Genomic DNA, 57,671 nt, shown 5'->3' on the forward strand with positions numbered 1-57,671 from the left:
TCGGCATAGTCAATCTCCGGCTCCGGCAGCGCCGGTTCTTCACCGCATGCGGATGCCGCGTATAGCTTCCAGAACTCGTCAACCAGCACGCCTATCGACCAGCCGTCGGCCACGATATGGTGCAGGCTGACGACAAGAAAATGATTGCTCTCGTCCAGCGTTAACAACGCGGCGCGCATGAGCGGGCCGGCTTCGAGGTCGAAGGGCAGCGAGGCTTCCTGCCGTGCCAGCTCGCGCGCCTGTCCTTCGCGGTCGTCGCCAGCGAGGATCACGTGCCGCAATACGGCCGGCTGCGGATCGTGGACGATTTGTTCGGCCTGCTCCCCTTCCTGCCGAAATACAGTGCGAAGCGCGCTGTGGCGGGCGACGAGCATATCGAACGCCTGTTGCAATGCGCGTGGTTGCAGCTGGCCGCGCACGCGCACCGTCGCCGAGATGTTGTAGGCCGCGCTGGACGGATCCATCCGCCACAGAAACCAGAGGCGCGCTTGCGCAAAGGACAGCGGCGCCCGCTTTCGCTCCTGGCGCATGATCGGCAGCATGGCGAGGTTGACGCCCTTGGCCGCGAGCTGCGACAGGAACGCGTGCTGCTTGCCGGAATCGAGTCGCATCAGGCGCCGTGATATGTCGCGCAGCTGCTGCTTTTGCGTGGGTGCCGTGTCACTCATCGGACAGTTCGACTTCCTTCAACATGTCGAGCATCGCTATGATGTCGTCGCTTCGCTTGTCGGTCTCGTTCTCCAGGCCTAGCGCAGCAGCCATGGTTTCAACGGTCGTCAATTCAAACAGACGATTGAGCGGCAGGTCGTGGCCGAGATCCCGCTTGATGCGGCTGACGAGCTGGACCGCGATCAAGGAATCACCACCGAGCTCGAAGAAATTATCGGTGACGCCGATGTTGGGCTGGCGCAGCAGATCGGCCCAGATCGCGGCCAATGCGACCTCCGCCGGCGTGCGCGGCGCCACATGCTGGGCGGACGCCGCGAGCTGATCCGGCGCCGGCAAGGCCTTGCGGTCGATCTTGCCGTTCGGCGTCAGCGGCAGCTTCTCCAGCACCACGATCCGCGCCGGAACCATGTAGTCGGGCAGCACCAAGGACAGTGCCGTTTTGAGCGCTGCCCCATCCAGCGCTTCGCCGCAGACATAGCCGACCAGCTGGCGGCCGGTGCCGACCTCGCGCGCCACCACCACGGCCGCGCGGACGCCAGGCTGTGCCAACAGACGCGCCTCGATCTCGCCGAGCTCGATGCGGAAGCCGCGGATCTTCACCTGGTAATCGGCACGGCCAACATAATCGAGCACGCCGTCGGATCGCCACCGCGCCACGTCGCCGGTGCGGTACAGCCGCGCCCCCGGCGGACCGAACGGATCAGGGATGAAGCGCTCGGCCGTCAGGCCGCCGCGCCGCCAATAGCCGCGGGCGAGCCCGCTCCCGCCGATATAGAGCTCGCCGGCAACGCCGACCGGCGCGAGGTTGAGGTCACCGTCGAGAACGTAAAGCGTGGTGTTGCCGATCGGGCGGCCGAGCAGCGGACGATCGGCCATCGCATCGAGCCGATGGCGCGCCGACCACACCGTGGTCTCGGTCGGGCCGTACAGGTTCCAGGCCTCGCCGGCCTGGGCCACCAGCCGCCGCGCCAGATCCGGCGGCAGCGCCTCGCCGCCGCACAGCACCCGGCAGCTGGCCGGCAGCGCAGGGCCGTCATGATCGAGCAGCATGCGCCAGGTCGATGGCGTTGCCTGGATCACGGACACGCCATGCCGCTGCACGATCGCCTTGAGCTTGGCAGGATCATGCGCGGCCGCGCGATCCGCCAGCACGACGCAGGCGCCGATCGTCAGCGGCAGCCACAGCTCCAACACCGCGATGTCAAAGGACAGCGAGGTCAGTCCGAGCACGCGGTCGCCGGCCGTCATGCCGGGCTGCTCCGCCATGGTCACGAGGAAATTGGTCACGGCATCATGGCGGACCATCACGCCCTTGGGCAGACCGGTCGAGCCCGAAGTGTAGATCACATAGGCAAGGCTCTCGCCGTGAACGGCAACATCGAGATTGTCGGCATTCCCGCTCTCGCCGTCCTCTCCATCAACCAGCCAGGCCTCTGCGCCGGTCTCCGCCAGCACGGCGGCGAACTGATCGCGCAATCTCTCTTGCGTCAGCACCAGCGCCGCGCCGCTGTCGCGCAGCATATGCGCCAGCCGTTCCGGCGGGTAATCCGGATCGAGCGGCAAATAGGCCCCGCCGGCCTTCAGCACCGCCAACAGCGCGACCAGCATCTCGACGCTGCGCTCGAGCGCCAGCCCGACCACGATTTCGGTCCCGACGCCGTGATCCTGCAATCGCCGCGACAGTCGGTTGGCGCGTGCATTCAGCGCGGCATAGCTCAGCTCCGCCTCGCCGAACACCAGCGCGATCGCTCGCGGCGACTTCCGAACTTGCGCCTCGAACTGCGTGACGAATGATCGGACTTGCGGATCATGCGCCTGCGCGCCATTCCACACCTCCAGCAAAAGCCGACGCTCCTCGAGGGGCAAGATGTCGAGCTGCCGGACCGGCGCACGCGGCGCATGCTCCAGCGCATCGGCCAATTGGTCGAGCGCTTGCTGCATCAAGGCGCAGATGCGATCAGCCGAGAATGGCCGGACGATCTGGGCGGTCAGGCCCAGCGCCTGATCATAATCCTCGACGGCCAGCATCAAGGGATAATTGGTGCGCTCTTCACCACCGAGCCATTCGACGCCGGAGTGCTCTCTGCCGGCAGCCAAATCGGCCGGCATGGCATTGTGCCGGTAGTTCAGGATCGCGCTAAACAGCGGCGCGGGCGCCGTGACGCCGCTGTATCGCTGCGCAAGCGCCAGCGAGGCGTGCTCGTGCGCCATCAGCTCGGTCAGCCGACCATGCGCATCACGGACGCTGTCCTCGACCGCTGTGTCGTCGAGGTCGAGGCGCAGCGGCAAGGTATTGATGAACAGGCCCATGGTGCGATCGCCGCCGGCGCCAGCCTGCATGCGACCGAACAAAACAGTCCCGAACACCACCTGCTCGCGCCCGCTGGTTCGCGCCACCACCTGCCCCCAGGCGAGATGGCAAAGGCTGGCGAGGCTGACGCCCAACCGCCGCGCCTGCACACGAAGCCTTGCGTTCAAGCTCTCGGGCAGCATCAGCCGGGTTTCGGCAATACCGGCACCATCGCCGTGCACCCGATCCAGGCCGAACGGCGTGGAGGGCTCGTCGATGTCGGCGAGCATGCCGCGGAAGAAGCGCTCATGCTCCTTGGTCGCCGCCGATCCGCGCGCCTGTGCCACCAGATTCCGGAACGGATAAGGCGGCGGCAATTCGTGGCTCCGCCCGGACAGGATCTTCCCGACCTCGTCGTGCATCACTTCGAGCGTGGAGTGGTCGCCAATCAAATGATGCAGCAGGGCCAAAAGCAGCCAGCGCTCTCCACCCGGATCGGCAGCGACCGCAAATCGCAGAAGCGGCGGCCGTCCGAGATCGATCCGATGGAAGCGCGGATCGAATCGTCGCGCGAGCTGCTCATCCCCAGGGCCTTCGCCATCCAGCACGACCTCGTCGACGACCAAGGACGCCTGCCGCCAAACCACCTGTGCCGGCGTGGACAGTCCGCTCCACACGATAGACGTTCGCAGAATGTCGTGACGGGCGACCACCTGCCGGACCGCGTCGAGATAGCGATCGAGCAGGTCGCGGCTGGCAAATGCCATTCGGCCGACCAGCAGATAGGGATCGCCTTCCTTCGACAGCAGGTGGTGGAAGAGAATGCCATCCTGAAGTGGCGAGAGGCCGTAGACGTCCTGGATGTTGGCGACGCCGCCAGGAACGCCGGCCACGATGCTGTCGATGTCGGATTGCGTCAACGTGATCAGCGGCAGCAATTCCGGTGTGATCGCCGTCATCTGCCGGGTGATCTGATTGACCGGAACGTCGGCTTCTACGCCGCCATCGAGGCTGGCGGCAAATTCCGCCAGCACCGGCTTCGCGAACAGCATGCGCGCATCCGCCCTCAGCGCATGCCGCCGCAATCGCTCCAGCATGCGCACTGCGAGCAGCGAGTGGCCGCCGAGCTCGAAGAAGTGGTCACTGCGTCCGATCCGATCGACGCCCAAGAGCTCGGCCCAGATATCTGCGACAACCTGTTCGACCTCGCCTCGCGGCGGTTCGAAAGGGCGCCGCGCATATGCATCGTTCTCCGGCGCCGGCAGTGCCTTGCGGTCCACCTTGCCATTCGGCGTGAGCGGGAGTGCATCGAGACTTACGAACGCTGACGGCACCATGTAGTCCGGCAGACACGCACGCAGGTGATCGCGCAACGCGCTGGCAAGCTCTCCGCCATCGCGCCTTACGCCCCCCCTAACGGCCACATAGGCGACCAGCCGCATATCGCCACCATGATTGCGCTGCACCAGCACGATTGAATCGGCAACGTCGGCGTGCTCGTTGAGCCGAAACTCGATCTCACCGAGCTCGATACGAAAGCCACGGATCTTGACCTGGTGGTCGTTGCGGCCGAGAAACGCAATATTGCCGTCCGGGAGATAGCGGCCGAGATCGCCGGTGCGGTACATGCGTGCATCCGCATCGCCGCAGAAGGGATCGCGCACGAAGCGTTCCGCCGTCAGATCGGCGCGATTGAGATAACCGCGTGCGACTCCGACCCCGCCGATGTAGATTTCACCGACCGCACCGAGCGGAACGGGCGCACCGAACCGGTCCAGAAGATAGATTCGCGCATTCGGCAGCGGTCGACCGATGGGAACGGCATCGCCGTCAAAACCCTGATGCCGCAACCAGCTCGTGGCGCAGACCGTTGCTTCCGTCGGCCCATAACCGTTGAAGACGACAATGTCAGGAGGCAATCCCTTGACCAGCTCGGCCCGGGGCAATTCACCGGCAAGAACGAGGACCCGCAACGAGGCGAGCCGTTGGAGATCGGTCCGCCCCTGCAGCATCGCCGGCGGCAGGGTCGCATGCGTGATCGCATTGTCCGCGAGATAGCCGAACAATGCCGCGGTGTCCTGATGCTCGCGCGTGCCGGCCAGAAACAGCGCAGCGCCCGAGCACAACGCCATGACGATTTCCCAGATGCTGGCATCGAAACTGAGCGAGGCAAACTGCACGACGCGACTGCTCGAATTGATGTTGAACAACGCCCGCTGCGCCAACGCCAAATTCACCAGGCCGCGGTGCTCGACCATCACCCCCTTCGGCCGGCCGGTCGAGCCGGACGTGTAGATGATGTAGGCGAGGCTTCGCGCAGTCAGTCCTTCGAGGAGATCACCCGGATCCGACGTCGCCTGCCCTGCGCCTGCATCGGGATCGACGGTCCCGCAGGTCCCATCCGGAATGATCGCGCGTCCTGTGCCGTTTGCGATCAGCAGGCGCGGCCTGGCATCGTCGATAATCTGACGTAGCCGCTCCGCAGGATAAGCGGGATCGAGCGGCAGATAGGCGCCACCCGCCTTCAGCACGGCCAGCAGGCTCACCACCATTGCGATGCCCCGCGGCAGGCAGATCGCAACGGGCTGATCCGGCACTACTCCCAAGGTGATCAAGTGCCGCGCAAGCCTGTTCGCCCGCGCATCGAGCTCGCTATAGCTCAGACGAACGTCCTCGTACGCCAGCGCAAGGGCGTCCGGCGCCCTTCTCACCTGCTCCGCAAATAGATCGTGAATGCAGCTTTCGGAGGTAAACGGCGTGATCGTCTCGTTCCACGTGTCGAGAACGCGCCTGCGCTCAGCGGCCCCAATGATATCGATCCGGTCGACCACCTGGTCCGCATCGGAGATCATGGCCCGCAGCACGGTCAACAGGTAGCCCCGATGGCGCGTGATCGTCGCCTCGTCGAACAGCGACGTCGCATAGTTCAGGGAGCCGACGATGCGCCCATCCATCTCGCCGAGATTGAGCTCGAGATCGAACTTGACCTGTTGCAGCGGAATATCAGCGACCTCGGCCTTGAGGCCGGGCAATTCGAGGGACCCCCTCTCGTTGCTTTGCCAGGCGAACACGGCCTGGAAGACCGGTGTCTGCTCCAGCCGCCGCAGCGGTTGAACGATCTCGACGACCTGCTCGAACGGCAGATCCTGATGATCCTGCGCCGCGAGCGCCGCCGCGCGCACGCGGCGGAGCAGTTCGGCCACGCTGGGCTCCGCCGAGAGATCAACGCGGACAGCCAGCATGTTGACGAAGAATCCGATCAGGCCCTCGATCTCCGGCCTATTTCGGTTGGCCGTCGGAGTCCCGATGACGATATCGGTCTGCGAGGAGAGTCTCGACAACACCACTGCCCAGGCCGCCAGCACCGTCATGAAAGCACTGGCGCCATGCGACTGACTCAGTCGCCTGATGCCGGAGGCCAGCTCCACATCGATCTCGATCGGCAGGGACGCCCCGGCGAGCGACCTGATTGGCGGACGCGGCCGATCCGTCGGCAATTCGAGCACGGCAGGAGCGTCCGCGAGCGCTTCTCGCCAATAGTCGACCTGCCGCTGCAAGCGCTCGCCTGACAGCCATTGCCGCTGCCAGACGGCATAGTCCGGATACTGGATTGCCAATGGAGGCAGAGGATCGTCCTTGCCGGCGGCGAATGCCCGGTAGAGAGCGCCGAGCTCGCGCATGAGCACGCCGATCGACCAGCCATCGGAGACGATGTGATGCTGGGTGAGCAAGAAGAGATGCTCTCCCTCCGCCATCCGGATCAGGCGACCGCGGACCAACGGTCCAGCGGCGAGATCGAACGGCGTCGCGGCCTCCTCGCGGCAGAGGCGCGCCAGCTCCTGCTCGCGATCGTCCCGACCACTCAGATCATGTTCGAGCAGCGGCACACGTTCATCCGTCGGCAGCAGCACCACGCGCGGCTGTTCGTCCACCACGCGAAAGACGCTGCGCAGCGCTTCGTGGCGCGCGAACACACGGTCGATGCTGCGACGCAAGGCTTCGAGATCGAGCTCGCCCGCAAGCCGCAATGCTCCGCGAATGTGATAGCTGGAATTCGTACCATCGAGCTGCGCCAGCAGCCAGAGCCGCTGCTGCGCAAAGGACATTTCCAACGATCCGCTCCGCGCCACCACCGGAATGGCACTGGCGTCACTCCGGCCACGATTCCTGGCCAGCGCGACGAGCTTTCTCATCTGCTGGGGATCCAGATCGCGTAAGCTCGGCTTTGCCGTGTCAGCCATGCTCACTGCTCCGTTCCCACCAGTTCCTGGAGCTCTTCGGCATCGAATTCTTGCTCGATGAGCCTGATCGACACGACCCGGGCAAATGAGGCAAGATCGGGATGAGCGAACAGATCCGAGACCGCGATTGACACGCCGATCTCCTGCGACACCCGGCTCAGCACCCGCACGGCGAGCAAGGAATGTCCGCCGAGCTCGAAGAAGTGATCGTTGCGTCCGACCTGATCGACGTCGAGCAGCTCCGCCCAGATCCCGGCCAGCGCAAGCTCGATCTCGTCCTCGGGTGCCTCGTAGGTGCGACGCGCCAACGCATCCTTGCCCGGCGCCGGCAGTGCACGCCGATCGATCTTGCCGTTGGGGGTGAGCGGCAGCTGCTCCAGCACCGTCACCGACGACGGCACCATGTAGTCAGGCAGAACGGCGGACAGTGCATCACGCAAGGCGCGGCCGTCGAGCGACGGCCCGCCACTCGCATAGGCGAACAATTGGCGCCCGGTCCGGCCTTCGCCCGCCACAACGGCCGCGGCACGCACGCCACGCTGCTCGAGCAGACGCGCCTCGATCTCTCCGAGCTCGATACGGAAGCCGCGGATCTTCACCTGCTGGTCGGCGCGGCCGACATATTCAATCACGCCGTCGTCGCGCCAGCGCGCGAGATCGCCGGTGCGATAGAGGCGCGTGCCATCGACGCTGAACGGATCGGGGACGAACCGCTCCGCGGTCAGTGCAGCCCGGTTCAGATAGCCGCGGGCCTGGCCAACACCACCGATGAACAGCTCGCCGGTGACGCCGACGGGAACGATATTGAGGTCGGAATCGAGAATGTGCGCCGACCTCGCACCGACGGGCCGTCCGATCGGTGCGGGTTGGCGAGGTGTCAACGCGGCGGCGTCGACGATCCACGCCGTCGGCGCGATCACCGTCTCGGTCGGGCCGTAGGCGTTGACCAGAAGATCGAAATCGACGGCCTCGCGAAATGCCCTGACCCCGGTATCGGACCACGCTTCGCCGCCGACGATACAGGCCCTGATCGCCAGCCTGCGCCCGCCCTGCCGCAATGCCGCGCTCAATTGGTCCGCATAGGCCGGCGGCAGGAAGATCGAGGTCACCGCATTGCGGGTCATCTCGCTGACGAGATCGTCAATCAGAAGACCGGGCTTCGAAGGCAGGACGAGCGAACCGCCCGTCATCAGCGGCACCAGCCATCGCTCGTGGGCGATGTCGAAATTGATCGATGCCGTCTGGAACTCGCGGTCATGCGAGGTCATGCGGTACAGCCGGCCGATGGCTTCGCAATGCATCGCCAGCGGCCCGCGCGCAACCGCCACGCCTTTCGGCGCGCCGGTCGACCCGGACGTGTAGATGACATAGGCCAGGCTGTCCGGATGGATTTCGATGTCGAGGTTCCCGCCGTCCTCGCCGGCGCGCGGCGATGGCTCGTCGATGCAGAGCGCCTCGACCCCGGCTTCGCGCAGCACCGGTGCAAGCGGCTCGAGCAGCGCGCCTTGCGTCAGGACCAGCGCCGCGCCGCCGTCACGCAGCATGTAGGCAAGACGCTCGGCCGGATAATCCGGATCGAGCGGCAGATAGGCGCCGCCGGCCTTCAAAACCGCGAGCAGCGCGATGATCATGTCCGGGCTTCGGCTCAAGGCAATGCCGACCAGCCGATCCGGACCGACGTTCCAGAGGCGAAGGCGTCGTGCGAGCGCGTTCGCACGCGCGCTCAACTCGCCGTAGGAGATGCGCTGGTCGCCGCAGACGATGGCAATGGCAGACCGCGCCTGCGCGGCCTGCGCTTCGATATGCATCACGACGTCGGCGCAGGATGATGCGGAGGTCAGCCGCGCTGCGCCACTCCATTCGAGAGCTCGTCGCGCGTCCTGCTCGCCGGCCGCAGAGAGAGCACCGAGCGCACGTTCCGCATTCGCCGCGATCCGTTCCAGCAGGCCGCGGAGAATGTCGCGAAGGCGCAGGATCGCCGCCTCGTCGAACCGGCACTGGTCATAGTTGAATTCAATGTTCAGCCGATCGCCTGCAGCGAACACCGCGACCGCCAGCGCATAGCTCGTCGGCGTCACATGCGCCACACGTCCCAGCCGCGGACCACCTTCCCCGCCTCGCAGCACTCCCTCGTCGATCGGATAGTTTTCGAACACCAGGATGCTGTCGAACAGCGGCTGCCCGGCATGGCCGGCGAGGCGCTGAATGTCATAGAGCGGCGTCCAACCGTGCTCACGCATCGCCAAATTCTGTTCCTGCAGCTGGCGCAGCCAATCGCCCACGAACGCTTGTGGGCTGGTCGCGTCGACGATGGGAAGCGTGTTGATGAAGAGGCCCACCATCTCCTCCGCGCCGGGCAATTCGGCCGGACGGCCCGAGATGGTCACGCCGAAAGAGACCGCGGACTGCCCTGAATGACGCCGCAGCAGCTGTGCCCACGCGCCCTGGATGAGCGTATTGAGCGTCACCCGTTCATGCCTGGCAAAGGACTTCAGCCGCTCGGTCAATGCCGCGTCCACCGCAAGCCCGGCGCTGGCATGGCCTTCGGTCAGGGATATCTTGGGGGACGCCAGTGTGTTCGCGAGCAATGTGGGCGTTTCGAGCCCTGCCAAAGCCTCGCGCCAGAACCTCTCGGCGCTCTCGCGATCGCGGCCCTGCAACCATGCAATGTAGTCGCGATAGCCGCCCTGCACGGCCGGCAGCGGGCGGCCGCTCGCCTGCTGCAACACCTCGGCCACTAGCCGGGCCGAGCTCCAACCATCGACGAAGATGTGATGATGGGTCCAGATCAGCCAATGCCTGTCGTCGTCGAGACGGATCAGACGGATACGCTGAATCGGCGGCCGCGAAATGTCGAAGCCCATCGCGCGCTCACGCCGGGATATCTCCGCCAGCTCGGCTTGCAGATCCGCAGGCGCGCTGCCGCGCCAATCCTCCTCGACGAACGGCACCGTCACTTGGCGATGCACCACCTGCTGCGCTGCGCCCGACAGGTTCTGCCAGACAAACCCGGTCCGCAGGGCCGCATGCCGGTCGCTGACCATCTGCCACGCGGCTTTCAGCTTGCCGGCATCGACGCCGAACAGCTCGAGCCCGACCTGATTCACATAGGCGTCGTTGGCACCGTCGCGCAGCGCATGAAACAGCATGCCCTGTTGCATCGGCGAGAGCGGATAGATGTCCTCGATGCCGCGCAGATCCAGGTTCGCAGCCAACCGGTCGAGGTCGGCTTGAGCGAGCCCAGACAGCCGGACATCCGATGGCGTGAGGCCGAACGCTCCATTGCAGCAGTGGGTGATCAGTTCGCGCAGTGCGTCTTTGTAATGTGCGGCGAGCCGCTCGACTGTCGCGTGCCGGTAGCGCTTGCGTCCGTACCCGAGAGATAGTTCCAATCGGCCGTCACGCACGAGGCCAGTAATGTTCAGCCAGCCGCGCATGGGCGCCGCGGCGCTACGCGAGGGACCTGCGCTCTCCGCTGCGAAGGAGAAGCGCTGGTTGGTGCCTATGTTGGCGTCGAAGCGGCCCAGATAGTTGAAGACGATCTGAGGCTCCGCCAATTGCGCCAGAGCATGGCGTTGCTGCTCGGAGCCGAGATGGCGCAGCACGCCATAGCCGATCCCGCGGTTCGGAATCGCGCGAAGCGTCTCCTTGACCGCCTTGATCAGCGACGCCTCGTCGCCTGCATCTTTCAGGCGGACCGGGAAGGCCGTCGTGAACCAGCCGACGGTGCGGGACACATCTGCATCCGGGAAGATCTCCTCGCGGCCGTGGCCTTCGAGCTCCACGGTGATCTCGTCGTGCTGGCTCCAGCGCGACACCGCGCGCACGAGAGCGGCGAGCAGGAGATCGTTGACCTGGGTCCGATAGGCAGCCGGCGCCTGTTCGAGCAGCTGTGACGTCAGGCCGGCATCGAACACCAAGGACACCTCGCCGCCATCACCGACGCGATCGACATCGCCATGGTCGTCGTTGCATGGCAGGCGCGCGCCGGCGCCACGATCCAGCCAATACGGCAATTCGGCCGCGATCTCCGCCGTTCCCGCATAGGCATGCAGCCGCTCGCTCCACAAGGCAAAGGAGTCGCTCTTCGGCGGCAGCGCGACGGGACTGCCACGCTGCAGCTGGTCATAGGCCAACGCCAGGTCTTCCAGCAGGATACGCCAGGACACGCCATCGACGACGAGATGATGGATCGCAAGCAGCAAGCGTTGGCTACCATCCGCCAGGTCCATGCCGACCGCGCGCAGCAGCGGTCCGGAAGACAGTGAGAGGCTTTCCTGCGCGGCACGGGCGAGCGCCGTGATGTGCGTCGCGCCGCCGACGCCCGCGTGAATCCATAACAGTTCGGATGACGCCGGTGCCGGGCCCTGCTCCGCCCGCCAGGCGCCATCCACCTGCCTGAACCGCAAACGCAGCGCATCGTGATGGTTCGAGATGGCCGCAAGCGCGCGCCGCAGCGTCTCCCAATCGACCTGCATACGGGGCAGCAGCAGAACCGCCTGGTTCCAGTGATCCCGGTTGGCAATGTCCTCGGCGAAGAAGCGCGTCTGAATCGGCATCAGATGGGGCATGCCAGATGCGGTGTCGCCGACTGACGCCTTCGCCGCCGGTCTCTCCTTCTTGGTCGTCCCCGCCGATATCACGGCGACCGTCGCCAACCCGGCAATCGTCTGCTGGCTGAAGATCTGCTTCGGAGTAAGCCGGATGCCACGCTTGCGCAAGCGGGCGATGATCTGCAGGCTCAGAATCGAATCGCCGCCGAGTTCGAAGAAATTGTCATTACGGCCGACGCGCTCGCGAACGAGCACCTCGCACCAGACCGCCGCGATGGCAATTTCAATATCCCCCGCAGGCGCGGCATAGCCGGCCGACGCCCCCTCTTCGGCCGGTTCGGGCAAGGCGCGACGATCGACCTTTCCATTGGGCGTCAGCGGCAATTGCGCCAACATGACGATGTGTGACGGAACCATATAGTCCGGCACGATTGCAGCCAGCTGTTGCTTGATCGCATCGGCCTGTGGAGCGGCGCCGCTCTCAGCCACGCAATAGGCGATCAGCTCCTGGCGCTCACTTTCACCGATGGCGCGTGAAACGACCACCGCGTCACCGATTCCCTGCAGCGCCTTGATAACGCGCGCGACCTCGCCCAACTCGATGCGATAGCCGCGCAACTTGATCTGGTCATCAGTACGACCCAGGAATATCAGCCGGCCCTCCCGGTCGCAGCGGACACGATCCCCGGTTCGGTAGAGGCGCTCGCCCGCGTCGCCGAACGGATCCGGCACGAAACGTTCCGCGGTCAGGCCCGCCGCGCCGCGATAGCCCCGCGCCAAACCGGCGCCGCCGACATAGAGCTCGCCAACGACTCCGATCGGCACCTCGTTCAAGGCGTCATCGAGGACATGGACGCGCAGATTGGCAAGAGGCAGACCGATCGGAACCGAACCGTCCCCGCGGCCTGCCGCGCACTCATGCGTCACCGCACCGACGGTCGTTTCGGTGGGCCCGTAGTGATTCAGGATCCGGCATTCCGGCCGCAAACGCCGGACGTCGTCCAGCAGCGCGCCATCGCACGCCTCCCCGCCCAGGACGAGCGCGTCGTGGGGGAGCAGATCGGCCGAGTGCGAGGCCTGAAGCAGCCCTCGCAGATGGCTCGGCACGATCTTGAGAATGTCGACCTCGCCCTCGCGCATCGCTTGTGCAAACGCATCCGCGTCGAATACAGCCTCCGGTGACAGCAGATGCAGCGTGCCGCCGGATGCGAGCGCACCGAACAGGACAGTGTGGCCGAGGTCGGCCGCCACCGTCGAAACCATCGCCATGCTCGCCGACGGGCGCGGCTTCAGACGTTGCAGCAGAGCCTGGACATAATTGGCCAAGGCCCCGTGCGAGACGCTGACGCCCTTAGGCGCGCCGGTCGATCCGGAGGTATAGATGACGTAAGCGGTCTGCGCCGGGTGAATGGTCGTGTCGAGCGGCAGGCTCGATACCTCGACGCGCGCCGCTTCCGCCTCCGCGTCGAGCACCAGGCAGTCCAGCTCGCGCGCATCCGCCAATTTGTCGCCTGCCGCAAGCATGATGTCGATGCCGCCGTCGGTCAGGATACGTCGGACGCGCTCCAACGGCCATTTCGGATCGAGCGGGACATAAGAGCCGCCCGCCTTCAGCACAGCGAGCAAGGCAACGACAAAGGCCGGCGAGCGCTCGATCCACAGCGCAACCGGTGTCTCGCGTGCCAAGCCCTTGGCGACGAGGGCGTGCGCGATACGGTTTGACCGCTGCTCGAGCGCCGCAAAGGTCAATTGCTCCCGGCCGCATCGAATGGCGATGGCGGTCTGTCGATCCGCGGTCGCCGCGCGATGAAGGCTCATCACATCGGCGAAGTCGAACGCCGCAGCCTCACGAGGCACGGTCTGCCGGTGTCCGTCGTCGATGACGAAGTCCGATATCCGCCGCTCGGCATTGTCGGCAATCTGGCGCAGCATCGAACCGAATTGCGTCGCCAATCGCGCGATAGTCGGACGATCGAACAGATCGGTGGCGTAGTTGAACGTGACCTTCATGCCGACGCCATCGATGACGTCGAGGGCGAGATCGAAATGCGAACCAGCGAGATCGACAATGTCGATGTTGGCAGCGAGCCCCTCGACACCGGAGAAACCGCCCGGCGCCGTCATGTAGTTGAACTTCGCCTGGAACAGGGGATTTTGCCCACCGCTGCGTTCGGGCTTGAGGCCGTCGACCAGCATTTCGAACGGAAGATCCTGGTGTGCCAACGCCTCGACCACCGATTCCCTGACCTGCTGCAGCAGGCTCGTAAAGCTCGCTTCGGCGGCAATCTCAGCCCGCAGCACCAACGTGTTGACGAAACATCCGATCAGTCGTTCGAGCTGCGTATGCCGGCGCCCGGCGACCGGCACGCCGACACGCAAATCACTCTGCCCGGTGTAGCGCTGGAGCAGCGCGTAGTATGCGCCGAGCAGCAGCATGAAGACGCTGACGCGCTGCTTGCCGGCGATCTCCCGGAGCCGGCACGCAAGCACGGCGTCGATGGCCAGACCGATCGTATCGCCGGCATGGCTCTGGATCGTCGGGCGCGGCCGATCATGCGGCAGCGCCAGCACCGGGTGAACATCGCCGAGCTTGGCGCGCCAATAGGCGAGCTGCCGATCGCCCTCGCCGCCCGCAAGCCAGCTTCGCTGCCAGGCCGCAAAATCAGCATATTGAATTGCCGGAACCGGCGGCACGCCTCTACCCTGACCGGTACCGGCTCGATAGAGAGCGGCCAGCTCTTCGAGCAACACATCGAGCGACCAGCCATCGACGATGATGTGATGGGCCAGCAGCAGCAGTTCATGTGCATCGTCCGCGAATTGAAGCAGCACGGCGCGCAACAATGGCCCGTTCACGAGATCGAACGGCTTGCCGAGCTCGGATCGCCTGACCGTCTCCGCGCGCTCGGAGCGCTCCCGCACAGAATAGGCGCGGAGATCCTCGTGCCGGACGCCGATGCTCATGACATCGTGGATGAGCTGCGTTCCGCGGCCGTCCCTGGCGATGAACGTGGTGCGCAATATCTCGTGACGACGGACGATCTCGATGAAAGCGCGCGAAAGCACTGTACGATCGAGCTGGCCCCGCAGACGGACCATGCTTGCAACGGTATAGGCTGTCCCCGCCGGATCCATGTTCCAGAGGAACCAGAGCCGCTCCTGCGCGTGCGACAGCATCGTGCGATCGGCCGCGGCCGCCCACGGGATCGGCGGGAGCGCCCGGCCAGCACCGGTGCCCGCCAGGACATCGATCCGGCCAGCGAAGGCCGCGAGCGCCGGCGCGTCGAAGAAAGTGCGCAGCTCCACTTCCACGTCCAGGCGGTCGCGGACCGCCGCGGCGACTTGGCCAGCCGCGATCGAGTTTCCGCCCAGCACAAAGAAATCGTCCTCACGATGCACCGCCGCGACGCCAAGCGCCTCGCACCACATCGCAGCGACGGCGCGCTCGGTATCAGTCGCCGGCACCGTCAGGAATGCAGTGCCGCGGCGACGCCCTCTCTCGAACACCGCGAAGCTGTCGAGCGTGTTGTCGGCGAGACGCGTTGCGCAGGCCGACCGCTGCAGCTTGCCGCTCGTCGTCAGCGGCAGCGCTTGCGGATTCAGCAGAGCGATCACGGCCGGATATTCTTGCGCCTGCCGGAGGACGGCTTCGCCGATCGCATGTGCGAGCGCTTCCGGGTTGCTGCGCTTGAGCACGGCCCGGCTGAACTCCGCCGCCACTCCGATGGCCTCACGCCCGTCGACCTCGACGGGAAAGGCGGCAACCCGTCCGCTGCGGACGGATTCGACCTCGGCTTCGACCGCCTGCTCAACGTCCGTCGGATAGACGTTCTGCCCGCGAACGATCAGCAGGTCCTTGAGACGACCGGCCACCACGAGTGCGCCGTCGCGAAGGAAGCCGATGTCGCCGGTCCGCAGCCAACGCACGCCATCCCGCTCGACGAAGGCCTGATGTGTGGCCTGGGCATTGTTCCAATATCCATGCGCGACGCTGGGACCCGCGGCCCAGATCTCGCCGACCTCATTCGCCTCGGCCTCGACGGAGCCGTCGATACGCATGATGCGCACGGCGTGACCAGCAGCAGTTCGACCACATGCCACGAGGTCCGTGCCTTCGCTGGCGCTCGCGATGCGGCCGGCGGCGAGCTCCGCGGTGTCGAGCGTGTAGCTGACGGTCTCGGCGGTGATATCGCCGGCCGTGACCAGCAGCGTCGCCTCCGCAAGTCCATAGCAAGCCGTCAACGCCCGTCGATCGAACCCGGCCCGCGCAAACCGGTGGCCAAATTTCTCGAAAGTGGTTCGGCGGACAAACTCCGACCCCGAGAACGCAAACCTCCACCGGCTTAGATCCAAACCACTGATGGTCTCATCCGAAATGCGGTCGGCGCATAGTGAGTACGCGAAGTCGGGGCCCCCGCTCATCGTGCCACCGTGACGGTCGATGGCCTCGAGCCAGCGACGCGGCCGCTCAAGGAAATTCCGCGGCGACGTCAGGACGCCGGTAAAGCCCGTGAACAACGGATTCAGGAGTCCGCCGATCAGTCCCATGTCGTGATAGAGCGGCAGCCAGCTGACAAAGACATCGTCCGGCGTTCCACCACAAACCGCTTCGATGGCACGCTCGTTGGCCGCCAGATTGCCGTGAGAGACGCAAACGCCCTTCGGCTGCGAGGTCGAGCCGGATGTGTACTGGAGGAACGCGATCCCATCGGCGGCAGGCCTCGTCTCGCACCAGTCCGCCGCGAGATCGGCCGAAATCGTGTCCACCGCAACGATCTCCACGTCAGCGAGCTCGGGCAATGCAGCTTCGATGAGACCGCGCAGCCCCATCTCCACCAGGATGAAGCGAGGCGCGGCATCCCGCAGGATGCCGTTGAGTCGTCCTGCATAGCGCTCGGGGCCGCTCTCAGGCGAATAGGCCGGCACGGCGATCACGCCCGAATACAGACAGGCGTAGAATGCGACGGCATAGTTGATCCCGCTCGGAAGCAGAATCACCGCCCGTTCGCCTGCCCCGCCCATCTGCTGCAACCACGCCGCAAGTGCCCTGATCCGAGCGTCGAGCGCGGCGAACGTCAGCTCATCGGCAACGTCGTCGCCTTCGAGGAACCGCAAAGCCACCTTCTCCGGTCGCAAGGCAGCGTGCTCTCGCAAGCGCTCGACGAGGTTGGATCTGTCCATGTCTCGAATTCCTGTCCGGCCGCGCCGGAAATCCCCACCGCCCAAATGAGACGTGCCGCCGATCACTCTTGCCGATCACCCCTGCCGATGAGCTTCAGCCATGGCGACGATCACCTTGCGCGGCCCCTTGAATGGGGCACGCGCGTGCGCGGTCAGCATGTTGTCGAGCATCACGACGTCCCCAGCCTGCCAGGGAAAGCTGATCTTGTGCCTCTCCAGAACGGTCCGGACCGTTGACAATGTTTCGTCCTCGATCGTCGAACCGTCGCCATAGAAGACGTTGCGCGGCAGATCGGCTTCGTCCTCGACCACGTCGAGCAGACTCTCGCGCACCTCCGGCTCGAGATTGGAGACGTGGAACAAATGCGCCTGGTTGAACCAGACCCAGTCACCGGTGACCGGGTGCTGCGCCGTGCCCTGACAGACCTGGCGCGTACGGAGCTCGCCATGTTCCTTCCACTCGCATTCGATGTCGTGGCGAGCGCAGTATGCTTCCACCTCCGATCTGGAGTCGGTGCCGAACACCTGCTGCCAATCGACGTCGAGCCCGTTGCCGTAGTTCCGCACATACATCACGCCCTTGTCGGCGAACCGCTCGCGAATGGCCGGCGGCATGTCGCGATAGATGGCGCGGCTGTCGGCGATCGGTGTCTCGCCGCCTTCCAGCGCCGGCTGCATGCAGTAGAACCAGATCTTCATCGGCCAATCGCGGCTATAGGCCTGCTCGTTATGCAGCGGGATATGCTGGTGCGGTGGATACTCCGTGGACGTGTAGACGCCCGAGGCCACCTGCGAACGCGGCGTCGACCCGAACTCGTAGGTCAGCAGCGGGTGGCCGAAATCGGCCGCGAAGGCTCGAAACGCATCGGGACCATCGAGCGAGAAATCGCGAAACACGATGCCGCCGCTGTCGGTGAGGTACCGGTCGATCGTTGCACGCAGCATGGGAAGGGATTCGCCGAGCGGCTGCCCGGCCTCGCCTGCCCTAAGCAGCATGGGAAGAGCCTTGCCCTCAATGAGTGGCTGGACGGAGAACGCGCTCATGATCCTCGCTCCGATGCGAAGCAATCGATCGCCCCGATTGCCGGGCCAGCGCCCAGCCGATCCGGTCGATCAGCTCGGCCTGCTCTGTGTGAATGAAGAAGTGATGCCCCGGCAGGATGTCGAGCGTGAATGACGCCGAGGTCTCCTGCCGCCAGGCCTCGAGCGCTTCGCGGCCGGTCTCGTCGTCCGCTCCGCCAAAAACGTGTACCGGGCACGTCAATGGACGCCGCGGCCGGTAGGCATAGGCCCCGCACATCAGAAAGTCGGCGCGGAGCACCGGCAGCGCGGATCGCATCAGCTCGGCATTCGACAGCGCCTCGTCGGGCGTGCCCTGAAGATTACGCAACTCCCGCATCAGCGCTTCGTCGCTTAGAGGATGGCGCCACTTGCTGCCGTCCCGAACCGCCGGCGCTTCCGCACCCGAGGCGAAGAGAATGGCCGGCGCAGGTACTCCGCGATCGAGCAGGCCATGTGCGAGCTCGAACGCAATTACGGCACCCAGGCTGTGTCCGAACAACGCGTAAGGACCATCGAGCTGCGCACCAAGTTCACCAGCAAGCTGGGCCACTAATTCACGCGGATCAGTCGACAGCGGCTCGTCCATGCGCGCGCCGCGCCCTGGCCATTCAACCGGCCGAACGTCGATCCACGACGGCAGCACCCTGCGCCACCGCGCATAGAACATTGCACTGCCGCCGGAATAAGGCAGACAAAGAAGCCGCATCGGAAGACCTGGCACCGCCGCCTAAGACGACTGCTGAGACGCCGCGTCGTCGTCCATGAACTTGCGCAAGCTGAGCGGACGCATGTCGGTCCACACCTGCTCGATGTGGTCGAGGCATTCCTTCTTGCTGCCGGTCTTCCCCACTGCCTTCCAGCCGGCCGGAATCTCCTTGAACGTCGGCCAGATGGAGTATTGCTCTTCGTGATTGACGACGACGGTGAAGGTGACGTCGTCTCTGTCGAACACCATCATGGCGCGATCCCCTTTTCGGAAAGCGAAAGCAGAGACGTTTGACTAGGTCAGAAGCCGACGAGGGTCAAAGCAATATCGGCGCGACTTTTTTTAAGACCTCAAAACTGGCGACGCACGGACACAATGCAACCTCCGCGCTTGCGCGCCAACATGCGGGAAAATATTGGGATTTCAGAACACGTCGCAGATTGCTGCAATTCTAACTGCATAGGGAGGAACATTTCCGATGCGATATGATCGCCGGTTCTATTGCGGGCGGCGTTTCATCGTACTGTCATCAACTGCATTGAACGGCTCATGACAAGCCAATGCCGCCGCGGACCGACCGCGGCGGCACAAACTCCGGCTTCCAGGAAGAACGCCTAGAAATTGAAGGTGGTAGACACCAGATAGGTCCGAGGCGCGCCAAGCGTGATGACGCCATTATAGGCCGAAGCCCAATACGCCTTGTTGCCCACATTTTCGACGTTGGCACGCACCACGATCGGCTTTCCGTTCCAGGGCGACGTGAATGTATATCGCGCCCCGATATCGACGCGCGTCCACTCCGGCAAAGTCAGCGTATTCGCGGCGTTGACGTACTGCGAGCCGGTATAGATGACCCTGCTCGTGAACGTGAGACCACGAACAAACGGCGTATCCCATTCCGCGCCCATATTGACGTTGACGACGGGCACACCAACTGCCGTCCTTCCGTCGGTGAGCCCCCCTTGAGTTCTCTCCTGCACCCCGTCGATCAAGGCGACACCGCCAAGAACACGGATGTCGGGCGTGATCTCGCCGAACACGTTGAGTTCCACGCCGCGGTTTCTCTGTCTGCCGTTGAGTTGCTGAGACGCTGAGACGCCCGACGCCACTGAGATAATGCTCGGTTGGCTTATGTCGAACACGCTCAGCGTCGTCGTGAAGCGCCCTGCATCGATCTTCATGCCTGCTTCAGCCTGTTTCGTCTGCGCCGGCGGGAATACGGTCCCGACGTTGCTAAAGTTGCCGGAAACGACGACGGGCGTCTGGAGGCCTTCGATGTAGTTTGCGTAGAGCGCGACGTTCTCGACGGGCTTCACCAGAACTGCATATGCCGGGCTCCAGACCGACGTGTCCTGCTGTGGTCGGCTTGAGGCTGGCGTGAGGAAGTTCGTTACTTCCGAGCCCGCGGTCTGACGACGAACGCCAAGCGTGACTTGAACGCGATTGTTCAGAATCGACATAGTGTCGGAGGCGCCGACGCTCGAAAGGGTCACGCCCGTCTTCTGATTGGCAGATACTGTCGAGAAATTGGGCTTCGCTATGTTGGTCGGTTCTGTGTACAGGTTCCAGAAAATCAGATCCGCGAGAGCATTGCTCGACCGCGTCAAAACCCTCTGATTGTAGGTCCGGTCGTTGATCGAGTAGTTGACGTTCAGCGCATGGTTTACGGGACCGGTGTCAAACGTTGCTCGGATACCAGCCTCACCTGCGAGCGTCTCGAACGTTTCCTTTCCGGCAAACGGCCGCGACCACAAGCCCCCCAACTGGGAGACGCCGGGTGGAGATGTCAATGCGCCGGGCGCGACATTGGAGATGTTCGGCGAGGGATAGGCGTAGTTGATGTTGCTGTCGTGATAACCGAACGCTCCATAGGCGGTCATCCAGTCGGTCACATCCACCTCGCCTCGGGCTGTGGTAAAGAAGTCGGTCGGCGCATAATAGGCCCAGGGAACCTGGAAATTCAGTCCGGCTTTTGGTGGCGGAGGAATAACCGTAGTCGTGGCCGGGACATTGAAGAAGCGCAACGGCGGATTCAGGTTGTCAGCCTGGTAACCGATATCGACCGCCGCGCGTACGCGTTCTCCGCGGTAATCGAGGCCCAGAACCGCGTTTCCAAACTCATCGGTCTGTCGGTTCCAAGGGGTGTTGCCGTTCGAGTAAGTGCTGTTGAGCCGAACACCCCACTCCTTGTGTTCCCCATAGCGGCGACTGACATCAACGATCCCGCCAAACTGCGACCTTGAAGCGTAAGTTGCCGTAAGCTGGGTAATATCGAAGTCGGGTGCATGCTTGGTGATCAGATTGACGCTTCCACCAACTGCACCGCCGCTCGCAACGCCAGTACCGCCGGCCGTCATGCCATTGAGCAATGCGCTCGGCCCTTTCAGGACTTCGACACGCTCCACGAAATTTGCGCCCGAAGAATAGTATGGAGCAATTCCGTAGAGGCCGTTCAGCCCATAATCGCCGCTGTCATAGTAAAAGCCGCGTATGAACAGACCGTCCGCGCCCCCGCCCGCCGCCTGGACGACGCGAACCGAGGGATCATTCGCCAGAACATCTCGAATCGTGCGCGCTTGCTGGTTCTGTATCAACTCCGCCGTATAGCTCGTCTGGTTGAACGGCGTGTTCATCACGCCGCGATTGCCGAGCAGACCGAGACTGCCGCCGGTTGCGACCTGGCCGCCTGCGTAGGCGGGCGGCACCGTGCCGACCGTACCGGTCGAAGGCACCACATAGGGAACGGGTGCAGCCTGGCGCGGAGCCGCCGCGGCGACGGATCGCTGTCCTCGGGAGGCGCGTATCGACTGTGATCTCTGGACCGGCTGGCGAACTCTCGGCTTGGGGGCATCCACAGTCACGGGCGGCAGATTGGATTGCGCAACCGCATCCTGAAGGTCACCCGAAGATTCCATCGACAGCGCGAGATAACTCACCGCGCCTAACGATAGTGTACGCACGATTTTCCTGGCCGAGAGTTCACGCGTCATTCCTGCGCCCCAATTCCACTTGCAAGCACGTCCCCGTCGCTTCCTAACATACGACGGTGCTGCGAGAAGGAATTGGGACCTAGAAATTATCTAAGGTTGCACGACGAAACCGTCGTGATCGGAAAAGCGATTTCCTGTTTCGAACTTCACTGCAAAATTTCGAAAGCTTCTAGTTTCAAATCGTTCTAATCGCCGATCCAACGTGTGACATGCAGGCGATACGCTGTCACTCCGTCCGGAATTCTCGATTTAGCCAAGCAGGTTGCGTATCGTGCGCATGAATATTCTTGCACCAATTTCGATCAACTGATCCGGAAAGTCGTAGTTCGATTCGTGCAGCCCGGGATGCTCTTTGCCGGCTCCCAGGAAGAACATCGCCGACTTCGAACGGGAGCCAAAACGTCCGAAGTCCTCCGAGCCACGCAGTGGGAGGCCCTCAGCAGAATGTCGCACCCCCTCTGCGTCCAGCGCACTTCTGAGATGGGCAACAGCATGGGCGTCGTTTGCGCAATGATTGAAGACGTCGCGATAAGCGATTTCCGTGCTCAGCCCCTCACCGGCCGTCACGCGTCGAACCAAGTCTTCCGCCTCCAGGCGGAGCCGTTCCATCATCACGTCGGTGCATGTTCTCAGTGTCGCCCACAACTCGCCGAAGCCCGGCGCGATACCGAACGCAGGCTCCCCAAGTCTTGCGTGGGTGACCGTCAGCATCGAGAAGTCGTCGTCCAGCTCCGTGCCGTGCCCAAGCGCGGGAATCTTCAGCAGAAGCTTGGCGAGCGCGTCTTTCGGGGAGATACCGAGCTCCGGATTCGACGCGTGCGTGGTTTGTCCTGATAATCTGATCTGCATTCCTTGCGAGGCGCAATTCACCAAGCCCTCGGCAAGGGAGACCTGTCCAAGACCGAGCCCGGGAAGGTTATGCAGCGCGAAGACAAAGTCGGGCCGCACCTGCTCAAACTTCGCGTCGGCCAGAACGGCGGCCGCACCGGACCCGTCCTCCTCGGCCGGCTGAAACAGGAGCGCTACGCGACCTCGGCTTGGACGTTGCCGGCTCAGATTTTGCGCTACGGCCGCCAGAATTGCCATATGACCATCATGACCGCAGAGATGGGCCTTTCCTGCTGCCAGTGATCGATGCTTGAGTTCTGATTTTTCCTGGATCGGCAGTGCATCCAGTTCGGCCCGAAGCATGATCGTCGGGCCAGACTCACGTCCATCATAGATTCCAAGCACGCCGTGACCACCGAGGCCCGAAACGATCCTGTCGGCACCCGCCGCCCGAAGGCGGGCTCGGACGGCTTCCGCGGTTTTTGCCTCTTGCCCCGACAGTTCCGGCTCGGCGTGAAGATGGCGTCGCCATGCCACCAAGTCGTTCAGATCATTCTCGGTCAGGACCATTGGGTTTCTCGCGGCGAATGCCTGTTGATGCACATCATCTAGTGACGATCGATTGCGCTTACGAGCACCACCGCTCAGATTTGCCGTCGATAGATTTCTGGATCTCCCGGTGCACACACATCGTGCACTCGCCGCCCTTGATGGATTTGACGATATTAAGCTCTCGCTCCAATCCGACACGGGCACCGTGGAGAGCTTTCCATCGTCGCGGTCTCGCCGCGAGCCTGCGGCCGACGCCTTCGTCAGCGCGGCACGACGGCCGTCGCCTCGATCTCGACACGCGAGGATGGCTCGACGAGACGCACGATCTGCACCAGCGCCATGCTGGGGTAATGGGTGCCAATGACCTCGCGATAGACTTTGCCGAGCGCCTTCAGGTTCGACACATATTCGTCCATATCCACGACGTACCAGGTCAGGCGCACGAGATGGTCCGGCCGCGCGCCCCCCTCTGCCAGGATCGCGACGATGTTTTCGAGCGTCTGGCGGACCTGCGCAACGAGTCCGTCGGCAAATCGCCCGGCTGCGTCCCAACCGACCACACCACCCGTCACGATGAGTCGTCCTTCAGCCATGACACCGTTCGCATACCCGTTCGGCTGCGGCCAGCCGCTGGGCTGAAGCAGTTGCAGACCACGCGTCGCGGGAACTTCCGGCTTGCTGATCGTGCTCATGCGTAGCTCTCAATCCCCTCAGCGCGGCTTCAACAGCTCGCGTGCGACAATCAATTTCTGGACCTCGGTCGCGCCCTCGTAGATGCGCAGCGCGCGGATTTCGCGGTAGAGACTTTCGACGACCTCTCCCTTGCGCACGCCGCGGCCGCCGAACATCTGGACGGCACGGTCGATGACGCGCTGCGCGGTCTCGGTGGCGGTCAGCTTCGCCATGGCGGCTTCGCGCGTCGTCGGAAGCTTCTGGACATCGCGGCGCCAGGCCGCGCGGTAGGTCAGCAGCGCCGCCGCGTCGGTGTCGGTCGCCATGTCGCCGAGCGCGGCCTGGGTCAGTTGAAGATCCCCCAGCGTCGCACCGAACATGTTTCGGCTGCGGGCATGCGACAATGCCTCGTCGAGCGCGCGACGGGCAAAGCCGAGGGCTGCGGCGGCGACCGATGCGCGGAAAATATCCAACGTCTGCATCGCGAGCTTGAACCCGCCCCCGGGCGCGCCGAGCCTACGGCTCGCGGGAATCCGGCAATTAGTAAAGCGCAACGTCGCCAGCGGGTGTGGCGCGATGACGTCGATGCGCTCGGCAATGCTAAAACCGGGATCATCCGGAAAGACGACGAAGGCCGAAATGCCGCGGGCGCCCGGCGCCTCGCCCGTTCGCGCAAACAGCGTATAGACGTCGGCAATGCCGCCGTTCGAGATCCAGGTCTTCTCGCCGTCGATGACGTAGTTGTCGCCGTCGGCCCGCGCCGTGCAGGACATCGCCGCGACGTCCGACCCCGCCTCCTTCTCGGAGAGCGCGAAGGCCGCGAGCCATTCGCCGGAACGCACCTTCGGCAGCACGGCCTTGCGCAGCTCCGCCGAGCCACCCAGTGCAATCGCTCCGGAGCCAAGCCCCTGCATGGCGAAAGCAAAATCGGCGAGGCCATCGGCATAGGCCAGCGACTCGCGCGACAGGCAGATCGAGCGGGAATCGATCGACGTCGCATCGCCATCGGGCGCCGCGACCGCGCAATCGAGCAACCCCGCCGCGCCCATCGCGCGCACAAGCTTGCGACAGGCACCATCAACATCACTATGATCGATCTTGTCGAGGGCTCCCGACTGCACGAAGCGATCGAGCGCCTCGCCGATTGCAAGATGGCGGGGCTCGAAGAACGGCCAGTCCAGCCATTCGCGCCGGATCATCTTTACCACGGAGTTCATCCGATCCCTCCTTCGCTCACTGCGCGGCCACGGCAGCGGCACGCGCCAGATTGGCTTCGTATTGTCCCTTGGCGGATAGATATTGCTTCGGCCAGTTGACCGCTGTGATGCCGATGCGCGCGGCTTCGTGCAGCGTCCAGGCCGGGTCGGCGAGATGCGGCCGCGCAATCGCGCAGAGATCCGCGCGGCCGGCCGCGAGAATCGAGTTGGCGTGATCGGCCTCGGAGATCGCACCGACTGCAATCGTCTCGATGCCGACTTCGTTGCGGATCAGATCGGCGAATGGCGTCTGGAACAGGCGGCCGTAGACCGGCCGTTCCTCCTTCCAGACCTGTCCCGAGGAGCAATCGATTACGTCTGCTCCCGCCTCCTTGAACATCGCAGCGAAGATCGCGGCGTCGGCCGGCGTGTTGCCGCCTTCGGTCCAGTCATGGCAGGACAGCCGCACCGACATCGGCCGATCGGATGGCCACGTTGCGCGCATCGCCCTGAACACCTCCAGCGGAAAGCGCGCACGATTTTCGTGGTTGCCGCCATATTCGTCCGTCCGCCGGTTGGTCAGCGGCGAGAGGAAGCTCGACAGCAAATAGCCATGGGCGCAATGAAGCTCGAGCCAATCGACACCGGCGTCGGCAGCACGGCGCGTTGCGGCGACGAAATCGTCGCGGACGCAGTCCATGTCGTCGCGGTTCATTTCGCGCGGCAACTGGCTGTGAGGGAGATAGGGCAGCGCGGAAGCCGAGATCAGCGGCCAATTGCCTGAAGCCAGCGGCTGGTCAATCCCCTCCCAGGCGAGCCGGGTCGATCCCTTCCGCCCGGCATGGCCGAGCTGGAGGCCGACCTTGGCGTGCCCGAGGCTATGCACCAGATCGACCAGCCGGCGCCATTGTGCCGCTTGCTCATCATTCCAGAGCCCGAGACAGCCCGGCGTAATCCTGGCATCCGGTGAGACGCAGGTCATCTCGGCAAAGATCAACGCGGCGCCGCCCATGGCGCGCGCTCCGAGGTGGGCGATGTGGAAGTCGTTGATGAGCCCGTCCCTCGCCGAATACATCGCCATCGGCGAGACCATGATGCGGTTCGCCAGCGTGAGGCCGCGCACGCGGTGCGGCGTCAGCATCGGCGGCGGTACCCGTTCGCCGTCCTCGACGGCGATGCCCGAGCGCGCGGCAAACCATCGCTCGAATCCTTCCAACCAGGCACGGTCGCGCAGGCGCAGGTTTTCATGGCTGATACGCTGCGAACGCGTCAGCATCGAATAGAAGAATTGCGGCGGTTCGAGCGTATCGGCATAGCGCCGGCCGACCACCTCGAACCATTCCATGGCATTCCGCGCGGCGTTCTGGATGCGCGCTACGTCGACGCGGCGCACTTCCTCGTAGGCCTCCAGCACGGTCGGGATGCCCTCGCGACCGTGACCATGGCGATCGAACTGATTGGCGAGCTCGATGGCGTCGTCGAGCGCGAGCTTGGTGCCCGATCCGATGGCGAAATGCGCGGTGTGCGCGGCGTCCCCCATCAGCACGACATGGGAGCGGCCGTTGAACACGCTCCATTTGCCGCAGATCAGGCGGCTGAAATTGAGCCAGGCCGAGCCGCGCAGATGGCGGGCGTTGGTCAAGAGCTTCGCACCGTCGAGCGTCTCGGCGAAGATCTTCTCGCAGAAGTCGATCGACCCTTGCTGATCAAGCTCGCCCAGCCCGTGAGCATTGTAGGTCTCTTCCGTGGTCTCGACGATGAAGGTCGAGGTCTCCGCGTCGAACTTGTAAATGTGTGCCTGGAACCAGCCGTGCTCGGTCCTCTGAAAATCGAACGTGAAGGCGTCGAACGCCTTCTTGGTGCCGAGCCAGATGTAGCGGTTCGGCCGGATCACCATGTCCGGCTGGAACTGTTCGGCATAGCGGGCGCGAATCCTGGAATTCACACCGTCGGTGGCCACGATCAGGTCGGCGTCGGGGAATTCAAGATCGGACTCCACCTCACGCTCGAAGGCGAGCTCGACACCCAGAGCCTCGCAGCGCCTCTGGAGAATGTTGAGCAGATGCTTGCGACCAATGCCGATGAAGCCGTGGCCGGTCGTGCGCTGCCGCGTCCCCTTGAAGACCAGCTCGATGTCGTCCCAGTGATTGAAGGCGTCTTCGATCTCGGCCGCGCTCTCGGGGTCGGCAAGGCGCATCGCAGACATCATGGCATCGGAGAACACCACCCCCCAGCCAAACGTATCGTAGGGCTTGTTGCGCTCGACGACCGTGATGACATGTTCTGGATGCCGACGCTTCATCAGGAGGCCCAGATAGAGGCCGGCCGGCCCGCCGCCGATACAGACTATGCGCATGATCCCTCGCTTTCGCGCGTTGCGCCGAGCTCTCACCCATTTATTTTAAGTATAAAATATTTCCTCGATGCGTGGCTTGTCAAGGCGGTTCTGCAAAGACGCCGGAGGGCACGCCCCTCAGCGCAGCGCTGGTCCTGAAATTTAGTGTAAATCGGATGCACGGCGGCGCCGATTCCGGATCCCTCGGACCCAGCCTTGAATTTACTTTTGGCACGAACTATCTTGCCGATGTCCACGAGAGCTGCGCCAGCTTTCGTAAGCCACGAAGCCCGGGAGATTCGATTGGCACTCGCGAAGGAGTCCACCCCTGTTTCGGCCAGGAATGAGACGGATCAGGAGGCCGAGTACAGGGCTCAGACACGCCTTTGGCTCCGACTGCTCGCCTGCACGACCCTAATCGAAGGCGAGCTGCGGCGCCGGTTTCGCGAAGAGTTCGACTTCACGATGCCCCGCTTCGACGTTCTCGCCCAGCTCGACCGCGAACCAAGCGGACTTGTGCTGGGAGAGCTGCCCAAGCGCCTGATGGTCTCGGCCGGGAACCTCACGCCAATCGTCGACCGCCTGGTCGCAGATGGATACATCACCCGCACGGCGTCGAACCTCGACCGGCGCGTGCAGATCGTCTGTATGACGGTCGAAGGCCGCAAGATCTTCAGGCGAATGGCCAAGAGCCACGGTGCATGGCTTGCGGAGCTGCTGGCGGAATTCCCGGCAGATCGGTTCGATGGATTGATCGGCGAGCTCGACGAACTCAAGGCCGCCGTCAGGGACGCCTTGCAAAAGCCTTAAGCGAATACGACGTCAGCGTCGTATCTTCACTCCGGCCGCTTCGCGATCCCACGTATCCGTCGTGACGCCGGCATCGCGCAGCACGCCCTTCTTGATCTTGCCGTTCTCCGTCAGCGGCATCTGACCCAGGATTCGTACATAGCGCGGAATGGCGAAATAGGCGATCTGTCCTTCGCAGTGCCTGACGATGTCGACGGGCTGGAGCACGTGGCCCGGCTCCAGAAGAATTGCAGCAGCGACTTCGTCCTCACCCAACTCCGACGGCAGCGGGTAGATCGCGCAGGCAGCGACCGCGGGGTGCGACTGGATCGCCTGCTCGACCTCCCATGAGGACACGTTCTCGCCGCGCCTGCGGATGGAATCCTTCATGCGATCGATGAAGCGATAATGCCCGTCGGAATCGCGAACGACCCGATCGCCTGAGTGGAACCACAGATTTCGCCAGGCCTCCACGGTCTTCTCCGGCATGCCGAAATAGCCGGACGCGAACGCAAAGGGTTCTCTCGCGCGAAGCACGAGCTCGCCGGCCTCTCCATCAGGCAGCTCGGAATCATTCTCGTCGACGATCCGCGCCTCAATGCCATCGGCCAGGTACCCCATCGTCCCCGCCCGATCCGACGGAATCGTGCCGGCGAACACAAAATTCGTCTCCGTCGACCCGTAGCCGTCGACCAGCGGTACGCCGAAGCGCTCGCGGAACGGGCCGTGGATTTGCGGCGGCACGCCACCGCCAAGCGCGACACGAAGACGATGCATTGACTCGTCTGCGCTCTTCGGCTGCGCCAGCAGCATCGAGGCCATCGCGCCGAGCAGATAGCCGACCGTCGCATTGTGCTGTCGCGCGGCAGCCCAAAAGCCGGAAGCAGAGAATTTCGGCTCGAGCACGTACGTGCATCCGTTCAGCAGCGCCTGATAGAACGCATTCAGTGCGTTGGTGTGGAACAGCGGCAGCGTCGTGAACAGCACATCGCCCTCGCGGATTCCGAGCGCCCGCGCCGAATAGATGCCCCACCAGAACAGCTGCGCCTGCGGACAGCACACACCCTTCGCAGGCCCCGTGGTGCCCGACGTATAGAGGATCGCAACGGTGTCACCGGGACGCACGGCGCCGGCCGGGGCTGTGGCACCAAGAGGCGGCAGCGAGACCGCGGAAAGCCTGGCACCGATTGCGTCGGCGGCAGCTCCGATGATCCAGGTCCGAGGCGGCAGCTCGACATTCGCGACCGCGCTGGCGAACTGAGCCTCGATGACGAGCAGCGCGGGACGCGAGTTGCGGAAAATGTGGGACAGCTGGAAGCCGCGCAAGGCGGTGTTGATCGGGACCGCAATCGCCCCCAGCCACGCACAACCGAGATAGACCTGCAAGAACTCCGGACGGTTCGAGCACATCAGCGCGACCCGGTCGCCCGGCTTGATCCCGGCATCGACCAGCGTCTGGGCCGACGCAGCCGCAGTCGTCGCAGCCTGCGCAAAGCTCCAACGCGTCTCTCCAGCAACGAGCAGAAGGCGGTCGCCGTAACGCTCCGCCTGCCGCGTGAGCATCGTCGAGAGGATGCGCTCAGACGGCGGGAACGACGCTATCGCGCGCGCCCAGGCAGGCGCCGCGTTCTCGCCGCCGGCCAGGTCGGTGATGTTCGCCAGCGCATCTTTCTCCATTGCGACCATGCTCGCACCTCAAGGCAACAGCTTGTACTTGCCGTCCTCGATCTGAACCATGATGCGCGAGCGATCGTCCACCCCATGCCGGTCCGCCGGCGTGTAGGTGTAGACGCCCTGCGTTCCGACCACCTCCTTGGTGGTGAACAGCGCCTGGCGAATCGCGGTACGGAACTCAGGTGAGCCTGGTTTGGCACCGGTTGCCAGCGCACGCTTGGCGGCGTCGGCGAAGATCAGCCAGCCGTCGAAGGAATAGGACGAGAATGAATCCGTCGGCGCCTCGCCGTTGGCCTTTTCGAAGGCCGCGCGGAAATCCAGGGCGACCTTCTGGATCGGATTGCTGGCCGGAAGCTGCTCCGCCGCGGTCACAGGTCCCGTCGGGCACATGATGCCGTTGGCGGCCTTGCCGGCCAGACGAAGGAAATCGGCGCTGATCAGCCCGTGATTGCCGTAGAGCGGTCCCTTATATCCCCGCTCGGACAGAGCGATGACCGGCAGCGCGCCCGGCGTGCCGGTGCCGCCGAGCATGATGGCGTCGGGACGCGCGGCGAGTGCGCGCAGCACCTGAGCCGTCACCGAGGAGTCCGACCGGGCATAGCGTTCGTTCGCGACGACCTTGATGCCGGCGGCCTTCGCACTCTGCTCGAGCGAATTGTACATGAGATCGCCGAACGCATCGGAGAAACCGATGAAGGCCACGGTCGTCAGGCTCTTCGCCTTCATGTGGTCGACGATTCCTTGCACCAGAAGCGGCGTGGGCTGCGGCGTCTGCACGACCCAGGGACCGCCGTCGCCTGACGGCACCGGTGCGATCGGCGACACCGCGATCATCGGAATCTTCATCTCGATGGCCGCGGTCGCCATCGCGAGCGTCTGGGGAGCGCCGGACGTGCCGATCAGGATATCGACCTTCTCCTGCTCCACCAGCTTGCGCGCATTGCGTGCCGACGCGGTCGGATCGGAGCCGTCGTCGAGCTGGATGACCCGCAGCTTCTCGCCGCCGATTTCGCCGATATAGGCCTGACCTGCCGCGATCCCCTTGGCGTTGGGAATACCGATCGATGACACCGGCCCACTGAGGCCGGTGACGAATCCGACGAGGATCTCGGCTCGCGCGAATTGCGGAACGGCAAGCAGCAATGCAGTGGAAGCCACCAGGCTCTTGATCAAGTTCATGGCACCTGTCTTTCGGGAGAATTTCTTGTTCTGATTGGCGAGCGCCATGGATCGGGGCTCAAGTGGACGACACCAGAGCGATGACTCGAAGCGGGCTACCGGAGCCGTTCTGGATCTTCAGTGGCGAAGCCACGATGACGGCACCGGTGGCCGGAAGCTGATCCAGGTTACACAGGCATTGCAGGCCGTAGCGGCCCGCGCCGTGCAGGAAGTGATGCGCCGGATAAGGCGGCTCGAAGTGTCCGGCCTGCCCCGCATCCGTGCCGATGGTTTCGGTGCCGAAACCGATGACACCGCGCTCCTCCACCAGCCACTTCATCACCGCCGGGTTCGGGCCCGGCGTATGCGCGCCGTCGTCCCCGAGATTGGAGTAGTCGCGCCAGCCCTTCTTCGACCAGTCGGTCCTGAGCAGCACCCAATTCCGCTCGGGGATCCGGCCGTGCCTTGCTTCCCAGGCTTCGACAATCGGGACGGTCAGCAGGAAATCGGGATCCTGCGCCGCCTGCGCCGAGCAGTCGATGACACAGGCCGGTGCGATCATGTCCTTGGCGGGCATCGTGTCGACGGCATTGTTCGGCAGGTTCTTGCCGGTGAACCAGTGAATCGGCGCGTCGAAATGCGTGCCGGTGTGTTCGCCGAACGTAACGTTGTTCCAGTACCAGGCCGGCCCGCGACCATCGTATCGCGATATCTCCTGGATGCGGACAGGCGCGGCCTGACCGAACTCCGGCGGGAGGACGATGACCGGAAAGTCCGGACTGAGTGTGAAGGTCAGATCGACGACGCGCACCGCGCCGGAAGAAATCGCACTCGCCAGCTCCAGGAGACTCTTGCTTTTCATCGTCACGTCCTCAAGCTCGGTTGAAATCCCGCTTCTTATCGGTCGAGCTCGCGCTCGAGCGCTTTCGGATTGGCCGCGAGACGTTGCCGGATCTCTTCGGCGACATCTCCGACATACATCTCTTCGAGCCCGTTCTTGAGGCCCGACACGATCGCCTGCGCGATCGCGCGCGGTGCGACCTTCGGCGGCGGCACGGTCTGGAACCATTCGGTGTCGACAGGGCCGGTGAACAGGTTCATCACCCGGACGCCGCCCGGCCGCAGCTCCGCGCGCAAGCAATGCGACAACGACAGGCAGGCGGCCTGCGAAGCCGAGTAGGCGCCGAAGGCGGGCCAGTTCGCCAGTGCATAGACCGAGAGAATATTGACCCATGCCGCGCTGCTGTTGATGCCGTCGGCACCGCGCATCCGCATGGCGGGGCCAAAGGATTGAGCCAGATTGATGAAGCCGAGATAGGCCTGATCGATCTCGTCCCGTGCAATGCTCGTGCCCCTGCGGTCGAGCAGGCCGCCCGGCCGAATGTATTCCGTCGTGTTGACGAGAATATCGACCTTGCCGCCGATGTCGGCCGCAAGATCGGTAGCCGATTTTTCGTCAGCCGCATCGAGAGTCACGATCTCGATCCCGTCCTGACCGCGCAGCCGCTCCTCGCCGACGAACGGCCGCCATGGTTCGGCAATGCCGACGAACACCGTCTTGGCGCCCGCCGCCTTCAAAGCGGCGACGGCTTCCTGACCGATGACGCTGCGGCCGTTGGTGACGAGCGCCCGACGGAATTTCGGATCGGCCGTCATTTCCCGCCACTGCTTGTCGTCTGCCATGTTGGGAGTCTCCCCTTCGGGACGGGCAAAGGCCACCGCCTGGCCGCTCTTGTCGAGTTGCAACGACATGCTGACGGCCGCGCCCTCTGCGCAGTCGGCATGAAGATGTGCGACGATCGTCGGACCGCAATCCATCTTGATGAGACCGATCCGCCACGGCGCCCGTTCGCGGAAATAGACGTCGCTCGGCACCCGTGCCGTTGTCTCGGCAAGCAGTACACCTCGCCGCGGCGCATCGACGAAAGCGAGGCCGGCCGAAAGACAGGACGGGCAGGCTTCGCGCGCCGGATAGGCAAAGGTGCCGCAAGCCTCGCAGCACTGCAGCATAAAGCGGCCTTCGGCGGCCGCGCGCGTGAACCCGTGCGACATCCTGCTGCGCGGTCGCGGTGGCGAGGCCGGTAGCCGCGTCCGCAGCAGCGGGTTCTTGCGCCGAGGCGGCTTGATCGGCTCTATCATCGCGAAGGTCCAGCAAGGATCGCGGCACCCGAGGCGAGACCACGATCATAGTTGATCATACCGAACCCCGAGGCCAGAGCGAGGCTCGCATTCCTGACCTGCGTGGGACCGGCACTGCCCAGAACCTGCCGCAACCCTTCAACGAGGCCGAGATAGGCGCCGGCAGCACCGGCCTGCCCGACCGAGAGTTGTCCGCCCGACGTGTTGTGCGGGAAGTCGCCGTCGATGGTGAGATCGTGTTGGCGCACGAACTCGGCGCCCTCGCCCTTCTTGCAGAAGCCGAGATCCTCGAACTGCATCATCGTGATGACGGGATAGTCGTCATAGGTCTGCACGACATCGAGATCGTCAGGCTTCACGCCGGCCATCGCATAGAGATCGCCGACATCCATCGCCCAGCCGCCGCGCACCTGCATCGGATCGTCGGCAAAGGCATTGTGCCGCTCGATCGTCGAAAGGAGTCGCGCGGCGGGCAGCTTCAGGGATGACGCCGTCTCATCGCGCATCACGAGAAACGCTTCCGCGCCAGCACAGGGCATCACGCAATCGAACAGGTGGATCGGATCGGAAATCGGCCGGGCCGCCAGGTATTGCTCGAGCGTGAGCGGCGCCTTCATCAGCGCATGCGGGTTGCGCAGGGCATTGGCGCGCTGGGCGACAGCGATCTTGCCGACGTCCGCGCGCGTGACGCCGAACATTCGCATATAGTTGCGCGCAATCAGCGCAAAGCTGGCATTGGCGCCGCCAGCGCCGTAAGGATAGACGGCGTCCTGATTGAATCGCGAGAAATTCTCCAGCGTCAGCCTGAACGAATCGACGTGATTGGTGTCGCCAGCGACGCACGCCACCATGTCGGCATCGCGCGCCTGAACCGCGCGCGCCGCCTTGCGCAGCGCCGCGATGGCGCTGGCGCCGCCGAGCGGGATCGTGTCCAACCACCGGACGCAGAGCCCGAAATGCTGCGTCAATCCGACGCCACTGTCCGTGCCCATGGTGAAACTGGAGACGCATAGGCCGTCGATGTCGGACGCCTGGATGCCGGCCTGCGCGACGAGCGCGCTCAGCGCCCGCCCGATCCACCATTGCGCGCTCTCGATGGAGTAGCGCACATAGGGAATCGTGACGGGAGCCGCAATCACCACGCCGTCATATGGTGCGCGCAAGGTGTTAGTCACCGACCGCCCTCGTTCATCCGCCTCAGACCACCGTCAGTTTCACGTCAATATTGCCGCGGGTTGCGTTCGAATAGGGGCAACGCTCATGCGCACCGGCAACGACCTCTTCGGCCACAGCCTTCTCGACACCGGGCAGGTTGACCTTCAGCTCGACAGCGAGCGCATATCCGACGGGCACCGGCCCCATCGCAACCTTCGCAGTCACGGACGGCTCGGCAGAGGGCACCACCTTCCGCGTGCGTGCGACGAGCTTGACCGCGCCGAGAAAGCAAGCGGCATAGCCGGCCGCAAAGAGCTGCTCGGGATTGGTGCCTTCGCCACCGGGACCACCCATCGATTTCGGCAAGGACAGGGACACCGACAGCAGACCGTCAGCGCTGGCGGCTTTGCCATCCCGACCTCCGGTCGCCGTCACCTCGGTCTCGTACAGGATCTTTTCGGGGGTCATCATGACTTGTTCTCCAGCAACGGTGTTTCGAGCACTAGCGGCCGTTACGGGCAAGTAGCGCGCGGAAGTCATCGCGGGCCTGGGGGCTGGCCCGCCTGAAGCTCGGCCCGCGGCTGGGCTCGGTGCCATTGAGCTTCCGGAGCTGCACCCACATCTCGGCACTCTTGAGCGCCACGGCCGCGCAGTTGACCACCGGAGCGTGGCCAACCTTCAGGCCATGCTCTCGCCCGATCAAAAGGCCTGGCAACGCGCCGGCCGGGATCACGACATCCGCGCCGCGTTCCACCAGCGGGAGCGCGCAGGCAACGAAATCCTTGACCATGCGGGCTTGCGCGGCAGCGTTTCCGGCGAACGCATCGGCGAAATCCTCCGGCCTGCAGCCAAGGCCGGTCACGTGGACGACGCGATCGCCGAGGCCGTAACGCTCGGCCTGCTCATAGTGCAAGACCTCGAAGACGGGATCGAGCGTCACAAGACCTAGCCGCCGCCCGAGTTGAGAGGCCGCCAGCAACGTCGCCTCGCCGGTCCCGATCACGGGAATGTCGAGCGCAGAGCGCAGCTCGTAGAGACCGGGATCCTGAAAATGCCCCATGACGAAGGCGTCGAACCCGCCCTCCTCCGCTGCGATGCCGTTGTCGATTGCCTGGACCGCACAGCGCAATTCCGCGAGCCGTCCGAACTCGCGGTCCGGCGGACTGATGCCCCGGACGTCGACCGTCGTGCCTGGCGCAGCGATGTCGTTCAGGTATTCCGACAGCCGCGCCATGTAGGGCGCATTCACGCTCGCATCAACAAAGCTCTGCCAGAAGATGCGCATCGTCCTTCTCCTCAAGCGATGATCGGAGGATCGGTCGTCGGCTGCCGATGAATATATTTCAATCATAAACTAATTGACGCGTCAAATGCGCGCGGCGGCGACGGCGACCAGGGCCGTCGGGGCCAAGGCGAGCACGGCGTTTTCGATCGGTCGAGTAGCGCAGAAGCGCCGCACACTGACGAAATTGTATGCAACAACATTTTTTTCTGACAGCCCTGTGACACGTGTTGACGGCGCCACCGGAGTTACTTTAGGCTTTAAGTAATTCCTCGCCGGTCAAGGACCGGTGGCCATGACAATGATGTTGCAGGGCACCGATTTTGAGAGACTCGATCGTGTGGACAGTCGCCGTGCTCGAACAGCCGGCCTTAGCAGCAGCATCGCCGTTCGCGCATCGCGGCGGCACCGACGACCTTTCATCGCTCCGGAAAAGGCCCGCTTGCATGTGCCGATGGGCCTATCGTTCGCGCGGCACGCAACATCATGGCTGCTGAGCGCCGGGCGAGCACACTCTCTTCGGTCGCGCCCGGTATTTGGCGCCGCAGCAATGTTTTCAATCGGTCGGTTCGTCGTTCGGGGCCCCGCGCGGCAGCATCGAAGCATTCCTATCCAGCATCAACGGAGGAGAACGCATATGCGCAAGACTCTGAGTTTACTTGCACTTGCCGCCGGCATCGTCACAGCCCCCGCCGCGCGGGCCGATATCACCATCGGCTTCGTCACCTCGCTCAGCGGCAACGGCTCGTCGATCGGCATCCCCTACGGGCGCGGCATCAACGCGGCCTATGAATACAAGAAGACCGTCAACGGCGAGACCATCCGTCTGATCCAGCTCGACGACGGCTCCGACCCGTCGGCCGCGACCCGCAACGCGCGCAAGCTGGTGGAAGAAGAGAAGGTCGACCTCCTGATAGGCACCGCGACGGCGCCCTCGACCATCGCCATGGCGGCGGTGGCGAGCGAATTGAAAGTGCCGATGATCGCGGTCTCGCCGATCGGCAAACTGCCGGAAACACCCGAGCAGTGGGTGGTGTCGGTGCCGCAGCCTGCGTCCCTCCTCGTCAAGATCATCGCCGATCGCATGAAGCGCGATGGCATGAAGAACATCGGCTATATCGGCTTCTCCGACGCTTGGGGGGACCTCGTCTACAACGGCGCCAAGGCGGCGGAGGCCGCCGGCGATGTCAAGATCCAGACCAACGAGCGTTATGCGCGCACCGACACCTCGGTCACCGCGCAGATCCTCAAAGTGCTAGCGGCGCGGCCGGACGCCGTGCTGGACGGCGGCTCGGGGACGCAAGGCGCGCTGCCGCTCCTCAGCCTCGCGGAGCGCGGCTTCAAGGGAAACACCTACGGCACGGTGGCGCTCGTCAATCCGGACTTCGTGAACGTCGGCGGCAAGGCGGCCGAAGGCATCCAGGTCTCCGCCGGCCCGGTCATCGTGGCCGAGCAGCTGCCCGACGAACATTTCGCCAAGAAGATCGCGCTGGATTTCCGCAGCGTCTACCAGAAGGTCCATAACATCCCGACCACCGACGGCTTCTCGGCCTACTCCTTCGACGCCTGGCTGATCTTCGCCAACGCAGCGGAGCGCGCGCTCAAGACGGCGAAGCCCGGCACGGCGGAATTCCGCGCCGCCCTGCGGGACGCCATCCTCAGCACCAAGGAGCTACCGGGCGTGCATGCCATCTACAACTTCAAGCCCGGCGCGGTGACCGGCGTCGATGAGCGCGCGCTGGTCGTAGTGCGCCTGACGGGCGGCGCCTGGAAATACGCGCCGTAGTCGGACGGCGGCAGGCCACCAGAACAAGGGGGACGACGTTCTCAATGACGAGCGACATCGCAGCCATTCTTGCGATCGACGGGATCGCCACCGGCGCAGTCTACGCGCTGGTGGCGATAGGGACCGTCCTCATCTTCACGGTGACACGGGTCATCTTCATTCCCTTTGGCGACATCGCGGCCTTCACGGCGCTGACGCTGGCAGCGCTCGATGCGAAGCGCTTTCCGGGCACGGGCGCGCTGGTCGTCATTCTTGCGTGCCTCGCAACCCTGATCGAAATCATCTCGCTGCTGCGCAACGGCGAGCGTCGGCTGGTTCCGCGCGCTCTCTTCTTCTATCTCGCATTGCCGCTGGCCGTGGTTGGCCTCGCCTGGCTGACCATGCGCGCCGAGCCGCCGCTCGCCATCAGGCTCGTGCTGGCCTTGATGCTGATCACCCCCATCTCCCCGCTGCTGGACCGGATCGTCTTTCGTCCCATTGCGGACGGAACGGTGCTGCTGCTCCTGACCGTCTCCGTCGCCCTGCACTTCGCGCTGGTCGGCCTTGGGCTGCTCTTCTTCGGTCCCGAGGGTGTCAGGACCGAGCCGCTGACGTCATTGTCGACCGAGTTTGCGGGCGTGCTGATCTCGGGCCAGACCATGCTGATCGTGATCGCAGCCCTCGTCTTCTCTGGCCTGCTCTATCTCTTCTTCGACTTCACGCTGGTCGGTAAATCGCTCCGCGCGACGGCCGTGAACCGGACCGGCTCCCGCCTGATGGGCATACGTCCCGCCCGCGCCGGCACCATCGCCTATCTCCTGGGCTCGCTGATGGCCGGCGTCTCCGGAATCCTGATCGCGCCCGTCAACACCATATTCTACGATTCCGGCTTCCTGCTCGGCCTCAAGGCCTTCGTCGGCGCCATCGTCGGCGGCATGACCAGCTATCCCGGCGCGGCCATCGGCGCCGTGGGCGTCGGTATCCTCGAAAGCTTCGCATCCTTCGAGAGCAGCGCGCTGAAGGATGTCATCGTGTTCTCGCTTCTGATCCCGATCCTGATCTGGCGATCCCTCGCCTCGCTGCATTCCGAGGAGGAGATCGAGGAATGACGCGCCTTCACGTTCAGCTCGCGGCGGTGGCGGCGGTAGCGTGCCTCGCGCTCGCGCCATTCGTCCTCAACCCCTTCAGCATCACGCTGATGAACTATATCGGCATCTATTCGCTGGTCGCGATCGGCCTTGCCCTGCTCACCGGCGTCGGCGGCATCGTGTCATTTGGACAGGCCGCCTTCGTCGGCGTCGCGGCCTATGCCACGGCCTGGGTCTCCGCTCTGAATGGATATTCCCCGTGGCTCGGCCTCGTGTTCGGGGTGGCGCTGACCTGCGGCGTCGCGACCATCCTCGGCGTCGTTACCTTGCGGCTCCAGGGCCATTTCCTGTCGCTCTCGACCGTCGCCTGGGGGCTCGCCATCGGCTTCCTGTTCGGCAATGTCGAGGGGCTCGGGCGCTTCAACGGCATCTCGTCGATCCCGCCGATCAGTATCGGATCGTTCGCGCTCGTCTCGAGCGCCCAGATCTATTTCCTGATCTGGGGCATCGTCGTCGTGGTGCTTTTCCTCGGATACAATCTCCTGGACTCCCGGGTCGGCCGTGCCATGCGCGCGCTGCGCGGCGGCAATATCCTGGTCGAAAGCCTCGGCATCAACGCCTTCCGGATCAAGCTCGTGACCTTCGTGATCGCGGCCTTCCTCGCCTCGCTCTCCGGCTGGCTCTACGCCCATATGAGCCGCTTCATCAGCCCGGGCCCGTTCGATGCCGGCATGGGCATCGAATATCTGATGATGTCGATGGTCGGCGGCGCCGGCAGCCTGCTCGGCGGCGTCGTGGGCGCCGCTATCGTCACCTTGCTGAAGAACAGCGTGCAGGACTATCTGCCGCTGATCGCCAAGGGCGCGTCCGGCCAGCTCGAGATCGTTGCCTTCTCCGCGCTGTTCATCCTGTTCCTGCAATGGGCGCGGCAGGGCATCGTGCCGTTCGTCGCGCGCTACTTGCCGAAGATCAAGCGCGAACGGCCGCCAGCCGCCCCGCCCCTGCCCCGCCGTCCCCAGCCGAAACCGGGCGAACTGCTTCTGAAGGTCGACGGCGCCGAACGGCGGTTCGGCGGTCTCGTCGCCGTCAACAATGTCAGCTTCGAGGTCCGCTCCGGCGAGATCCTCGCCGTCATCGGCCCGAATGGCGCCGGCAAGAGCACGATGTTCAACTGCCTGACGGGCGCGCTCAGGGTCAACAAGGGCGAGATCGTCTTTGCCGGACGCGCCATCACGCGCGATCCACAATCCCGCATCGCGAGGGGCGGAATCGCCAGGACCTTCCAGCATGTGAAGCTGCGGCCGCGCATGAGCCTGCTCGAGAACGTCATGCTCGGCACCTACGCGCGCACCAGCACGGGCCTGTTCGCCGGCGCCTTCCGCCTCAACCAGCGCGAGGAAGCCAGCACCCGGCACGAGGCCTTGAAGCAGCTCGAGCGCGTCGGGCTCTGCGACAAGCCGTTCGAGCTCGCGGGCAATCTGCCGCTCGGCAACCAGCGCATCCTGGAGATCGCGCGCGCTCTCGCCGCAGACCCGGCGCTGCTGGTGCTGGACGAGCCGGCCGCGGGCCTGCGCCGCCAGGAGAAGCTCAGGCTTGCGGAGCTGCTCCGCTCGCTGCGGTCGGACCATCTGACCATCCTGATCGTCGAGCATGACATGGAGTTCGTGATGTCGCTGGTCGACCGCATCGTCGTGCTCGACTTCGGCTCCAAGCTCTGCGAGGGCGCGCCCGCCGCAATCCGGAGCGACGAACGGGTACAAGAGGCCTATCTCGGAGGCGTCGCGTGAGCGAGATGTTTTCCATGACGGATGTGACCGTCTGCTACGACAATGTCGAAGCGGTCCGCAACGTCTCGCTGTCGGTCGAGGAAGGCCAGATCGTCACCGTGATCGGCCCGAACGGCGCCGGCAAGACCACGCTGCTGATGGCGGCGATCGGGCTGCTCGCCTCCCGCGGCCGCCTCGTGTTTCAGGGCAACGACATCGGCAGGATGTCCGTCGAGGACCGCGTCGAGCGCCGGCTGTGCCTCGTGCCGGAGAAGCGCGAGCTGTTCTCCGACATGTCGGTCGCCGACAATCTCCTGCTCGGCTCCTACAGCCTGCGCGACCGCTCGGGCGTCCAGAAGACGCTGGACGAGGTCTATGATCGCTTTCCGCGCCTGAAGGAGCGGCAGCGCCAGGCCGCCGGCACCCTCTCCGGCGGCGAGCGCCAGATGCTGGCGCTCGGGCGCGCGCTGATGGCGAGGCCCAAGCTGCTCATGCTCGACGAGCCGAGCCTCGGCCTCGCACCGCTGATCGTGCGCGAGATCTTCCGCACCATCGCCTCGCTGCGCGATCTCGGCGTCTCGATCCTGCTGGTCGAGCAGAACGCCCGCGCCGCGCTGGAGACGGCCGACTACGGCTATGTGCTCGAGACCGGCGAGATCGTGCAGTCGGGCCCCGCCAAGGATCTCATCCACGATCCCCGGCTGATCACAGCCTATCTCGGCGGACACTAGCGCTGATCTGGACAGGCAGGGTCGCTGGAAAAACAGAAAGTCGAAAACAACCCCATGCACAGTAGCCGCTGACAGCGTTTTCAATGACTTGCGGCGAGCCTTACGGATTTTGCGAAAACAGGTTGTTCCGTCGGGCAAAACAGGGGCATAATGCCATCATCGCCGCTCCGGATGCCGACGGCTTCAACCGCCAACCTGGACTTCCGTTTTCGTAGGTACACTGCAAGACGCCCCGACAGTCTGAATTCCCGTGCGTGCCGGTAAACCATTGCTACCGACCACCGCGTGGATTTTACGCGTCAAGCCGCCGCGCAACCTTCCCATCGATTGGTGCCAATTCCTAGTGATACAGGCGCCATGCTGATGGACGCGGACAATCGAAATGTCGATCTCTGGACAGCGGCATCATGGGCAGCAGCAAGTGCGTCTAGAGTGACTTACATCACCCTTTTCAAGTACCCCCCTCCGATCGTGCGCCGCACGTCGCGCTGATTTTGAACTCCCCCGCTTTGCGTGGCCACCAACGGCTACTCTGAACTCGAACTCCATAGGGAGGAAACCATGATTACCAAGACGCTGTTCGTCGGACTTCTTACAGCCGGATTTTTCTCTGCATCTTTCGCAGTTGATGCAGAAGCAGAACCAACTCGTTCCCAGCAGGTGAAAAACGTGGGAACCAGCCAGAATGGTGCCCGGGCGGGCTCCATGGATAGCTGGCCGCAGACGATGGACGAACTGAACAACGCCTACAACTGTGGTCCGTATGCGGACAAAGAGTCGGCCAAGAAGTGCAAGAAGTAAGCAAGTTCTTTGATCGCTCCAGTGCTGCCGAAGGGGTCAGCTACACGCTGGCCCTTTCTCTTCGGGCAATAACTCCGTGGCGGCCGCACGGCGCTACGCAAGGACCCGGCTTTCGATTTCGCCGCGCTCGATCGTCAGCGTCACGTCGGCGAAGGTCTCGAGCAGCTTCGGGTTCGACTCCGTGATCAGCAGGGTAATGTCCCGGTCCTGCGAACGAAGCCGACGCAGCGCCTCGGCGTACCTCTGCGCCAGCACAGGGGCGAGGCCCTGGAACGGCTCGTCCAGAATGACGAGGCGGGTGCCCAGCATCAGGGCGCGCCCGAGGGCGACCATCTTGCCTTGGCCGCCCGAGACGGAGCCCGCCGGGCGACCCGCCAGTTCCTCGAGCTCCGGCAGGACGGAGTAGGCTCGCTCCAGCCGCCGGCGCGCCTCTTCCGCGCCAAGTTTCGCGACGCGAGCGGGCAAAAGAATGTTTTCTTCCACCGTAAAGGCCGAGAAGAGACGACGGTCCTCGGGGGCGTAGCCGATGCCCAGGAAGGGCCGTCGGTGCGGAGGAACATGCCCCAGGTCCTGACCGCCCAGGCGCACGGTACCGCTCGCCTTCGTGAAGCCCATGATGGTCCGTACCGTCGTGGTTTTGCCGGCGCCGTTTCGCCCGATGAGCGCGGCGGTCGCGCCCGGTGGCAGCGAGAAACTGACGCTGCGCAGCACCGGCGCATCGGCGATCGCGACGTTGACGTTCTCGAAGTCCAGCATCGCCGTCATATGCCGATCACCTGTTCGCGGACCTTGGGATCGGCCAGAACCTCCGCCGGCGTGCCGACCTTTTGAATCTTCCCGACGTTCCACACCGCGACTCGGTGGGCATAGCGCTCCACCATGTCCATGTCGTGCTCGACGAAGACCGAAGTTACCTTCTCCTTGGCGAGCGCGGACGTCAGAATGTCCATGATCTCCAGCTTTTCGGCGGAGGCGACGCCCGAAGTGGGCTCGTCCATCAGCAGCAGCCTGGGCTTCAGCGCGAGCGCCAGAGCGATGTCGACCAGCTTGCGTTGTCCCTCGGGAAGCTCCCTCGCCTTGCGAGACGCGTACGACTTGACGCCGACGAGATCCAGAAGGCGCTCCATTTCAGGCAGCTCAGGCAGGGCGGAAAGAGCCGTGAAGCCGGAAGGACTTCCCAGCCGCGAGGCCGCGGCGATCAGCATATTCTCCATCACAGTCTGATCGAGAAAAAGCTGCGGTATCTGAAAGGCCCGCGCGATGCCGAGCTTGGTGATCGTGCGCGGGAGCTGCGCGGTGATCTCCTGGCCTAGGAAGGTGATGCTTCCGGCCTGCGGCCGCAGATAACCCGTCGAGATGTTGAGGAAGGTGGTCTTTCCCGCGCCATTCGGTCCGATGATCGCGAGGTTCTCGCCTTGGAGCACATCCAGATCGATACCGTCGGCGGCGACGACGCCACCGAACCGGATCTTGATACCCTTCGCGGAAAGGAGGACGTTCGTCATCAATGTCCTCCCTGCTTCGCCTGGCCGTAGCGCTGCCTGAGACCTATCAGTCCGTTAGGCGCATAGAGAATGATGACGATCAAGACCGCGCCGAGGATCAGCTGCCAGGTGTCGGCCAGGTGGGCCGCCGCATAGAAGCGCACGCACTCGAACATCGCCGCGCCGGCGAACGCTCCGAAGGCGTGGGCGCTGCCGCCTAGGATCGCGATAAAGACGAACTCGCCCGACTTCGTCCAGAACCCGAACTCGGGCGTGGCGATCTGCTGGATGATCGCCACCAGCGTGCCGCCGATGCCGCCGAGAAAAGCCGAGATCACGTAGCCTATCAGAAGCACGCGCCGTGCGGACGTCCCGAGATACTCGAGCCGGGTCTCGTTCGATTTGACGGCACGCAGCATGTGTCCGAGCGGGCTATCGAGATAGCGTTGCACGCCGTAGAAGGCGACGACCGCGATCAAGAGGCTCACGTAAAGAATGACGTACTGGAAGGTTTCGGGCGTAAACGACAGCCCCAACAGGGCCGGACGAGGGACCCGGATGCCGTCGGCGCCGTTGGTGTAATGAAACATCTTCTCCAGCAGCGACCACAGCACCATCGAAAACGCCAGATTCAGCATTCCGAAAAAGATCTCCCGGTAGCGCACGACGAAGAGCCCGACGATGAGGCCGAAGACGGCGGAGGTTATGCCGCCCAGCGCGATGAAGAGCACGATGTCGCCGCCACCGACGTACTTGCCCCAGAACGCCGCGGTATATGCCCCGGTAGCGAAGAACATTGCATGTCCGAACGACACCTGTCCCGCCTGCAGCAGAAGAATGATACCGAGAACGACGATGCCCTTCGCTAGGATCAACGCGAACAGGGTTGCCCAGCTCGCTACAAAAAGGGGCGCGACGGCGCTGGCCAGAAAGAAGATGGTCGCGATCGTGGTGACCGGCTTGATGCGACCGCTCATCATATTTTCCTTACCTGCACGGCGCCGAACAGGCCGAACGGACGCACCAGAAGCACCAGCACCATCAGCAGATAGGGAACGAGAACTTCGAATTCCGGCTGGAGATAGATCACGAAGGCACGGGTCAGGCCGATCATCAGCGCGGTGAGCGCGGTGCCCTCGATCTGGCCGAGACCCGCGGTCGCAGCGACGGCAAAGGAAAGCACGATCATATCGGCGCCCATACCGGGGACCAGCGAGGTGGTCGGCGAGGCCAGCGCTCCTCCCAACGCGGCCAGACTCGCGCCGATGACGAAGGTGACGAAATATACGCGTTTTGCGTCAATCCCGATGGCCGTCGAAGCTTCGCGGTCCTCCGTGACCGCAAGGATCACCGCTCCCGACAGCGTCCTGCGCAGGAAGTAGCGGAGCCCGAACAGCGTCGCCAATGCGACGCCGGGCAGCAGAATGACCTGGTATGACGTGTAGCTGACGCCGAACACGGCGATGTTGGGAAGTAGTCTCAACGGCTCCGCGGCGAAGATGGGCTGCACGCCCCAGATCAGACGCTGCAGGTTGTCCATGATCATGAAGGCCGCGAAAGTGATCAGAAGCTGGAGGACGTCCTCCTGTCCGGAGAGCGGTCGCAACAGAAACCGTTCGATGAAACCGCCGCACACGACGCCGATCACGATGGAGGCGGCCAGCAGCGCGGGATAGGTGAGCCAAGGCGAGATCGGCGCGATTGCAAGGCTGAACGTCGCAGCCAGGTAGGCGCCGAACGCGTACAGCGAACCGTGCGCGACGTTGACCACGCGCAGCACGCCGAAAATCAGGCTGAGCCCGACCGAGACCAAGAACACCAGTGCGGCGTAGCTGATCCCATCGAGGATCGCCAAGATAGCGAGTGTCGAGTTCATGATGGCCTTCGGAAAAGGTCCGTCCTCCGGGACGGGCTCGGAGGACGGGGATCAAAAGTTCAGCGCGCCGTTACTGAGCTTTGAAGGTCGGCACGTCCATCTTGACGAAGTCCGGCTTGAGCGTCTTAAGCCACTCAACCGATCGTACGCCCGCCGGGTTGGTGATCACCTTCGGATCGAAGATCATCATGTTGTCGAGCAGCTTGAAGTCGTACCCCGGAACGGATTTGGTGACGCCGACCAGCTGAGCTTCGAGACCCTGGTTGTCCTCGGGCCGCAGCGTAATCGGACGGCCGAAGCCGGTCGCGAACTCGATGCCCGCCGTCGCGTCGACGACCTGTTCGCGCGTGGGCCAGTTGCCGCCGTTGGACTTGATCGCCTTGTCGTAGGCGGTCTGCAGAGCCTTGAATGCCTGCGCCATGTGATAGACCGGATAGATCGGCCATGCACCGGTCTTCGCCTTGAAGGCTTCATTGAACGCCTTGAAGGCCGCGTCGTTCTTCTTCTCGGGATGCAGGAACCAGTGGTCTCCGCGCGCGCCGACGATCAGGCCTTCGGGCAAGTCCTTGCCCAACCGCTGGATCGATGATTCGCCGATCCCGAGCACGAAGGTCGACTGCTGCAACAGGCCGCGCTGACCGGCCTGGCGGACCAGCGTATCGAGATCTCCGCCCCAAGACGTGGTCAGAACCACATCCGGCCGCAGCGCCAACAGACGGGAAACTTCAGTGGAGTAGTCCGGTGCGCCGAACTTCGGGAAGAGCTCCGCGACGACTTGCACGTCCGGCTTCATCGCCTTGAGCGCCGTCGAAAAGATTTCCCAGCTCTCCCGCCCCCATGCATAATCCTGATTGACCACCGCGATCGTCTTAAAGTCGGGCTTGGTCTTGAGTAGGTAAAGGAGCACGGCCAGCATTTCCGGCGTGCCGTTCGCCTGAGTCCGGAAATTGTAGCGGTACTTCTTGGTTTCGAGGATGGAGGCCGCACCGCAGTCCCACATGAAATTCATGACTTTGAGGTCTTCGGCGACCGGCACCAACTGGGTGCAGCTGCCCGACGAGATCGAAGCAAACGTGGCATCGACCTTTTCGTCCTGCACAACGCGTCGGTAGTTCGAGACGAGCGCTTCGCCTCCCGCGCCTTCGTCGATGAAGGAGAGCTTGACCGGCACGCCGCCGATGCCGCCCTTCTTGTTGAGGTCCTCCGCGATCATCTCCGCTGCGGCCTTCGCCGGCACACCAAAGACTGACGCAGGGCCCGACAGGAACGTCGTGATGCCGATCTTGAGCTCCGACGGCTTGGTCTGCGCAAGCGAGTTGCCGGTAAAGGTCGCAATGACAAGCCCGGCTGCCACCGCAGCCTTGAGAAACTGCATCGAAAGTCCTCCCTGTTCTATGTGCCCGGCTTCAGCTGCCGTGCGCTTCTTCTTGCAACAACGGTACTATAATTGTCCCATGTTGCCAGCCCCCTCTGGCCGCCATTCACGAGCCGACGAATTCAGTTCGACGCCGCCCCCCATTTTGTCGGAAGCGCATCGATTGGAACGGACAAGGCCCCCAAAATGGTCGATGCCTCTAATTCCATGGTGCGATAAAAGCTCCGGCCAGCGCCCGCTGCGGGCCATTCGTGCCTGCCGTTGCTCTGCGACATAGGCGCTCCCGTTCCAGCAACAAACACCGAACGCACTTCCGCTTATGGCCCTTCGCTGCCGTCTCCCACGGCGGAGGATATGTCAGCAGTCTGGGGTCTACCGGGCCTACATCAAATCGGGCCCAACCGACGCGATTGACCCGCAACGGGCATCAATGGCCATGACCCGGTGCGGCCTACCTTGGGTTTGACAGGGGTTCTCTCAGGGGCGCGTCATTTGCGTCCAGCAACGACCTCGGGCGGTCGATCCGGCGCGAGGCTGAAATGGTGACGGTCCTATTGGAACTCCCCCCTTCGTGATAGGCAAGGCATCAGGCAACAAAAGAGAGGACCGAACCGGCATGATCAGCCTAATAAATGTCTTCACGGTAGATCCAGCCAACCAGGGCCGGCTCCTCGATTTGCTTGCGCGCGCGACCGATGAATCGTCAGCCGGGCACCTGGCTTTGTTTCCTCGACCCTTCATCGGAGCCTCGACGGCACGAAGGTGACCATGTATGCGCAGTGGCGCAGCGCGGAAGACTATGAGGCCATGCGCCGGGATCCTGGACCGCTACCCTTTCTCGAAGAGGCGCTCACCATCGCGAAATTTGAGCCGGGCATGTATGAGGTCGTGCGCATATTCTCGCCCATTGATAGGTAGGCCTCGCCCCCGCGCGCGAATCCGGACTTCCGCTGTTGGCCCTTCGCAGCCCATCGGAATGCTCGGTGGAGCGTCGGTTCTCGGGTGTAGAGCGGAAACTGATTGCAGCGGTCTGGACTGCCGATCTTGACCCAAAGGGGACATGACGATCAAGCGCATTCATCGCCACCTCCACCAGGCTTCACCTCACAACCGCGTGCCGCCTGCGGCCCACCGAAAGTTTGACCGGCAATGAAGACGGTTGCACTATTAGGTCAGGGTCTTCGACGACCGTGTCATTCAGTTTGATACCTCGCCCCAAGATCATCCTCCTCCCTTCGCCTTTGGAACTGGTCAAACCTGTACGAACCAGCAATTCCACCAAGGGTATTCCGCGGTCGCGCTCTGCACCATTCAGCTCCAACGTCGGCACACCGACCGGCACACCGTGTCCTTCGAACGCCTGCCGCGCGGTAGCGGCTGCATGCTTCGCGGCGTCGATACCATGGACGAGAGCCGTGGCTTCAGTTGCAAGCCGCTCTTTAAGGGAGTTTATCTCAGATCCGTCGTTCTCGGTGAGCTTCCCTATCTCGACTGTAGAGAGGTCCGTAAACAGTCTGAGAAACCGACCGACGTCAGCATCTTCTGTGTTTCGCCAAAACTGCCAGTATTCGTAAGGTGACAAGCGGTCCGCGTTCAACCACACGGCCCCTGCTGCGGTTTTGCCCATCTTCGCTCCCGAAGCGGTCGTTAACAGCGGAGCAGTTAGCCCAAACACTTCCTTCCTGTCCAATCGCCGTATCAGGTCGATTCCGCTCACGATGTTACCCCATTGATCAGCTCCCCCCATTTGCAAGCCGCAATTGCATCGACGGGAAAGCTCCAGAAAATCGAACGCTTGAAGGATCATGTAATTGAACTCTAAGAAGGTCAGATTCTCCTGTTTCTCAAGTCTCGATATCACGCTGTCGAACGAGAGCATTCGATTGATCGAGAAGTGCCGCCCGACCTCGCGAAGCATGTCGATCCAGCGGACACTGTCCAACCAATCGGCATTGTTGACCATCACAGCATCGGTTGGGCCGTCGCCAAAAGTCAGAAGGCGTTCGAACACTGTTTTGATGCCGTCAATATTAGCCGCAATCTGAGCATCAGAGAGCATGGGACGAGCATCCGAACGGAAGCTTGGATCACCAATTCTCGTGGTACCCCCGCCGATTAAAACAATCGGTCGATGGCCAGCCTGCTGAAGACGGCGCAACGTCATGATCGGCAGAAGGTGGCCCACGTGGAGGCTATCTGCCGTCGCGTCGAAGCCGACATAAGCGGTGACGATGCCCGCTTCAAACGCGGCGTCGATGCCAGCTAAGTTGGTAGCTTGATTTAAGTGGCCGCGTTCGATCAGCGTTCTCAGAGCCTGAGATCGGGGCTGGAATTGGTCGACTGAAAACCCAAAATCTTTCATCGGAATCTCCTGGAATTGCCGTCAGGAGGTCTCCGGAATAACAAAGCCGCCCGACAGCGGCTTGTTTCAAGACATGATCGAAACGCGCCGCTCCCTATGGAAACGTCGCGTAATACTTGGTTGCGATGTGCACAAACTCGATCATGCAGAGCCTTTAGAGCAGCATCGTTGCAAATGCAACCGTTTTGTCCCGCGTGCGGCTAACCGGATCCAGTCCGTCGGTTGCAGATTCAGAAAATAGATGTTCGTGACTTCGTCTGCTTTTGGCCCGTGGCGGATTTCGGCTGGTGGCCTCGCGCGGTCGGCTTCCGAGGGCTGAGCGGAAAGCTATCGTGGGGCCGCCGAAGGCAGCCTTTAACCCATAGCGGAAACGTCTATGAAGCGTGGCGCAGCTTTATGAGCCCCATTCGCCGAAGGAGACGAGCCGCTGGTCCGCGCTTGATCACATCGCGGAAACGCTCCCCATGAGGGCAGCGCCACCCCAGCAGCCACCCCTCGAAGAATCCAAAGATGGACACGGTTAGCATTGTTACGAAAGCGAGCAGCACCATCCCCGAGATTGTTGCAATCACCAGTCCGTTGTCGTGACGTGTGTGGCCTTTGACGCGGGGTCCAGGATGCCCGACAGCCATGCTGCACCGACAACCACTGCTGCTACGAAAGGTGCGGCGGCAGCTTGGAAAAGGAAGACAGACGGAAAAGTCGCAATCATTGCTAGAGCAAGCGCCAATCCTTTACGGCGGGTACCTGAGTTGAGTGCCATCACGCCAGCCAAAAGCCAGACCAGAGACGCAAAGGGTATCCAAACCGACAAGGCTACAAAATACATGAACGTTGGAGGCAAGGTCCCACTCCTAGCGGCTTCCAGAGCGAGCATACATTACTCTGAACATGCGAAGCACCATGCGGATGTCTGCGTGTGGCGCCCGACCACTGGACAAATCGGCGGCTTTTGACCCGAGGCAGATGTCGTCGTCCTAGCCATCGATGTGGCCGAGCCTCAAGCACCGTCCGCTTACTATTTGGCGAGGAACCAGATGGCTGGTGCGAGAAGCAAGCCGAGGACCAACAACACCAGCATAAGGCGGCCAAACTTACCCGCAACACCAAGTTGAGAGAACTCGCGGTTCGGCATTTTGTCCAGCCAACGGCGGACGCGGGCCAAGTGCGGCCCCAGTCCGCTTAATTCCAGCCATTCCAACATTTCAGGCCCTCGCCACGGAGATACTGGTAGAGGCGAGTTAATTCGAGCTTGAAGCCATACCTAGAACTGAGACCGGTGTCTCCTTGTGCCCAATCGCGACATACTGCCCCGCCGCACGAACTCGGTCGCTATAGGAGCAAAGCGGACATTGCTTTTGGCCGCACTACGCCGCCGGGCTATGGGTACGCGGCCTAGGACCTCGCCGCCACCACCCGCGTCAGCATCGGAAAATGCTTGTTGCCGCCTGCGAATGGCGGGAATTTCGCGAAGTCCGCACGCATCTGCTTGATCACGTCGGAGCCGAGTGCGTGCGCGAGGGCTTCTGGGCTATCGAACACCAGCTTGTTGCGTTGCATGTGCTCGACGCGCTGCGACGGCAACCGGTCGACCCAGTCGACGCGGGTGTAGATCTCGATCTGGCGAACGTTCGGGAAGGTCCGCATGATCGACGGGTGGTGCTCCAGATAATGCAGGTTCCAGGCGTTCATATCCTCGGCCGGGCCGGGATAGTGCACGAGGTAACTGCACGGAGTGGTCGTTCCCGCCGGGTGCTCCGCGACATCGACGGGAAACGCGCGCGTCAGCATCACCTGGTGTGCGACATCGAGTCCGGTGAGGCCGGATAGCCCGGCCCCTGTTGCGAGGTTGGCGAGGACGCCGCCGCGGTCCATTGCCGCCTCGCAGGCGAACAGGTCGGGAAACCGGAGTTGAAGCGCAAAGGCGGGGCCGGTGCCGTCGGCCTTGTATGGATGGTCGACCGACTGTTCGAGCGGCGTGAACAGCAGGGCCTCGGTCATGTCGGGGATCGATCCGACGCGCTCCGCCACAGAGGCAACCTCATCGGGACGAACTCGCCGTTCGTCTGTGGAATCGGAGAATGCCATGAACAGCGAGATCATGCGGGCGTTGCCTCGGTCCCCTCGCCCACACTCACATGCGCCATCAGTGCGAGGCGAATGTCATCGGGCCATGGGATCGCATGATGATCGACCAGCGAGGTCGCAGCAAGGATCTGGCGCGCGCGCCAGCGCGGGCCATTCGCGCCGGAGATGATATGCTCGAGATGGAGAGACGACCCACCGACCATGATGATGCGCAGGTTGAATGTCAGGAGATCGCCGAACATCGACGGCCGGGAGAAATCGCAGTTCAGGTGCACCGTGGGCGTTCCGATCTTCCGGACCGTGATCAGCTCCGGCCATGGAAAGCCGATCCGCGCCCAGAAATCTTCGACGACGCCGTTGAGGATGTTCAAATAGGACGGGAAGTACGCGATCCCCGAGGGGTCGCAATCTCCGAACCTGAGCTCGCGATCGAACGAAAAATTCGTCATCAGATCGCAACGACGGGGTGGCGGATGGCACCGACGCCGTCGATGCCGGCCTCGACCACGTCGCCCGGCCAAAGCCATTCCTGCGGGCTCATGCCGGCGCCGACGCCTTCAGGCGTACCGGTGGCGATGATGTCGCCCGGCTCGAGCGTCATGCCCGACGAAATGTCCGCTATCAGCACCGGAATGTCGAAAATCATGTATTTGGTGTTGGAGTCCTGCTTCGTGACCCCGTTCTTGGTCAGCCACAGCCGCAGATCGTGCGGATCGGCAATCTCGTCCGCGGTCACGATGCAGGGGCCGAACGGCGCATACGTGTCCATGCCCTTGGAGAAAATCCACTGTCCGGCGCGGCGATTGTCGCGCGCGGAAATGTCGATCATCACCGAATAGCCGAAGACGTGGTCCATCGCCTTGTCGGTCGTGATGCGCGTTGCGGTCTTGCCGATGATGACGGCGAGTTCGACTTCCCAGTCGAGTTGCTGCGTCATCTTCGCATTGTGCTGGATCGCCGCGCCCGGGCCGATCACCGAGGTCGGCGGCTTGGAGAAGACGACCGGCTGCTTCGGCAGGTCCTTGTCCGTATCCAGGTTCTTGGCGGATTCGGCCACATGCGCCCGGTAGTTCAGCCCGATGCCGAAGATGTTTTTCCGCGGCCGCGGGATCGGCGCCTGCAGCTTTACATCCTCGACCGCAATCGCCGAGCCGGCCGGGAAGCGGCCATCGGCGTCCGCCAGTGCATCCCTGAGGGCAGGCAGCAGGGTCACGCTGTTGTCGATGAACGACAGCATGTCACTCGGCCATGTCACTCCGCTGGACGCACCAAGGTGCTCGATATCGACGACCAGTCCATTGACCAGGGCTCCAAGACGGGCACCGCTGGAGCCCAAGGTGTAGGTGACGAGACGCATGAAGGCTTCTATCCGGCTGTTCTGGTTGAATTCTGCAAGGGCATGTCAGGCGGCAACCGACTGATAACCGCCATTGTCGCCATAGGCCTCTTCCCGATAGAGCCCGAGGCTTTCGATGACGGGCAGGTCGTTGAAGCAGAACAGGCAGGCATCCTCGCTCGCTGAGGCATTGCCGTGCTCGTGCCAGGCCCAGGACGGAACGCAGAAGATGTCGCGCTCTTCCCATTCGAGCCGCTTGCCGCCGATGATCGAATAGCCGCGTCCCTTGGCCACCTGGTAAATGAAGCTGCCGGTGTGCCGATGCGACTTGGTCTTCTCGCCGGGGCGCAGCAGCTGCATGCTCGCACCGATCGTCTGCATCACGTGCCCGCCGGTGACCGGGTTGACGTAGTTCATGAGGATGCCGTCATAGGGCGAGCCATCGGTCGCGGCCGCATATTTCTGCAAGGACTCGTAGGTCGGCTCCCACTCATATTTGAACATCGGCGAATAACCCTTCGACCAGCGCGAATCCGCCGGCCGAAGACCGGGATTGCCCCAGGTCCGGGTCATGTCGTCCACGGGATAGCCGGACGGCTCCTGCTGGATGTTCGGATGCACGACGAAGAAATTGGCTTCCAGCGCGTTGACGAGCGGGATGTCCAAGCCGTCCTGCCAGATGCAGACCGAGCCGTTGCCTTCGACGCCATGCTCGTGCCAGGTGCCGTTCGGCGTCAGCACGAAATCCCGCGCGCCCAGCGTCATCTTGTGACCGTCGACGATGGTGTAGGCGCCCGCGCCCTCCATGATGAAGCGCAGCGCCGAGGCCGAGTGGGCATGGGCCGTGGCGACCTCGCCGGGATGCATCACCTGCAATCCGGAATAGAGCCAGCCGACCGCGGCCGACACGTCGCGCCGCCCGGGATTGTTGAGATAGATCACGCGCCGCCCGGCTTTCTCGGGCGAGACCAGCTCGACCGAGCGCAGCACGTGCTCACGCAGATCCTTGTAGCGCCAGAGCACGGGAACCGAGGCCGATTGCGGCGCCCACGGCTCGATCTTGTTGGCGACGGTCCAGAGCGCTCCGGCTTCGTACCTTTCGAGATCCTTGTAATAGGCCTCGAGCTCGGGGGTGTCCTCGACATTGGCCCGGCCGATCACGTTCTCGCGCATCCTATCCTCCAAGTCCTGTCTTATGATCGCACCCTCAAGGGACCAGCCCGTCATTCCGATCTACCTGGAATCGACGAGAAACCCGCCTGCTCTTGTCCGGCGGCGGCTTCCGCCTCTGCCAGACCGAGCGGCGTCTGCGGACGACGGTTGACCCGCAGATCGAAAACGTCGAACCGGTTATAGTGCCCGACGATGTCGTGCATCTGCTTCGGCTGGATGCAGCGCTCGAGGTCGATGTCGGCATAGACGATGCCTTCGTCGTCGATCAAGGGATCGCCGACCACGCGCCCGTCCGGACCGATGATACCGGAGAATGCGCTCGACTTCCGTTGCAGACGTGCGCGAGCGTCGGAAACGACGGTCTCCATCGCCGCGATGATCTCCTCCGACACGGTCGAGCAGGAGACGATCGTGAAGATCTTGCCTTCGAAGGAGTGGGCAATCGCGCGCAATTTGATCGCCTCCGCCATGTCATAGTCGGGGGGCGCGACGGGAAGCGAGATGTAGCTGGCGACGTGCACGAGCTCGCCCTGCCCGAGCAGCGCAAAGCGCGCCAGCGTGTTGGTGTTCTCGCCGCAGGCCAGGCCTCCGAGACGCCCGATCTCGGTATCATAGACGCGCAGGCTCGACCCGTCACCGCCGGTCCAGGTCAGCTTCTCTGCCCAGGTCGGCACCAGCTTGCGATGCTTGCCGAGCAAGGCGCCGTCAGGACCGATGAAAACCAGCGTATTGTAGATCGCGCCGAGCGAGACCGGGCTGCGCTCGTTCACGCCGAGCACGACGTGGCATCCCGTATCGCGCGCGGCCTTGCGGACGATTTCGACCTCCGGCCCCGGCACCAGCACCGACGCCTTGGCGAGCTTCTCGAACCATGCACTGCCGGTGACGGGATCGGTGATCCAGTTCCAATAGGGATATCCGGGAACGAACACTTCGGGGAACGCGACGAGCTTCGCCCCGTTGGCTGCGGCCTCACGGACCAGTGAAGCCGCCTTCTCCGCGGTCGCGCTTGCGTTGAGATAGACTGGTGAAGCCTGGACGGCGGCAGCTTTAAAGCGAGGCAGCTTCAGCATCGGCCCTACCCTGTCGCTGGCTCATGACCGCCTTGTCGGAGAGAGCATCCCCAAGCGTGATAGCATGGCGCGGCGTTGACTTACTTCACATGTAAACGTATGCTATCGCATATTTCTGGAGGGTGCAATGGCTGAACGGTCTTTTGCTCGCGAGGTCGAGGATCTCCGGCTGGGCGATGGCGACACGTTCCGCGGCGAAGGCATCCTCGCCATCACCAAGGCGTTGCTGCAATCGGGCGTCGCCTATGTCGGCGGCTACCAGGGCTCGCCGATCTCGCATCTGATGGATGTGCTGGCCGACGCCAAGGACGTGCTCGACGATCTCGGCGTCGTATTCCAGAGCTCGGCCAACGAAGCCGCCGCCGCGGCGATGCTGTCGGCATCGGTGATGTATCCCCTGCGCGGCGCGGTTGCGTGGAAGTCGACCGTCGGTACCAACGTCGCCTCCGACGCTCTTGCCAACCTCGCCTCGGGCGGTGTCACCGGCGGCACCATGATCATCGTCGGCGAGGACTATGGCGAAGGCTCCTCCATCATGCAGGAGCGTACCCACGCCTTCGCGATGAAGTCGCAGATGTGGCTGCTCGATCCCCGCCCCGAGCATGAATGCATCGTCAATCTGATCGAGAAAGGCTTCGAGCTCTCCGAAGTCTCCAACACGCCGGTCATGCTGGAGGTGCGCGTGCGCGCCTGCCACATGCACGGCAGCTTCGCCTGCAAGGACAATGTCAGGCCGGCGCACACCATCAAGGACGCGCTCAACAATCCCAAGCGTGACGTCAACCGCATCGTGCTGCCGCCGGCGGCCTATGAGCACGAGCAGGAGAAGATCAAGACGCGGATGCCCGCGGCTATCGGATTCATTCGCGACAACAAGCTGAATGAGTGGATGGGGCCGAAGCACGGCAAGGTCGGCATCATCATGCAGGGCGGGATGTACAACAACGTCATCCGTGCGCTGCAATATCTCGGGCTGTCGGATGCCTATGGCAACACCCAGATCCCGCTCTACATCATGAACGTCACCTACCCCGTGATCGACACCGAGGTTGCCGAATTCTGCGTCGACAAGGAGGCCGTTCTCATCGTCGAGGAAGGCCAGCCGGAATATCTGGAGCAGGCGATCAATACGGTCTTGCGCCGCAAGGACATCCAGGCGCGCGTCCACGGCAAGGACGTGCTGCCGATGGGCGGCGACTACACCGCTCAGGTGCTGCTCGGTGGCGTCAGGGAATTCCTGGAGAAGACCGAGCCGCGGCTGCTCGGCAACCGGCCGCCGGCGCCGGACGCAGCGCCCGTGCTCAATCACCCTGCGGTCGAGAAGCTCAAGCAGGTGGTGCCGGCGCGCCCGCCCGGGCTTTGCACCGGCTGCCCGGAACGGCCGATCTTCGCCGCCATGAAGCTGGTCGAGGAAGAGCTCGGCCAGCACCACGTCTCCGCGGACATCGGCTGCCATCTGTTCTCGATCCTGCCGCCGTTCAACATCGGCGCGACCACGATGGGCTTCGGCCTCGGCCCGGCCTCGACCTCGGCCTTCAACGTCAAGGCGGACAAGCGCTCGATCGCGGTGATGGGCGACGGCGGCTTCTGGCACAACGGACTGACCAGCGGCATCGGCAACGCCGTGTTCAACAAGCATGACGGCGTGTTCGTCATCGTCGACAATTACTACACTTCTGCCACGGGCGGTCAGGACATCCTGTCCTCGCGCGCGGTCAACAAGCGCCGCAAGACCAACAATTCGATCGTGCAGGCGGTGAAGGGCATCGGCGGCCAGTGGGTGCGCCAGCTCGACCGCACCTACGACGTCGGCAAGATGCGTGACACGCTGAAGGAAGCGCTGACGACGAAAGAGGAAGGCCCGAAGGTCATCGTCGCGTCCTCCGAATGCATGCTGAACAAGCAGCGGCGCGTGAAGCCGCAGATCAACAAGGCGATCAAGGACGGGACGCGCATCGTCAAGGAGCGCTTTGGCGTCGACGAAGACGTCTGCACCGGCGACCATGCCTGCATCCGCCTCTCCGGCTGCCCGTCTCTGTCGGTGAAGCAGCTCGACGACCCCTTGCGCGACGATCCGGTCGCGGCGATCGACAACTCCTGCGTCGGCTGCGGCAATTGCGGCGAGGTCTCCGAGGCCGCCGTGCTCTGCCCCTCGTTCTATCGAGCCGACGTCATCCATAATCCGACTCGCTGGGACATGTTCAAATCCAGGGTCGCCATGAGCGTGATCGGCTGGCTGCAGCGTCGGCGCGACCGCCGGCGGCCGGCGCTCGAGGCACTGGCATGAGGGACGAGACGGTCCGGCTGGCGCTCCCCGCCGCAGGCGAAGCGACCGAGCGGCCGATCTCGATCGCGATTGTCGCGATGGGGGGCCAGGGCGGCGGCGTCCTGACGGACTGGATCGTTCAGCTCGCCGAGAACCATGGCTGGGTCGCGCAGTCTACCTCGGTGCCCGGCGTCGCCCAGCGCACCGGCGCCACCATCTACTATATCGAGGCGATGCCGCCGCTCGACGGCCGCAAGCCGATCCTGTCGCTGATGCCCACCCCCGGCGACGTCGACGTGGTGATGGCGGCGGAATTCATGGAAGCCGGTCGATCGATCCTGCGCGGCCTCGTGACGCCGGATCGCACCACGCTGATCGCGTCCAACCACCGCTCGTTTGCGATCGGCGAGAAGATCGCCCCAGGCAACGGCATCGCCGATGGCGGCGCCGTGACCGGCGCCATCGGAATTGCGGCGAAGACCGAGATCATCTTCGATCTGAACGCGCTGGCGATCGCGCATGGCAGCGTCATCTCGGCCGCGATGTTCGGCGCGCTCGCAGGCGCAGGCGTGCTGCCGTTCAGTCGCGACAGCTATCTCGACGTCATCCGCAGCGGCGGCAAAGGCGCGAAGGCCAGCGTCGAGACCTTCGAGGCCGCCTTCGCGCGGGTCAAGACCGGCCCGACCGAAGTTGCGGCGCCCGTACCAGCCAAACCGGCCGACACTATCCCCTCTTCCGCGGCGCCCGATCCGCGGCTCGGCAAGCTTGTCGCAAGATTGAATCAGGAGCTGCCCGAGCCTGCACTCAGCATGGCTCGTGCAGGCTTGCGGAAGGTGATCGACTTTCAGGACCTCGCCTATGGCGGCGAATATCTCGACATCCTCAAGACCTTGCACGCAGCCGACCGAAACGCCGGCGGCGGCGCACATGCCTATGCCTTCACGGAAGCCGCGGCAAAGTACCTCGCCAACGCCATGACCTATGACGACGTCATCCGCGTCGCCGACCTCAAGAC

40 protein-coding genes and 1 pseudogene (2 of these 41 running past the window's edge) are annotated in these 57,671 nt (G+C 63.6%); 9 read left to right on the top strand and 32 right to left on the bottom strand.

Features of this window, described 5'->3' with window-relative positions:
• The 11 genes from I6F17_RS06950 to I6F17_RS07000 form a co-directional block, all read right to left on the bottom strand.
• A protein-coding gene (locus I6F17_RS06950) for a non-ribosomal peptide synthase/polyketide synthase (RefSeq protein ID WP_225190411.1) crosses the window boundary here: on the bottom strand, nt 1-668 show its 5' end (the start). The gene continues 15,772 nt to the left of window position 1, outside the view; the window shows 668 of its 16,440 coding nt (coding positions 1-668); the start codon lies at nt 666-668; the stop codon falls past the left edge of the window.
• The gene (locus I6F17_RS06955; protein ID WP_225190412.1) at nt 661-7,200 is read right to left on the bottom strand and encodes a non-ribosomal peptide synthetase; all 6,540 of its coding nucleotides are present in this window, start codon (nt 7,198-7,200) and stop codon (nt 661-663) included. Before I6F17_RS06955 ends, I6F17_RS06950 begins: the two co-directional genes overlap by 8 nt.
• Before the next feature lie 2 nt (nt 7,201-7,202).
• A complete protein-coding gene (locus I6F17_RS06960; protein WP_225131142.1) occupies nt 7,203-16,934 on the bottom strand; it encodes a non-ribosomal peptide synthetase in 9,732 nt (3,243 codons plus the stop codon).
• A gap of 75 nt (nt 16,935-17,009) precedes the next feature.
• A complete protein-coding gene (locus I6F17_RS06965; RefSeq protein WP_225131143.1) occupies nt 17,010-17,978 on the bottom strand; it encodes a TauD/TfdA family dioxygenase in 969 nt (322 codons plus the stop codon).
• Nucleotides 17,947-18,702 (bottom strand): alpha/beta fold hydrolase, encoded by a 756-nt coding sequence (locus I6F17_RS06970; RefSeq protein WP_225131144.1) that lies wholly within the window; start codon nt 18,700-18,702, stop codon nt 17,947-17,949. Before I6F17_RS06970 ends, I6F17_RS06965 begins: the two co-directional genes overlap by 32 nt.
• Nucleotides 18,703-18,723: 21 nt before the next feature.
• Nucleotides 18,724-18,954 carry an MbtH family protein gene (locus I6F17_RS06975; RefSeq protein ID WP_036034523.1) on the bottom strand — a complete coding sequence of 77 codons (231 nt, stop codon included), beginning with the start codon at nt 18,952-18,954 and terminating at the stop codon, nt 18,724-18,726.
• A gap of 362 nt (nt 18,955-19,316) precedes the next feature.
• Nucleotides 19,317-21,692 carry a TonB-dependent receptor gene (locus tag I6F17_RS06980; RefSeq protein WP_225131145.1) on the bottom strand — a complete coding sequence of 792 codons (2,376 nt, stop codon included), beginning with the start codon at nt 21,690-21,692 and terminating at the stop codon, nt 19,317-19,319.
• 249 nt (nt 21,693-21,941) lie between these two features.
• Entirely contained in the window at nt 21,942-23,090 is a 1,149-nt protein-coding gene (locus I6F17_RS06985) for an amidohydrolase (protein ID WP_225131147.1), read from the bottom strand.
• Between the two features lie 242 nt (nt 23,091-23,332).
• Nucleotides 23,333-23,764 carry a RidA family protein gene (locus tag I6F17_RS06990; protein WP_225131149.1) on the bottom strand — a complete coding sequence of 144 codons (432 nt, stop codon included), beginning with the start codon at nt 23,762-23,764 and terminating at the stop codon, nt 23,333-23,335.
• 18 nt (nt 23,765-23,782) lie between these two features.
• Nucleotides 23,783-24,961 carry an acyl-CoA dehydrogenase family protein gene (locus I6F17_RS06995; protein WP_225131151.1) on the bottom strand — a complete coding sequence of 393 codons (1,179 nt, stop codon included), beginning with the start codon at nt 24,959-24,961 and terminating at the stop codon, nt 23,783-23,785.
• A gap of 16 nt (nt 24,962-24,977) precedes the next feature.
• Nucleotides 24,978-27,296: a bifunctional salicylyl-CoA 5-hydroxylase/oxidoreductase gene (locus I6F17_RS07000; RefSeq protein ID WP_225131154.1), complete on the bottom strand. Its 2,319-nt coding sequence runs from the start codon at nt 27,294-27,296 to the stop codon at nt 24,978-24,980.
• 282 nt (nt 27,297-27,578) lie between these two features.
• Here I6F17_RS07000 and I6F17_RS07005 point away from each other — a divergent pair, with 282 nt between their 5' ends.
• Nucleotides 27,579-28,085, top strand: coding sequence for a MarR family transcriptional regulator (locus I6F17_RS07005; protein ID WP_225131155.1), 507 nt, complete (start codon nt 27,579-27,581; stop codon nt 28,083-28,085).
• A gap of 12 nt (nt 28,086-28,097) precedes the next feature.
• Here I6F17_RS07005 and I6F17_RS07010 read toward each other — a convergent pair whose 3' ends face one another.
• The 7 genes from I6F17_RS07010 to I6F17_RS07040 are packed head-to-tail and all read right to left on the bottom strand — an operon-like array spanning nt 28,098 to nt 35,475.
• A complete protein-coding gene (locus I6F17_RS07010; protein ID WP_225131157.1) occupies nt 28,098-29,750 on the bottom strand; it encodes an ATP-dependent acyl-CoA ligase in 1,653 nt (550 codons plus the stop codon).
• Nucleotides 29,751-29,759: 9 nt separating this feature from the next.
• On the bottom strand, nt 29,760-30,917 hold the full coding sequence (locus tag I6F17_RS07015) for an ABC transporter substrate-binding protein (RefSeq protein WP_225131159.1): 1,158 nt from the start codon (nt 30,915-30,917) through the stop codon (nt 29,760-29,762).
• Between the two features lie 58 nt (nt 30,918-30,975).
• Entirely contained in the window at nt 30,976-31,758 is a 783-nt protein-coding gene (locus I6F17_RS07020) for a cyclase family protein (RefSeq protein WP_225131160.1), read from the bottom strand.
• A gap of 35 nt (nt 31,759-31,793) precedes the next feature.
• Nucleotides 31,794-33,035 carry an SDR family NAD(P)-dependent oxidoreductase gene (locus I6F17_RS07025; RefSeq protein WP_225131163.1) on the bottom strand — a complete coding sequence of 414 codons (1,242 nt, stop codon included), beginning with the start codon at nt 33,033-33,035 and terminating at the stop codon, nt 31,794-31,796.
• A complete protein-coding gene (locus I6F17_RS07030) occupies nt 33,032-34,210 on the bottom strand; it encodes a thiolase family protein (RefSeq protein WP_225131165.1) in 1,179 nt (392 codons plus the stop codon). The genes I6F17_RS07025 and I6F17_RS07030 overlap by 4 nt, the downstream gene beginning before the upstream one ends.
• A 22-nt stretch (nt 34,211-34,232) precedes the next feature.
• A complete protein-coding gene (locus tag I6F17_RS07035) occupies nt 34,233-34,661 on the bottom strand; it encodes an organic hydroperoxide resistance protein (RefSeq protein WP_081493654.1) in 429 nt (142 codons plus the stop codon).
• Nucleotides 34,662-34,692: 31 nt separating this feature from the next.
• Nucleotides 34,693-35,475 carry an aspartate/glutamate racemase family protein gene (locus tag I6F17_RS07040; protein WP_225131167.1) on the bottom strand — a complete coding sequence of 261 codons (783 nt, stop codon included), beginning with the start codon at nt 35,473-35,475 and terminating at the stop codon, nt 34,693-34,695.
• Between the two features lie 634 nt (nt 35,476-36,109).
• Between I6F17_RS07040 and I6F17_RS07045 the strand changes: the two genes are divergently transcribed.
• From I6F17_RS07045 to I6F17_RS07060, 4 genes are read left to right on the top strand one after another with little or no spacing between them, the layout of a single operon-like run.
• A complete protein-coding gene (locus tag I6F17_RS07045) occupies nt 36,110-37,258 on the top strand; it encodes an ABC transporter substrate-binding protein (protein WP_225112770.1) in 1,149 nt (382 codons plus the stop codon).
• Nucleotides 37,259-37,302: 44 nt separating this feature from the next.
• On the top strand, nt 37,303-38,346 hold the full coding sequence (locus tag I6F17_RS07050) for a branched-chain amino acid ABC transporter permease (protein ID WP_036034562.1): 1,044 nt from the start codon (nt 37,303-37,305) through the stop codon (nt 38,344-38,346).
• Nucleotides 38,343-40,112, top strand: a complete 1,770-nt coding sequence (locus I6F17_RS07055) for a branched-chain amino acid ABC transporter ATP-binding protein/permease (protein WP_225190413.1) — start codon at nt 38,343-38,345, stop codon at nt 40,110-40,112. Before I6F17_RS07050 ends, I6F17_RS07055 begins: the two co-directional genes overlap by 4 nt.
• Nucleotides 40,109-40,822 (top strand): ABC transporter ATP-binding protein, encoded by a 714-nt coding sequence (locus I6F17_RS07060; RefSeq protein ID WP_225131363.1) that lies wholly within the window; start codon nt 40,109-40,111, stop codon nt 40,820-40,822. The genes I6F17_RS07055 and I6F17_RS07060 overlap by 4 nt, the downstream gene beginning before the upstream one ends.
• A gap of 252 nt (nt 40,823-41,074) precedes the next feature.
• Here I6F17_RS07060 and I6F17_RS07065 read toward each other — a convergent pair.
• A pseudogene (locus I6F17_RS07065) lies at nt 41,075-41,253 on the bottom strand (IS5/IS1182 family transposase); the annotation flags it as partial.
• Nucleotides 41,254-41,383: 130 nt separating this feature from the next.
• Here I6F17_RS07065 and I6F17_RS07070 point away from each other — a divergent pair.
• Nucleotides 41,384-41,623, top strand: a complete 240-nt coding sequence (locus tag I6F17_RS07070; RefSeq protein ID WP_225131365.1) for a hypothetical protein — start codon at nt 41,384-41,386, stop codon at nt 41,621-41,623.
• A 93-nt stretch (nt 41,624-41,716) separates the two neighbouring features.
• Here the strand turns inward: I6F17_RS07070 and I6F17_RS07075 are convergent, their stop codons facing one another.
• The 5 genes from I6F17_RS07075 to I6F17_RS07095 form a co-directional block, all read right to left on the bottom strand.
• A complete protein-coding gene (locus tag I6F17_RS07075; protein WP_225131367.1) occupies nt 41,717-42,388 on the bottom strand; it encodes an ATP-binding cassette domain-containing protein in 672 nt (223 codons plus the stop codon).
• Complete coding sequence (locus tag I6F17_RS07080) at nt 42,385-43,128, bottom strand: ABC transporter ATP-binding protein (protein ID WP_225112763.1); 744 nt, start codon at nt 43,126-43,128, stop codon at nt 42,385-42,387. Before I6F17_RS07080 ends, I6F17_RS07075 begins: the two co-directional genes overlap by 4 nt.
• Complete coding sequence (locus I6F17_RS07085; RefSeq protein WP_225131369.1) at nt 43,128-44,084, bottom strand: branched-chain amino acid ABC transporter permease; 957 nt, start codon at nt 44,082-44,084, stop codon at nt 43,128-43,130. The genes I6F17_RS07080 and I6F17_RS07085 overlap by 1 nt, the downstream gene beginning before the upstream one ends.
• On the bottom strand, nt 44,084-44,983 hold the full coding sequence (locus I6F17_RS07090; protein WP_036013410.1) for a branched-chain amino acid ABC transporter permease: 900 nt from the start codon (nt 44,981-44,983) through the stop codon (nt 44,084-44,086). The genes I6F17_RS07085 and I6F17_RS07090 overlap by 1 nt, the downstream gene beginning before the upstream one ends.
• A gap of 70 nt (nt 44,984-45,053) precedes the next feature.
• A complete protein-coding gene (locus I6F17_RS07095; protein ID WP_225131371.1) occupies nt 45,054-46,358 on the bottom strand; it encodes an ABC transporter substrate-binding protein in 1,305 nt (434 codons plus the stop codon).
• 699 nt (nt 46,359-47,057) lie between these two features.
• Between I6F17_RS07095 and I6F17_RS07100 the strand changes: the two genes are divergently transcribed.
• Nucleotides 47,058-47,276: an antibiotic biosynthesis monooxygenase gene (locus I6F17_RS07100; protein ID WP_225131405.1), complete on the top strand. Its 219-nt coding sequence runs from the start codon at nt 47,058-47,060 to the stop codon at nt 47,274-47,276.
• Nucleotides 47,277-47,457: 181 nt separating this feature from the next.
• On the opposite strand, the gene tyrS is transcribed toward I6F17_RS07100, so the two are convergent.
• The 8 genes from tyrS to I6F17_RS07140 form a co-directional block, all read right to left on the bottom strand.
• Entirely contained in the window at nt 47,458-48,720 is a 1,263-nt protein-coding gene (gene tyrS / locus I6F17_RS07105; protein WP_225131373.1) for a tyrosine--tRNA ligase, read from the bottom strand.
• A 568-nt stretch (nt 48,721-49,288) separates the two neighbouring features.
• Complete coding sequence (locus I6F17_RS07110) at nt 49,289-49,564, bottom strand: hypothetical protein (protein WP_225131374.1); 276 nt, start codon at nt 49,562-49,564, stop codon at nt 49,289-49,291.
• A 174-nt stretch (nt 49,565-49,738) separates the two neighbouring features.
• Nucleotides 49,739-49,924 (bottom strand): hypothetical protein, encoded by a 186-nt coding sequence (locus I6F17_RS07115; RefSeq protein ID WP_225131376.1) that lies wholly within the window; start codon nt 49,922-49,924, stop codon nt 49,739-49,741.
• 191 nt (nt 49,925-50,115) lie between these two features.
• Nucleotides 50,116-50,823, bottom strand: coding sequence for a hypothetical protein (locus I6F17_RS07120; RefSeq protein WP_225131378.1), 708 nt, complete (start codon nt 50,821-50,823; stop codon nt 50,116-50,118).
• Nucleotides 50,820-51,257 carry a thioesterase family protein gene (locus I6F17_RS07125; RefSeq protein ID WP_225131380.1) on the bottom strand — a complete coding sequence of 146 codons (438 nt, stop codon included), beginning with the start codon at nt 51,255-51,257 and terminating at the stop codon, nt 50,820-50,822. Before I6F17_RS07125 ends, I6F17_RS07120 begins: the two co-directional genes overlap by 4 nt.
• A complete protein-coding gene (locus I6F17_RS07130; protein ID WP_225131382.1) occupies nt 51,257-52,165 on the bottom strand; it encodes a fumarylacetoacetate hydrolase family protein in 909 nt (302 codons plus the stop codon). The genes I6F17_RS07125 and I6F17_RS07130 overlap by 1 nt, the downstream gene beginning before the upstream one ends.
• 45 nt (nt 52,166-52,210) lie before the next feature.
• Nucleotides 52,211-53,317, bottom strand: a complete 1,107-nt coding sequence (locus I6F17_RS07135; RefSeq protein WP_225131384.1) for a cupin domain-containing protein — start codon at nt 53,315-53,317, stop codon at nt 52,211-52,213.
• Between the two features lie 50 nt (nt 53,318-53,367).
• Complete coding sequence (locus I6F17_RS07140) at nt 53,368-54,390, bottom strand: carbon-nitrogen hydrolase family protein (RefSeq protein WP_225131386.1); 1,023 nt, start codon at nt 54,388-54,390, stop codon at nt 53,368-53,370.
• A gap of 127 nt (nt 54,391-54,517) precedes the next feature.
• On the opposite strand from I6F17_RS07140, the gene I6F17_RS07145 reads away from it, so the two are divergent.
• Both I6F17_RS07145 and I6F17_RS07150 read left to right on the top strand, forming a co-directional pair.
• Nucleotides 54,518-56,677: an indolepyruvate ferredoxin oxidoreductase subunit alpha gene (locus I6F17_RS07145; protein WP_036034580.1), complete on the top strand. Its 2,160-nt coding sequence runs from the start codon at nt 54,518-54,520 to the stop codon at nt 56,675-56,677.
• Nucleotides 56,674-57,671: the 5' portion of an indolepyruvate oxidoreductase subunit beta family protein gene (locus I6F17_RS07150; protein WP_225131388.1), read on the top strand. The gene runs 568 nt beyond the window's last position; the window shows 998 of its 1,566 coding nt (coding positions 1-998); its start codon is at nt 56,674-56,676; its stop codon lies beyond the right edge, outside the window. The genes I6F17_RS07145 and I6F17_RS07150 overlap by 4 nt, the downstream gene beginning before the upstream one ends.

The organism is Bradyrhizobium sp. NBAIM18 (assembly GCF_020193825.1).
Taxonomy (GTDB): Bacteria; Pseudomonadota; Alphaproteobacteria; order Rhizobiales; family Xanthobacteraceae; genus Bradyrhizobium; species Bradyrhizobium yuanmingense.

What these genes read in the sequence shown, in the direction of transcription:
- I6F17_RS07080 (WP_225112763.1), bottom strand. Translation starts at nt 43,128, where the DNA reads ATGACGAACGTCCTCCTTTCCGCGAAGGGTATCAAGATCCGGTTCGGT.
- I6F17_RS06980 (WP_225131145.1), bottom strand. Translation starts at nt 21,692, where the DNA reads ATGACGCGTGAACTCTCGGCCAGGAAAATCGTGCGTACACTATCGTTA.
- I6F17_RS07000 (WP_225131154.1), bottom strand. Translation starts at nt 27,296, where the DNA reads ATGCGCATAGTCTGTATCGGCGGCGGGCCGGCCGGCCTCTATCTGGGC.
- I6F17_RS07085 (WP_225131369.1), bottom strand. Translation starts at nt 44,084, where the DNA reads ATGAGCGGTCGCATCAAGCCGGTCACCACGATCGCGACCATCTTCTTT.
- I6F17_RS07125 (WP_225131380.1), bottom strand. Translation starts at nt 51,257, where the DNA reads ATGACGAATTTTTCGTTCGATCGCGAGCTCAGGTTCGGAGATTGCGAC.
- I6F17_RS07015 (WP_225131159.1), bottom strand. Translation starts at nt 30,917, where the DNA reads ATGAACTTGATCAAGAGCCTGGTGGCTTCCACTGCATTGCTGCTTGCC.
- I6F17_RS07045 (WP_225112770.1), top strand. Translation starts at nt 36,110, where the DNA reads ATGCGCAAGACTCTGAGTTTACTTGCACTTGCCGCCGGCATCGTCACA.
- I6F17_RS06960 (WP_225131142.1), bottom strand. Translation starts at nt 16,934, where the DNA reads ATGGACAGATCCAACCTCGTCGAGCGCTTGCGAGAGCACGCTGCCTTG.
- I6F17_RS07095 (WP_225131371.1), bottom strand. Translation starts at nt 46,358, where the DNA reads ATGCAGTTTCTCAAGGCTGCGGTGGCAGCCGGGCTTGTCATTGCGACC.
- I6F17_RS07075 (WP_225131367.1), bottom strand. Translation starts at nt 42,388, where the DNA reads ATGACGGCGATGCTGGACTTCGAGAACGTCAACGTCGCGATCGCCGAT.
- I6F17_RS06965 (WP_225131143.1), bottom strand. Translation starts at nt 17,978, where the DNA reads ATGAGCGCGTTCTCCGTCCAGCCACTCATTGAGGGCAAGGCTCTTCCC.
- I6F17_RS07040 (WP_225131167.1), bottom strand. Translation starts at nt 35,475, where the DNA reads ATGCGCATCTTCTGGCAGAGCTTTGTTGATGCGAGCGTGAATGCGCCC.
- I6F17_RS07130 (WP_225131382.1), bottom strand. Translation starts at nt 52,165, where the DNA reads ATGCGTCTCGTCACCTACACCTTGGGCTCCAGCGGTGCCCGTCTTGGA.
- I6F17_RS06975 (WP_036034523.1), bottom strand. Translation starts at nt 18,954, where the DNA reads ATGATGGTGTTCGACAGAGACGACGTCACCTTCACCGTCGTCGTCAAT.
- I6F17_RS07050 (WP_036034562.1), top strand. Translation starts at nt 37,303, where the DNA reads ATGACGAGCGACATCGCAGCCATTCTTGCGATCGACGGGATCGCCACC.
- I6F17_RS07120 (WP_225131378.1), bottom strand. Translation starts at nt 50,823, where the DNA reads ATGATCTCGCTGTTCATGGCATTCTCCGATTCCACAGACGAACGGCGA.
- I6F17_RS07090 (WP_036013410.1), bottom strand. Translation starts at nt 44,983, where the DNA reads ATGAACTCGACACTCGCTATCTTGGCGATCCTCGATGGGATCAGCTAC.
- I6F17_RS06985 (WP_225131147.1), bottom strand. Translation starts at nt 23,090, where the DNA reads ATGGTCCTGACCGAGAATGATCTGAACGACTTGGTGGCATGGCGACGC.
- I6F17_RS07135 (WP_225131384.1), bottom strand. Translation starts at nt 53,317, where the DNA reads ATGCGCGAGAACGTGATCGGCCGGGCCAATGTCGAGGACACCCCCGAG.
- I6F17_RS07115 (WP_225131376.1), bottom strand. Translation starts at nt 49,924, where the DNA reads ATGTTGGAATGGCTGGAATTAAGCGGACTGGGGCCGCACTTGGCCCGC.
- I6F17_RS07020 (WP_225131160.1), bottom strand. Translation starts at nt 31,758, where the DNA reads ATGAAAAGCAAGAGTCTCCTGGAGCTGGCGAGTGCGATTTCTTCCGGC.
- I6F17_RS07025 (WP_225131163.1), bottom strand. Translation starts at nt 33,035, where the DNA reads ATGATAGAGCCGATCAAGCCGCCTCGGCGCAAGAACCCGCTGCTGCGG.
- I6F17_RS06990 (WP_225131149.1), bottom strand. Translation starts at nt 23,764, where the DNA reads ATGAGCACGATCAGCAAGCCGGAAGTTCCCGCGACGCGTGGTCTGCAA.
- I6F17_RS07140 (WP_225131386.1), bottom strand. Translation starts at nt 54,390, where the DNA reads ATGCTGAAGCTGCCTCGCTTTAAAGCTGCCGCCGTCCAGGCTTCACCA.
- I6F17_RS06970 (WP_225131144.1), bottom strand. Translation starts at nt 18,702, where the DNA reads ATGCGGCTTCTTTGTCTGCCTTATTCCGGCGGCAGTGCAATGTTCTAT.
- I6F17_RS07145 (WP_036034580.1), top strand. Translation starts at nt 54,518, where the DNA reads ATGGCTGAACGGTCTTTTGCTCGCGAGGTCGAGGATCTCCGGCTGGGC.
- I6F17_RS07055 (WP_225190413.1), top strand. Translation starts at nt 38,343, where the DNA reads ATGACGCGCCTTCACGTTCAGCTCGCGGCGGTGGCGGCGGTAGCGTGC.
- I6F17_RS06955 (WP_225190412.1), bottom strand. Translation starts at nt 7,200, where the DNA reads ATGGCTGACACGGCAAAGCCGAGCTTACGCGATCTGGATCCCCAGCAG.
- I6F17_RS06995 (WP_225131151.1), bottom strand. Translation starts at nt 24,961, where the DNA reads ATGAACTCCGTGGTAAAGATGATCCGGCGCGAATGGCTGGACTGGCCG.
- I6F17_RS07070 (WP_225131365.1), top strand. Translation starts at nt 41,384, where the DNA reads ATGATTACCAAGACGCTGTTCGTCGGACTTCTTACAGCCGGATTTTTC.
- tyrS (WP_225131373.1), bottom strand. Translation starts at nt 48,720, where the DNA reads ATGAAAGATTTTGGGTTTTCAGTCGACCAATTCCAGCCCCGATCTCAG.
- I6F17_RS07010 (WP_225131157.1), bottom strand. Translation starts at nt 29,750, where the DNA reads ATGGTCGCAATGGAGAAAGATGCGCTGGCGAACATCACCGACCTGGCC.
- I6F17_RS07035 (WP_081493654.1), bottom strand. Translation starts at nt 34,661, where the DNA reads ATGATGACCCCCGAAAAGATCCTGTACGAGACCGAGGTGACGGCGACC.